This is a genomic window from Paenibacillus sp. JT31N7 (assembly GCF_059692095.1).
The window spans coordinates 1,960,832-2,016,878 of the sequence record NZ_JCAUAT010000001.1; the positions used below are offsets into that span (position 1 = coordinate 1,960,832).

58 protein-coding genes and 1 pseudogene (2 of these 59 cut by a window edge) are annotated in these 56,047 nt (G+C 56.1%); 16 read left to right on the forward strand and 43 right to left on the reverse strand.

Annotated features, from left to right (window positions below; all coding sequences use genetic code 11):
• Positions 1-94, reverse strand: the start of a protein-coding gene (locus tag AC58P5_RS08800) for a hypothetical protein (RefSeq protein WP_413006777.1). Its footprint begins 260 nt before the window's first position; 94 of the gene's 354 nt are visible here — the first part of the coding sequence; it begins with the start codon at positions 92-94; the stop codon falls past the left edge of the window.
• 241 nt (positions 95-335) lie between these two features.
• Between AC58P5_RS08800 and asnB the strand changes: the two genes are divergently transcribed.
• Complete coding sequence (gene asnB, locus AC58P5_RS08805) at positions 336-2,180, forward strand: asparagine synthase (glutamine-hydrolyzing) (protein WP_497385770.1); 1,845 nt, start codon at positions 336-338, stop codon at positions 2,178-2,180.
• A gap of 273 nt (positions 2,181-2,453) precedes the next feature.
• Here the strand turns inward: asnB and AC58P5_RS08810 are convergent, their stop codons facing one another.
• The 7 genes from AC58P5_RS08810 to AC58P5_RS08840 all read right to left on the reverse strand — a co-directional run bounded on the left by AC58P5_RS08810 (position 2,454) and on the right by AC58P5_RS08840 (position 9,037).
• Positions 2,454-3,056: a response regulator transcription factor gene (locus AC58P5_RS08810; protein ID WP_497385771.1), complete on the reverse strand. Its 603-nt coding sequence runs from the start codon at positions 3,054-3,056 to the stop codon at positions 2,454-2,456.
• Positions 3,053-4,204 carry a sensor histidine kinase gene (locus AC58P5_RS08815; RefSeq protein ID WP_497385772.1) on the reverse strand — a complete coding sequence of 384 codons (1,152 nt, stop codon included), beginning with the start codon at positions 4,202-4,204 and terminating at the stop codon, positions 3,053-3,055. The genes AC58P5_RS08810 and AC58P5_RS08815 overlap by 4 nt, the downstream gene beginning before the upstream one ends.
• Complete coding sequence (locus tag AC58P5_RS08820; protein WP_497385773.1) at positions 4,205-4,960, reverse strand: ABC transporter permease; 756 nt, start codon at positions 4,958-4,960, stop codon at positions 4,205-4,207. It lies immediately after the preceding gene.
• A gap of 15 nt (positions 4,961-4,975) precedes the next feature.
• Complete coding sequence (locus tag AC58P5_RS08825; protein WP_497385774.1) at positions 4,976-5,872, reverse strand: ABC transporter ATP-binding protein; 897 nt, start codon at positions 5,870-5,872, stop codon at positions 4,976-4,978.
• A 247-nt stretch (positions 5,873-6,119) separates the two neighbouring features.
• Complete coding sequence (locus AC58P5_RS08830; RefSeq protein WP_497385775.1) at positions 6,120-6,848, reverse strand: non-canonical purine NTP pyrophosphatase; 729 nt, start codon at positions 6,846-6,848, stop codon at positions 6,120-6,122.
• The gene (rph, locus tag AC58P5_RS08835; RefSeq protein ID WP_497385776.1) at positions 6,841-7,590 is read right to left on the reverse strand and encodes a ribonuclease PH; all 750 of its coding nucleotides are present in this window, start codon (positions 7,588-7,590) and stop codon (positions 6,841-6,843) included. The genes AC58P5_RS08830 and rph overlap by 8 nt, the downstream gene beginning before the upstream one ends.
• 391 nt (positions 7,591-7,981) lie before the next feature.
• The gene (locus AC58P5_RS08840) at positions 7,982-9,037 is read right to left on the reverse strand and encodes a GerMN domain-containing protein (RefSeq protein WP_497385777.1); all 1,056 of its coding nucleotides are present in this window, start codon (positions 9,035-9,037) and stop codon (positions 7,982-7,984) included.
• A 306-nt stretch (positions 9,038-9,343) separates the two neighbouring features.
• Between AC58P5_RS08840 and AC58P5_RS08845 the strand changes: the two genes are divergently transcribed.
• Positions 9,344-9,877, forward strand: coding sequence for a phosphatidylglycerophosphatase A family protein (locus tag AC58P5_RS08845; RefSeq protein WP_497385778.1), 534 nt, complete (start codon positions 9,344-9,346; stop codon positions 9,875-9,877).
• A 288-nt stretch (positions 9,878-10,165) separates the two neighbouring features.
• Here AC58P5_RS08845 and AC58P5_RS08850 read toward each other — a convergent pair whose 3' ends face one another.
• The 6 genes from AC58P5_RS08850 to AC58P5_RS08875 form a co-directional block, all read right to left on the reverse strand.
• Positions 10,166-10,570 carry a hypothetical protein gene (locus AC58P5_RS08850; protein ID WP_497385779.1) on the reverse strand — a complete coding sequence of 135 codons (405 nt, stop codon included), beginning with the start codon at positions 10,568-10,570 and terminating at the stop codon, positions 10,166-10,168.
• Positions 10,571-10,598: 28 nt separating this feature from the next.
• Positions 10,599-10,799, reverse strand: coding sequence for a helix-turn-helix transcriptional regulator (locus AC58P5_RS08855; RefSeq protein ID WP_009672314.1), 201 nt, complete (start codon positions 10,797-10,799; stop codon positions 10,599-10,601).
• A 373-nt stretch (positions 10,800-11,172) separates the two neighbouring features.
• Complete coding sequence (locus AC58P5_RS08860) at positions 11,173-12,159, reverse strand: MBL fold metallo-hydrolase (RefSeq protein ID WP_497385780.1); 987 nt, start codon at positions 12,157-12,159, stop codon at positions 11,173-11,175.
• Positions 12,156-12,911, reverse strand: coding sequence for a class I SAM-dependent methyltransferase (locus tag AC58P5_RS08865; RefSeq protein WP_497385781.1), 756 nt, complete (start codon positions 12,909-12,911; stop codon positions 12,156-12,158). The genes AC58P5_RS08860 and AC58P5_RS08865 overlap by 4 nt, the downstream gene beginning before the upstream one ends.
• Positions 12,912-12,963: 52 nt before the next feature.
• Complete coding sequence (corA, locus tag AC58P5_RS08870) at positions 12,964-13,914, reverse strand: magnesium/cobalt transporter CorA (RefSeq protein WP_497385782.1); 951 nt, start codon at positions 13,912-13,914, stop codon at positions 12,964-12,966.
• Between the two features lie 118 nt (positions 13,915-14,032).
• Positions 14,033-14,926 carry a LysR family transcriptional regulator gene (locus AC58P5_RS08875; RefSeq protein ID WP_497385783.1) on the reverse strand — a complete coding sequence of 298 codons (894 nt, stop codon included), beginning with the start codon at positions 14,924-14,926 and terminating at the stop codon, positions 14,033-14,035.
• A 132-nt stretch (positions 14,927-15,058) separates the two neighbouring features.
• Here AC58P5_RS08875 and AC58P5_RS08880 point away from each other — a divergent pair, with 132 nt between their 5' ends.
• Positions 15,059-15,535 carry a CidA/LrgA family protein gene (locus AC58P5_RS08880; protein WP_497385784.1) on the forward strand — a complete coding sequence of 159 codons (477 nt, stop codon included), beginning with the start codon at positions 15,059-15,061 and terminating at the stop codon, positions 15,533-15,535.
• Positions 15,532-16,215, forward strand: coding sequence for an LrgB family protein (locus AC58P5_RS08885; protein WP_497385785.1), 684 nt, complete (start codon positions 15,532-15,534; stop codon positions 16,213-16,215). The genes AC58P5_RS08880 and AC58P5_RS08885 overlap by 4 nt, the downstream gene beginning before the upstream one ends.
• Positions 16,216-16,914: 699 nt before the next feature.
• On the opposite strand, the gene AC58P5_RS08890 is transcribed toward AC58P5_RS08885, so the two are convergent.
• The gene (locus AC58P5_RS08890) at positions 16,915-17,097 is read right to left on the reverse strand and encodes a DUF6199 family natural product biosynthesis protein (RefSeq protein WP_497385786.1); all 183 of its coding nucleotides are present in this window, start codon (positions 17,095-17,097) and stop codon (positions 16,915-16,917) included.
• An 80-nt stretch (positions 17,098-17,177) separates the two neighbouring features.
• On the opposite strand from AC58P5_RS08890, the gene AC58P5_RS08895 reads away from it, so the two are divergent.
• Positions 17,178-18,077 (forward strand): hypothetical protein, encoded by a 900-nt coding sequence (locus AC58P5_RS08895; RefSeq protein ID WP_497385787.1) that lies wholly within the window; start codon positions 17,178-17,180, stop codon positions 18,075-18,077.
• A 227-nt stretch (positions 18,078-18,304) separates the two neighbouring features.
• A pseudogene (locus AC58P5_RS08900) lies at positions 18,305-19,449 on the forward strand (IS3 family transposase).
• A gap of 290 nt (positions 19,450-19,739) precedes the next feature.
• Here AC58P5_RS08900 and AC58P5_RS08905 read toward each other — a convergent pair.
• Complete coding sequence (locus AC58P5_RS08905) at positions 19,740-20,465, reverse strand: stalk domain-containing protein (protein WP_497385788.1); 726 nt, start codon at positions 20,463-20,465, stop codon at positions 19,740-19,742.
• A gap of 235 nt (positions 20,466-20,700) precedes the next feature.
• Here AC58P5_RS08905 and AC58P5_RS08910 point away from each other — a divergent pair, with 235 nt between their 5' ends.
• A complete protein-coding gene (locus AC58P5_RS08910) occupies positions 20,701-20,925 on the forward strand; it encodes a helix-turn-helix domain-containing protein (protein WP_009672290.1) in 225 nt (74 codons plus the stop codon).
• 371 nt (positions 20,926-21,296) lie between these two features.
• On the opposite strand, the gene AC58P5_RS08915 is transcribed toward AC58P5_RS08910, so the two are convergent.
• The 7 genes from AC58P5_RS08915 to AC58P5_RS08945 form a co-directional block, all read right to left on the reverse strand.
• Positions 21,297-21,485, reverse strand: coding sequence for a hypothetical protein (locus tag AC58P5_RS08915; protein ID WP_497385789.1), 189 nt, complete (start codon positions 21,483-21,485; stop codon positions 21,297-21,299).
• Between the two features lie 277 nt (positions 21,486-21,762).
• A complete protein-coding gene (locus AC58P5_RS08920) occupies positions 21,763-22,149 on the reverse strand; it encodes a DUF3139 domain-containing protein (RefSeq protein ID WP_497385790.1) in 387 nt (128 codons plus the stop codon).
• Between the two features lie 154 nt (positions 22,150-22,303).
• Positions 22,304-22,648 (reverse strand): DUF3139 domain-containing protein, encoded by a 345-nt coding sequence (locus AC58P5_RS08925; RefSeq protein ID WP_497385791.1) that lies wholly within the window; start codon positions 22,646-22,648, stop codon positions 22,304-22,306.
• 202 nt (positions 22,649-22,850) lie between these two features.
• Positions 22,851-23,669 (reverse strand): pyruvate, water dikinase regulatory protein, encoded by an 819-nt coding sequence (locus tag AC58P5_RS08930; RefSeq protein WP_009675440.1) that lies wholly within the window; start codon positions 23,667-23,669, stop codon positions 22,851-22,853.
• A 20-nt stretch (positions 23,670-23,689) separates the two neighbouring features.
• On the reverse strand, positions 23,690-24,301 hold the full coding sequence (locus tag AC58P5_RS08935) for a helix-turn-helix transcriptional regulator (protein ID WP_497386052.1): 612 nt from the start codon (positions 24,299-24,301) through the stop codon (positions 23,690-23,692).
• A gap of 90 nt (positions 24,302-24,391) precedes the next feature.
• Complete coding sequence (gene ppdK / locus AC58P5_RS08940) at positions 24,392-27,082, reverse strand: pyruvate, phosphate dikinase (protein WP_497385792.1); 2,691 nt, start codon at positions 27,080-27,082, stop codon at positions 24,392-24,394.
• Entirely contained in the window at positions 27,051-27,242 is a 192-nt protein-coding gene (locus tag AC58P5_RS08945) for a GapA-binding peptide SR1P (RefSeq protein WP_497385793.1), read from the reverse strand. The genes ppdK and AC58P5_RS08945 overlap by 32 nt, the downstream gene beginning before the upstream one ends.
• A gap of 270 nt (positions 27,243-27,512) precedes the next feature.
• On the opposite strand from AC58P5_RS08945, the gene glpX reads away from it, so the two are divergent.
• On the forward strand, positions 27,513-28,487 hold the full coding sequence (gene glpX, locus AC58P5_RS08950; protein WP_497385794.1) for a class II fructose-bisphosphatase: 975 nt from the start codon (positions 27,513-27,515) through the stop codon (positions 28,485-28,487).
• Between the two features lie 571 nt (positions 28,488-29,058).
• Here glpX and AC58P5_RS08955 read toward each other — a convergent pair.
• Both AC58P5_RS08955 and AC58P5_RS08960 read right to left on the reverse strand, forming a co-directional pair.
• Positions 29,059-29,979 carry an S-layer homology domain-containing protein gene (locus AC58P5_RS08955; RefSeq protein ID WP_497385795.1) on the reverse strand — a complete coding sequence of 307 codons (921 nt, stop codon included), beginning with the start codon at positions 29,977-29,979 and terminating at the stop codon, positions 29,059-29,061.
• A 138-nt stretch (positions 29,980-30,117) separates the two neighbouring features.
• Positions 30,118-31,116, reverse strand: a complete 999-nt coding sequence (locus AC58P5_RS08960; RefSeq protein ID WP_497385796.1) for a M23 family metallopeptidase — start codon at positions 31,114-31,116, stop codon at positions 30,118-30,120.
• A gap of 241 nt (positions 31,117-31,357) precedes the next feature.
• On the opposite strand from AC58P5_RS08960, the gene AC58P5_RS08965 reads away from it, so the two are divergent.
• The gene (locus AC58P5_RS08965) at positions 31,358-32,116 is read left to right on the forward strand and encodes a response regulator transcription factor (RefSeq protein WP_497385797.1); all 759 of its coding nucleotides are present in this window, start codon (positions 31,358-31,360) and stop codon (positions 32,114-32,116) included.
• Positions 32,113-33,861 (forward strand): sensor histidine kinase, encoded by a 1,749-nt coding sequence (locus AC58P5_RS08970; protein WP_497385798.1) that lies wholly within the window; start codon positions 32,113-32,115, stop codon positions 33,859-33,861. The genes AC58P5_RS08965 and AC58P5_RS08970 overlap by 4 nt, the downstream gene beginning before the upstream one ends.
• A gap of 217 nt (positions 33,862-34,078) precedes the next feature.
• On the opposite strand, the gene AC58P5_RS08975 is transcribed toward AC58P5_RS08970, so the two are convergent.
• Positions 34,079-35,389, reverse strand: a complete 1,311-nt coding sequence (locus tag AC58P5_RS08975; protein WP_497385799.1) for a purine/pyrimidine permease — start codon at positions 35,387-35,389, stop codon at positions 34,079-34,081.
• 246 nt (positions 35,390-35,635) lie between these two features.
• Here AC58P5_RS08975 and AC58P5_RS08980 point away from each other — a divergent pair, with 246 nt between their 5' ends.
• The gene (locus AC58P5_RS08980) at positions 35,636-36,619 is read left to right on the forward strand and encodes a ketoacyl-ACP synthase III (RefSeq protein ID WP_497385800.1); all 984 of its coding nucleotides are present in this window, start codon (positions 35,636-35,638) and stop codon (positions 36,617-36,619) included.
• 93 nt (positions 36,620-36,712) lie between these two features.
• Here AC58P5_RS08980 and AC58P5_RS08985 read toward each other — a convergent pair whose 3' ends face one another.
• From AC58P5_RS08985 to AC58P5_RS09015, 7 genes are all read right to left on the reverse strand, one after another.
• Positions 36,713-37,159 carry a hypothetical protein gene (locus AC58P5_RS08985; RefSeq protein ID WP_497385801.1) on the reverse strand — a complete coding sequence of 149 codons (447 nt, stop codon included), beginning with the start codon at positions 37,157-37,159 and terminating at the stop codon, positions 36,713-36,715.
• The gene (locus AC58P5_RS08990) at positions 37,156-37,557 is read right to left on the reverse strand and encodes an alpha-helical endospore appendage domain-containing protein (protein WP_497385802.1); all 402 of its coding nucleotides are present in this window, start codon (positions 37,555-37,557) and stop codon (positions 37,156-37,158) included. Before AC58P5_RS08990 ends, AC58P5_RS08985 begins: the two co-directional genes overlap by 4 nt.
• Positions 37,558-37,622: 65 nt before the next feature.
• The gene (locus tag AC58P5_RS08995) at positions 37,623-37,913 is read right to left on the reverse strand and encodes a hypothetical protein (protein ID WP_497385803.1); all 291 of its coding nucleotides are present in this window, start codon (positions 37,911-37,913) and stop codon (positions 37,623-37,625) included.
• A 136-nt stretch (positions 37,914-38,049) separates the two neighbouring features.
• Positions 38,050-39,300, reverse strand: a complete 1,251-nt coding sequence (locus AC58P5_RS09000; RefSeq protein WP_497385804.1) for a hypothetical protein — start codon at positions 39,298-39,300, stop codon at positions 38,050-38,052.
• Positions 39,297-40,109, reverse strand: a complete 813-nt coding sequence (locus AC58P5_RS09005) for a glycosyltransferase family 2 protein (RefSeq protein ID WP_497385805.1) — start codon at positions 40,107-40,109, stop codon at positions 39,297-39,299. The genes AC58P5_RS09000 and AC58P5_RS09005 overlap by 4 nt, the downstream gene beginning before the upstream one ends.
• Positions 40,110-40,345: 236 nt before the next feature.
• Positions 40,346-40,954, reverse strand: coding sequence for a DUF1796 family putative cysteine peptidase (locus AC58P5_RS09010; protein WP_497385806.1), 609 nt, complete (start codon positions 40,952-40,954; stop codon positions 40,346-40,348).
• 28 nt (positions 40,955-40,982) lie between these two features.
• Positions 40,983-41,612, reverse strand: a complete 630-nt coding sequence (locus AC58P5_RS09015; protein ID WP_497385807.1) for a DUF1796 family putative cysteine peptidase — start codon at positions 41,610-41,612, stop codon at positions 40,983-40,985.
• Between the two features lie 175 nt (positions 41,613-41,787).
• Between AC58P5_RS09015 and AC58P5_RS09020 the strand changes: the two genes are divergently transcribed.
• Together AC58P5_RS09020 and AC58P5_RS09025 are read left to right on the forward strand one after the other, a co-directional pair.
• Positions 41,788-42,183: a hypothetical protein gene (locus AC58P5_RS09020; RefSeq protein WP_497385808.1), complete on the forward strand. Its 396-nt coding sequence runs from the start codon at positions 41,788-41,790 to the stop codon at positions 42,181-42,183.
• 109 nt (positions 42,184-42,292) lie between these two features.
• On the forward strand, positions 42,293-42,757 hold the full coding sequence (locus tag AC58P5_RS09025) for a hypothetical protein (protein WP_497385809.1): 465 nt from the start codon (positions 42,293-42,295) through the stop codon (positions 42,755-42,757).
• 130 nt (positions 42,758-42,887) lie between these two features.
• Here AC58P5_RS09025 and AC58P5_RS09030 read toward each other — a convergent pair whose 3' ends face one another.
• Complete coding sequence (locus AC58P5_RS09030) at positions 42,888-44,120, reverse strand: glycosyltransferase family 4 protein (protein ID WP_497385810.1); 1,233 nt, start codon at positions 44,118-44,120, stop codon at positions 42,888-42,890.
• Between the two features lie 255 nt (positions 44,121-44,375).
• Between AC58P5_RS09030 and AC58P5_RS09035 the strand changes: the two genes are divergently transcribed.
• The gene (locus AC58P5_RS09035; RefSeq protein WP_497385811.1) at positions 44,376-45,290 is read left to right on the forward strand and encodes an NAD-dependent epimerase/dehydratase family protein; all 915 of its coding nucleotides are present in this window, start codon (positions 44,376-44,378) and stop codon (positions 45,288-45,290) included.
• A 511-nt stretch (positions 45,291-45,801) separates the two neighbouring features.
• Here AC58P5_RS09035 and AC58P5_RS09040 read toward each other — a convergent pair.
• From AC58P5_RS09040 to AC58P5_RS09050, 3 genes are read right to left on the reverse strand one after another with little or no spacing between them, the layout of a single operon-like run.
• Entirely contained in the window at positions 45,802-46,842 is a 1,041-nt protein-coding gene (locus AC58P5_RS09040; RefSeq protein ID WP_497385812.1) for a glycosyltransferase family 4 protein, read from the reverse strand.
• 54 nt (positions 46,843-46,896) lie between these two features.
• Entirely contained in the window at positions 46,897-47,079 is a 183-nt protein-coding gene (locus tag AC58P5_RS09045) for a hypothetical protein (RefSeq protein WP_497385813.1), read from the reverse strand.
• Positions 47,080-47,111: 32 nt separating this feature from the next.
• Positions 47,112-48,338 (reverse strand): glycosyltransferase family 4 protein, encoded by a 1,227-nt coding sequence (locus tag AC58P5_RS09050; protein ID WP_497385814.1) that lies wholly within the window; start codon positions 48,336-48,338, stop codon positions 47,112-47,114.
• Between the two features lie 198 nt (positions 48,339-48,536).
• Here AC58P5_RS09050 and AC58P5_RS09055 point away from each other — a divergent pair, with 198 nt between their 5' ends.
• Positions 48,537-48,890 (forward strand): hypothetical protein, encoded by a 354-nt coding sequence (locus AC58P5_RS09055; protein ID WP_497385815.1) that lies wholly within the window; start codon positions 48,537-48,539, stop codon positions 48,888-48,890.
• A 74-nt stretch (positions 48,891-48,964) separates the two neighbouring features.
• On the opposite strand, the gene AC58P5_RS09060 is transcribed toward AC58P5_RS09055, so the two are convergent.
• From AC58P5_RS09060 to AC58P5_RS09070, 3 genes are all read right to left on the reverse strand, one after another.
• A complete protein-coding gene (locus AC58P5_RS09060) occupies positions 48,965-49,342 on the reverse strand; it encodes a hypothetical protein (protein WP_497385816.1) in 378 nt (125 codons plus the stop codon).
• A gap of 146 nt (positions 49,343-49,488) precedes the next feature.
• Positions 49,489-50,709, reverse strand: coding sequence for a sialidase family protein (locus AC58P5_RS09065; RefSeq protein WP_497385817.1), 1,221 nt, complete (start codon positions 50,707-50,709; stop codon positions 49,489-49,491).
• 25 nt (positions 50,710-50,734) lie between these two features.
• The gene (locus AC58P5_RS09070) at positions 50,735-51,958 is read right to left on the reverse strand and encodes a sialidase family protein (protein ID WP_497385818.1); all 1,224 of its coding nucleotides are present in this window, start codon (positions 51,956-51,958) and stop codon (positions 50,735-50,737) included.
• Between the two features lie 207 nt (positions 51,959-52,165).
• Here AC58P5_RS09070 and AC58P5_RS09075 point away from each other — a divergent pair, with 207 nt between their 5' ends.
• Positions 52,166-53,362, forward strand: a complete 1,197-nt coding sequence (locus AC58P5_RS09075) for a glycosyltransferase family 2 protein (RefSeq protein ID WP_497385819.1) — start codon at positions 52,166-52,168, stop codon at positions 53,360-53,362.
• A 77-nt stretch (positions 53,363-53,439) separates the two neighbouring features.
• On the opposite strand, the gene AC58P5_RS09080 is transcribed toward AC58P5_RS09075, so the two are convergent.
• The 3 genes in view from AC58P5_RS09080 to AC58P5_RS09090 are tightly spaced (at most 40 nt apart) and all read right to left on the reverse strand, a layout consistent with a single transcriptional unit that may run on beyond the window.
• The gene (locus AC58P5_RS09080; protein ID WP_497385820.1) at positions 53,440-54,522 is read right to left on the reverse strand and encodes a glycosyltransferase family 4 protein; all 1,083 of its coding nucleotides are present in this window, start codon (positions 54,520-54,522) and stop codon (positions 53,440-53,442) included.
• 40 nt (positions 54,523-54,562) lie between these two features.
• On the reverse strand, positions 54,563-55,306 hold the full coding sequence (locus AC58P5_RS09085) for a glycosyltransferase (RefSeq protein ID WP_497385821.1): 744 nt from the start codon (positions 55,304-55,306) through the stop codon (positions 54,563-54,565).
• 31 nt (positions 55,307-55,337) lie between these two features.
• Positions 55,338-56,047, reverse strand: partial view of a glycosyltransferase gene (locus AC58P5_RS09090; protein WP_497385822.1) — the 3' portion only. It continues 136 nt past the right edge of the window; 710 of the gene's 846 nt are visible here — the last part of the coding sequence; its start codon lies beyond the right edge, outside the window; the stop codon is at positions 55,338-55,340.

The window sequence follows — 56,047 nt, forward strand, 5'->3', positions numbered from 1 at the left end:
CGTTCAGTTTCTTGTCAGCCTGCTGGCTGGCTGCGAGAAATTGTTCTTTGGCCGCCAAATAATCGATTTGCGCCCTGGCGTATTTACGTTTCATCAATAACAGTCCACCTTTAGCATGATTTCCCCGATAGCGCTTGCAGGGGGAGTTTTCTTCTACCGGATTCTATTGTAACAAAATTTTTCTGGAAACAAAACCGATTTTGCCCTTCCAGTTCTTCCGGACCTTCCGGGGTGGACAGACATTTTCGCTCCCGGCGCCGCATACCTTTTAATCATCGCATTCGGCAGTCTTCTCGAAAGGCTCGCTTAGAACGTATTTCGAAAGGGTGAATATCATGTGCGGAATTACAGGATGGATAGACTGGCGCAAAGATCTGACCACATCTTCATCCATTCTCGAAAATATGACGGAAACCTTGGTCCACCGCGGTCCTGACGCTTCCGGCACGTGGATATCCGGCCACTGCGCCCTGGGGCACAGGCGGCTGAGTGTCATGGACCCGCTTAACGGCGCTCAGCCCATGATCCGCAAGGACGGAGACCGGACGTACTCCATCGTATACAACGGGGAATTGTATAACGCTCCCGAACTGCGCAGTGAGCTGGAACACCGGGGACACCGGTTCACAACCTCCTGCGATACCGAAGTTCTGCTGGCCGCATTCGTCGAATGGGGCCGAAGCTGCCTGGAGCGGCTGAACGGCATTTTCGCGTTCGCGGCCTGGAACGAACAGGAGCAGTCCCTGTTTCTGGCCCGGGACCGCCTCGGCGTCAAGCCTCTCTTCTACAGCCACACGGACGGCACCTTCCTGTTCGGCTCGGAGCCGAAGGCCATTCTGGCCCATCCGGATATTAAAACCGAGGTAGGCGCCGAAGGGCTTGCCGAGATTTTCGCCGTCGGGCCCGCGCGCACGCCCGGGCACGGCATTTACCGCAACCTGGCCGAACTGAAGCCGGGCCATTTTATGGTTTACGACCGCAGCGGGCTGACGATCCGTCCTTACTGGAAGCTGGAAAACCGGCCCCACACAGAAAATGTGGAGGAAACGGCACTCCATATCCGCGAGCTCCTGGCCGACACCGCCCGCCGCCAGCTCGTTTCGGACGTCCCGGTCTGCACCCTGCTTTCGGGCGGGCTGGATTCCAGCGCGCTGACGACACTCGCCGCCAACCATTACCGGGACAGCGGCAGCGGCGTGCTGGATACGTACTCCGTCGATTATGCCGACAATGACAAGAACTTCAAGGAAAACGCGTTCCAGCCCAACTCCGACGCCCCGTGGATCAAGCGGATGACGGGGTATCTCGGCACGGAGCACCATTACATCGAGTTCGACACGCCCGAACTCGTCGAATCGCTCCGCACCGTCGTACTCGCCCGCGACACGCCCGGAATGGCCGACATCGACGGCTCGCTGTACCTGTTCTGCCGCGAAATCAAGAAAGGCGCCACCGTGGCGCTTTCCGGCGAAGCGGCCGACGAGATCTTCGGCGGCTACCCCTGGTTCCACCGGGAAGACGCCCTCAATGCGAACACGTTTCCGTGGTCGCTTTCGCTGCCTCAGCGTGTCGGCATACTGGCCCGCGATTTTGCCGACTGGATTAAGCCCGAGGCCTATGTCCGCAGCCGCTACGAGCAGGCGCTGGCCGAGGTGCCCCGTCAGGCGGGGGAAACGCGGGAGCAGAACCGGATGCGGGAAATGTCCTACCTGAACATTACCCGCTTCATGCCGACCCTGCTTGACCGCAAAGACCGGATGAGCATGGCCGTAGGGCTCGAAGTCCGGGTTCCCTTCTGCGACCACCGGCTCGTGGAATACGTGTGGAACATCCCTTGGGACATCAAAACGGCGGGTGACCGTGAGAAAGGTATCCTGCGGAAGGCGCTCGCAGGCGTACTGCCGGAGGATGTGCTGACCCGCAAAAAAAGTCCCTATCCCAAGACGCACAACCCGAATTATGCGTTCGCGGTCAAACAGCAGGCGCTTGAAATTTTAAGCGATCCGTCGTCACCGCTTCTTCCTTTTGTGGATGCCAAAACGCTGCGCGCCATGGCGGCACCGGGAGCCGAATCGACCGAGTTTCCCTGGTTCGGCCAGCTCATGTCCGGCCCGCAAATGTTCGCGTATCTGATCCAGGTGGACACGTGGCTCCGCGAATACAAGGTTTCGATCCGTTAAGGATCTTTCCCGCAACTCTATGCACGTCTATGCACGTCTACGCGTACGTCTGTTTACACGCACACCGGTTTGCGAGTGATCCCGGGAGCATCGAAAAAACCTCCAGCCCGCCGTCTCAATGGCACTGGAGGTTTTGCACTTTTCACCCGAAGTTCGGAGTTTCCGTATCTGTTCCACTTTCTCTTCCTGTGCCTCTGCCGCAGCCGTTGCCGGACCACGCCTTCGTGTCCGCATTCTGAGTCCGTACTCCCGGTCCGGCGCCGAATCTCCAGCTTAATCGAGCCAGCCGTTCTTCTCCGCCGCGGCAATGGCGTCGATCCGGTTCTTGGCCTCCAGTTTCTGGATCGCCTCCGACAAGTAATTGCGGACCGTGCCGCCCGAAAGAAACAGCCGCGACGCAATCTCCCCCGAAGACAGTCCCTCTCTGGCCAGTTTGAGCACCTCGCGTTCCCGGTCCGTCAGCGGATTTTCCGCCTCCCAGAACGTGAGCGCCAGCTCCGGGCTGACCGCGCGCCTGCCCGCCTGCACATCGCGGAGCGCGGCCGCAAGCTCGCCGACCGGCGAATCTTTGAGCAGGAAGCCGCGCGCTCCCGCACGCATGGCCCGCTGAAAATAGCCGGATCGGGAAAAGGTCGTCAACATGACGACTCCGCACGGGTCCTTGCTTTTTTGGAGCGCCTCAGCTACATCGAGGCCCGACATTTTCGGCATTTCAATATCCATGATGCAAAGATCCGGCCGGAGCGTACGGATCATCTCCAGCGCTTCCGCACCGTCCGCCGCCTGGCCGACCACTTCGATATCGTCCTCCAAATCAAGCAGGGCGCTCAGCGCTCCCCGCAGCATGCCCTGATCTTCCGCGACAATGACCTTCATTCGCCGCCCGCCTCCTTTTCTCCGTTTTTTGTAACTTTAGGGATCGTAAAAACGACCCGGGTGCCCCGGCCGCCCGCCGATTCGAACGAGCAGGTCCCGTCCACCAGCTTAAGCCGTTCTTTCATGCCTCTGAGCCCGTTCGTACCCAAATCCGGCTGCCTTTCGTCCCTGTCGAAGCCGACGCCGTTATCCGACACAATCAGCCTATACCCCTCTTCATCGGAGGCCCACTCCACGGCACACACCTTCGCTTTGCTGTGCTTGACGACGTTCGTCACCGCTTCCCGCAGGCACATGCCGAGAATGTTGCCGATCAGCGGGGGAGCTTCGCCCTCGACGCTTTCTCCGGCCTTCAGTTCCAGCACAATGCCGCCCGCCGCAAGAATTTGCTTGGCCCGGTCGAACTCTTCCCGGATCGTCACCATGTTCATATCCGATACAAGCTCGCGCACCTGTTTCAGCGCCGCCCGCGAGGTCGTTTGGATATCCTTTACTTCCCGGACCGCTTTCTCCGGATTTTTAGGGATCATTTTCTCGGCCAGTTCGCCCTTAAGCGTGATAAGCGACAACGTATGTCCGAGCGTGTCGTGCAAATCGCGGGATATCCGCTGACGTTCCTCGATCTTGGACAGACGGGCGATTTCTTCGTTAGCCAATTGAAGTTTGCCCCGGAGTTCCTTCGACCTGCGTCCGATGCGCATCGCCACCGGCATGATCAGAATAATGACAAGAGCCGGAAGGAGCTGCAAAAACATGTCGATGTCGCTCATCAGCTTATAGCTCCAGCCTACCGCCACGAACATCAGAAACAAACCCGCTATCGCGGCCGCCATCTGCCTGACGCTCCGCAGCATCCCGATAACCGGGGACGGGTAAAACGCCAGGTAAATAAAATTCTCGTTGTACCGGATCGCCAGAAAACCGATAACAAGGGTCTGAAAAAGAATAAACCAGTATCTTCCCGCCGCCCGGTTAAAAGAAGTCAAATAAGCTCCCACAAACGCGATGAGCAGCCCCGAACCCAGCCATTTCTCCGGGAAAGGAAGCTGCAAAACCGAAACGACCGGAAAGATCAGATACACCAGCCAGATAATCGTAAAAATAAAAGGGGGCCCCTCGCGGGGCCGTGCCGGTTGCCGACGAAACATTTAAACCGCTTCCTGTCTCTTGATGATATAGGAAGATAATAACACAAATACGAGAACGTACGCAGCCAGAATAAGCACGCCCGTCCAATCGATCGAACCCCCTCCGATCAAATTCCAGGCGCCCTGTCCCAACCGGTAGGTCGGGGTGAACTTGGCGATCGTCTGAAGGGTGCCGGACATGGTCGCGGTCGGGAACCATAAACCGCCGAGAACGGAGAGCCCCATATACAGAATCATCGTCAGCACCTGAACCACATCGGGGTTGCGCATGGAACCGAGCAGCGTACCGAGCGCCATGAACGAGAAACCGCCGATCCAGATCCAGAGAAAGCTTTCGATCCATACGGCAGCCGGCAGATCAACTTGCTTGCCGATTCCCCCGATGATAAACATCATCAGAATGATAAACAGATTGATGACACCCTGGGCCGCTACCTTCGACACCATGTAAGACCAGGAAGGCAGCGGGGTGATGCTGAGCAGGCGAACCCAGCCCTGGGTGCGCTCCCTCGAAATCCGCTGGGCAAAGGAGGTCAAGCTGGCGCCGATAACGCCGTACACCGTCATGGACATGAGATAATAGGATGTCCAGTCCACACTGCCGATCTTCGTATCGCTTCCCATCGTACTCGTAAACAGAAAATAAAAGGCCACGGGCATGACTATCGAAAAGAAAATAAACCGTTTGTTGCGGAAGGTGCGCAGCAGCTCCGCGCGGCACTGGGCCATAGTCGCTTTCAGAATCGTCGCATTCATACTCGTTATCTCTCCTCAGCTCTCATTCGTATTTTGGATCAAAGTCTGGAAGGCGTCTTCCAGTCCGCCGCTTCGCACTTCGATATCTTTCATATCGACACGCTTGTCGATCAGCACGGTGAGCAGCCGGTCCGTGTCCGGTCCGTGCAATTCGACGCGCCGCCCGTTCCACTTGATATCGCTGACTCCCGGCATCGCACGGAGCAGCTCGTGCGTAACCCCTGCGCCTGCCGTAAATGAAATGATTCTCCCCGTCGTTTCCGCCTTAATCTCGCTCGGCGTCCCGTCCGCAACCAGTCTGCCGTTATTAATTACGACGACTCTGTCGGCCAAATGATCCGCTTCCTCCAGATAATGAGTCGTCAGGACGACAGTCTTTCCTCTTGCGGCCATGGCGCGGATCGTATCCCAGAACAACTGCCGGGATGTCACGTCCATGCCGACTGTCGGTTCGTCCAGGAAAATAATTTCCGGGTCTCCCGCCGCGGCCATCGCGAAGCCCAATCTGCGCTGCTGGCCGCCGGAGAGAGCCGAAGCCATCTTGCTGCGCTCGGCTTCCAGACCCGAGATAAGCAGAAGCTGCTCCAGCGAGAGCGGGTTCTCGTAATAATGGCGGAACAGGTCGATCGTTTCCGATACCTTCAGATTGTCGATCACGCTGACATCCTGGAGCATGGCTCCGATCCGGTTCCTCACCCGCTGGTCTTTCGGATGGCCTCCCAGCAGCTTGACGGTTCCGCTCGTAGGCTCCTGCAGGCCCAGAATCATCGAAATCGTGGTCGTCTTGCCCGCCCCGTTGGGACCGAGCAGCGCGAGCACCGTCCCTTGTTCCACGGTCAGCGTTAAACCGTCAACCGCCTTCTTGCCTTTAAATTGTTTCGTAACCTGCACCAATTCGATAGCTGTTGTCACAGGGGATTCAGCTCCTTTTGTTGTATGTGGGCTTTCCGTTTCATCATTTCGTTAAGCTCTTAACCTGAATTCATCATACCGTGCGGCGGATTTCCTCCCTACCCACAACCGTAACCTTTTCCGGGTGACAATTGTCATCTTCGCCCGCCGGGCCGTTATGACCCGTGAAACAACGAAAAAACCGGTTCCGAAACGGATCGGAAACCGGTTTGGTTCGTGCCCATACGGGGGCACGTTATCTATTCGGTTAAGTCAAGCGGCCGGAGTGGCGCTCGAAAAACTGCTCGAGCGCTGCGGCCCGGTGGCTGATGGCGTTTTTCTCTTCGAGCGGCAGCTCCGCCATCGTCCGTCCGCGCTCAGGCAGATAAAACAGCGGGTCGTAGCCGAACCCGTCCGTGCCACGCGGCTCCGCGATAATGACACCCTCGCAGGTCCCCTCGGCCTCGAGTGTGTCCCCGCGGAGCGGGTCGACCAGCGCCAGCGCGCAAACGAAGCGCGCGGTGCTGAGCACCTGCGGCGCAGCCGCGTCCGCGGCCTCCAGGCCGTCCGGGAGGCTTGGCGCCCGCGCGGCGCCGCTGTCCGCCGCCTGCCTGGCAGCGCCGGGCCCGGGCCGACCGGCCGCGGCCGAGACCGCGCCAAGCTCGCGCAGCAGCTTGGCGTTGTTCTCCGCGTCGGCGGCGTGCTCGCCGGCATACCGGGCGGAGTATACGCCCGGATCGCCGCCGAGCGCGTCGACGCACAGCCCGGAGTCGTCGGCCAGTACCGGCAGGTTCAGCCTGCCTGCAATCGCCGACGCCTTGATCCGGGCATTCGCCGCGAAGGTCGCGCCGTCCTCGACGATTTCGGGCATATCGTCGAAATCGTCGAGGCTGCGCACTTCCTTGCCGAAGCGGGCGAAATAGTGGGCAAACTCGCGTACTTTGCCCTTGTTGCGCGTCGCGATCACCACGACGCCGGAGACGGCGAGATCAGGCACGGACACCTGCTCCGATCAGGCCGCTTACGCGTCCGAGCGCTTTTTTCTGCTCCTCGATCATCGTGTGGATGCCGCCCTCGGCCAAGGCCAGCAAGGAGTTCAGCTCCTCGCGCGAGAAAGGCGCCTCTTCTCCCGTCCCCTGTACCTCCACGAACTTCCCGGTTCCGGTCATGACCACGTTCATATCTACGTGCGCCTGAGAATCCTCCGTGTACATCAGGTCCAGCAGAGGCTTGCCGTTTACGATTCCGACGCTGACGGAAGCGAGGTAATCCGTGATCGGCAGCTTGCTCAGCTTGCCGCTGGCCACCAGCTTCTCCATGGCAAGCGCCATCGCGACAAAGGCTCCCGTGATGGAAGTCGTTCTCGTCCCTCCGTCCGCCTGGATCACATCGCAGTCGAGTGTCACGGAACGCTCTCCGAGCGCTTCCAGGTTAACGACGGAGCGCAGCGCGCGCCCGATCAGCCGCTGGATTTCCATCGTGCGGCCGCCGAGCTTCCCTCTGGCCGCTTCTCTCTGGTTGCGGACCTGGGTAGCGCGCGGGAGCATCGAATACTCGGCGGTTACCCAGCCTTTGCCCTGGCCTTTCATAAAGGGAGGAACCCGCTCTTCCACGGTTGCGGTACAAATGACTTTCGTCTCCCCGACTTCTATTAGAACCGAACCTTCGGCATGTTTGATATAGTGCGGCGTAATTTTCATCGGTCTTAGCTGGTCATTCTGTCTTCCATCGGCTCGCATTCTGTATCCTCCTGTACGATCATAGCATCCATTTCTATCCTTCCTATTGTATCAAACAAAGGAGCCGAGCAAAAGCGCCGCGAATTTCGACGAAAAAAGGGAGAGCTCTCCTCTCCCTGAAAACCGCCGTAAGCTCCGGCAATCCTGCCTTGCCGTCGTCCCTCCCGCGGGACTCTGCTGAAAAAACGGCCTTCCAGCCTTGCACGGCGCTTGCTCCCAAGCGCGAGGCTCCCAGCGCGTGGTGCTTGGGCGCCACATGACGATGGTCCGCCAGCCTACGGTGAGACTGGCGGACAACCCGCTTGCCCGTCTGTCCATACGCTTGAATCCCGGACCTATGTTTCGGCACTACACGGCATGGCGGATGCTCAAATCCCGTCCGGAGCCCTTCTTACAGCTTTTCCGGGTTCGCGTTCAAATGAAGCGGCCGCGATACGGGCTGGCTGTAGGTCTGGGAATCGGAGGTTTCCACCTTCGCGCTGCCGTTCACCGTAATTTGGACTTTGGCGGCGTTCGTATTTTCCGTCAGGGACAAAATAACCGACTGGAGCCCGTCCGCAGGCGCTTTTTTGTTCTCATCCAGAAGCTGCTCGGAGAAATTTACCGTCAGCACCGTGTCCGACGTTTTCTTCACATCCAGCACCTTGGCGGAAGCGTTTAATACCGGCTGCAGGCCCTTCGACATGTTGGGGCCTTTCAAAAGTTCGTCCATGACCGCCTTGGCGACGTCATCCGTCCTTTTTACCAGGCGTGTAACCGGTACATAATATTTGCCGTTTTGCGCCGTTGCATTCGTGAAGTAAAGCGTGACCGGCGTGGACTGGCCGTAATCGACCCCTTCCTGTTTCTCCAGGTTGATGCCGATTTTGCGTGAGAGCGGTTCGTCCAGCGGCGTGCGGGCCACCGGCATTTCCTTGAGCTCCTGCCCGTTTATTTTAATCTTTACCTGCTCGACAGTTGAAAAACCGGTCATGGCCCAGGTGATCCCCTCCATAATTTTGCGTTCTTCTTTGGCATCGTATTTTTTGAAGGCCTGGTTGAAATTGACCGTGGCCAGTTTATCCTTTATATCCACCGTCAGCGTAGTCCCTTCGGGCAGAAGAGAGGCAAACCCCGCGGGAAGCTGGCTTTCGCCCGGGCCTTTGGCCACCATATATTCCAGCGTGGTTTTCGCCACCGACTGTGTCTTCGGCAAATCCAGACTGACCGGAACGACAAAGCCTTTGGGGTCTTTCGCATAGACGGTCATTTTGGCGGTTTGCGACGTTTTGGCGCCCGCGTCCGCTCCGGTTCCGCCCGTACCGGTTCCCGTCTCCATCGCGGTTTCGGTACCGGGCGGCGGAGCGTCGATCGGTTTGGACTCTGCCCCCCACAAACTGCATCCCGTCCCGAGAATCGCGATCGCTCCTGTCATGGCAGCCGCCTGAAGCCAGCGTACTTTTCTCAATTCCATCCCCTCCTGTTCGTATGTGCTTGCGCAAAGGTCCGGTACGGCCCGGACCCGCCGCCGGCAGCGTCAGCTTTCGGGAGTTTCCTGCCGGTCCGGATGACGTTTGTCCTTCGTATTCCTATGTATACAGGGAGCCTGCCTACTTTATGCCCGAGTTGTCCGAAAAAACGGGACAATTTCCTTGCTTGTTCCATTCCCGCCCTCCTTTCGGGAGGACAAATCCGCACTAAAGCGATACTCTTTCCTAAAATAAGGGTATACTAGAGTATCTGCTTTCATTTGACAACGGAGGAGAAGCCCATCGTGAAATATTCCCTGGATAGTGAAAAAGTAGCTTCGGCTACACGCGAACTGCTTGAAAAAAGAGGCGTTCAAACGTCTCAGATTGCCGAACTGACCTATTTTCTGCAAAAAGATTATTTCGAATCGCTGACGCTGGAGCAGTGTCTGGCGAGCGTAGAATCCGTCCTTGCCAAAAGGGAAGTACAAAACGCCGTCCTCACCGGCATTCAATTGGACATGCTTGCGGAAGAAGGCAAGCTGATCTCCCCTCTGCAGGAGATGATTCAGCATGACGAAGGCTTGTATGGCTGCGACGAAATCCTCGCCCTGTCGATCGTGAACGTCTACGGCAGCATCGGATTTACGAATTTCGGCTACATCGACAAGCTGAAACCGGGCATCCTGAAAAAGCTCAACGATAAAAGCACCTACGAAAAACATACGTTTCTCGACGATATCGTCGGCGCCATCGCCGCTGCCGCAAGCTCCCGCATTGCCCACCGCAAGCAGTCGGAAGCCGAAAAGAAAGGCGACGCTCCGGGGAGCGGAGAGTAGCCTTTCTTAAAAGCGGATGTGTTTGCCGCGGTCCGGCGCCAACACGGCGCGCTGGAAACTGCGGGCCGCCGAAAAAAGCGGTAAGTTTGCGCCTGAGAGGACAGGATGGCCAACGGGTCCGTCAGGTGTTTTGGGTCCGGCTTCCGCAAGATACGCTTTGAATGATAGAAAACAACAAAAAGGGAACCGCCGACATGGCAGTTCCCTTTTTGTTGTTTAGCACAAGATGGTTACGACTTTCTTCCTGATCGGTTTCTCGTATATAGGCAGCATCAGCGCCGTATCCGGTTACCGGTATTTCCGGGCCACGATATATTCCGCCGCGGGAAGAAGTACGATGCCGAGTCCGAGTAAAATCAGCACCCCCATGTTATCCCGGCCGAAAGCCAGTTTTTCCACCATACAAACGAGCAGCGCGGCCGCCAGCATAATAAAATAGGCCGCTCTGGCACTGACGAAGGTAATGTGCCTGCCCATCTCTTCCTCCTGTGTAATGCCTTCCCCGTCCTCCTTGCTTCCCCAGGTCAGAGCTCCGAACATGGCTGCCAGGGCAGCCGCTATGCTCGTTAATTCGCTGGTTCCGACCGCTTCTCCGGACCAGCACTTTTTAAGCGTAAATCCGATGACAACCAGTGAGGTAAGTCCGAAACCAGCAGCAATGAGCCGCTGCTTCGCTGTTTTCCGTCCGGTCACAGTTTCCGCCTCCTTGTATGCTGCTGTGTTACGTGTCTTTGTCTGCCTGGAACAAGTCATCCACCGTGACGCCCAGCGTCCGGGCCAGATGAAAGGCCAGTTGGAGACTCGGATCGTACTTGTTGTTTTCAATGGCGTTAATGGTCTGTCTGGACACGCCGCACGCTTTGGCGAGATCTTCCTGAGACAGCCTGATTCGTTTGCGCAGCTCATGAATCCGATTTTCCATAGCAAACTCCAATGTCAAAATGTTTTTACATCCTGATTGTAATCAAGAAGCGTTTTGGATGTCAAATGTTTTTTACATTAAGCCAATAGGGCGGCATCCTGATGGTGCAGATTTCTCAGCTGGGAGCCCCTCCTTTTGCGATGCATAGAAAAACGGACCCTCTTACCCGAGAGTCCGTCGTATGTTGTTTATCGGGCACTGGAAGCCTGAGAAGAGGAAATGCCTGCGATTCGAGGTTTACCCGCGAAAACAGAAACGAGCCTGTACGGCACAGGCGCCGTCCGCGATCAGCCCCATCGTTAAGAAGTTTCACGAAGCATCGCACCGCTAAGCTTGAACCGCGCGAGAAAACGCGAGGGATGGGTGACCGCTCTCAAAACCGCGACTGGTACACGATGGTCCCTTCCCTCTCGCTTTCAGCCACCCGGCCTGCAATCGCAAGCCGCACCGTATGCGCGATCGTCTCCGCCATGGCGAAGCGGAGCTGATGCAGCGTAAGCCGGTCGCCGAACGTATCGCGGCAGAGCGCGTAAGCCGTCATCGGCTCGCGCAGCTTGTCCGCCATGAGCGCAAGCCGCTCCTCGTGATGGCGGATCAGCTCTTCCGCCCGCTCGCCGAAGGCAGCGAAGGGCGACCGGTGGCCCGGGTACGCCATCTTGACCGGCACCCGGCTGATCTCCCGCAGGCTGCCCATGTACGCGCCCAGCGGGTCTTCTTCGACGCCCGGCATGAAGCTCACGTTCGGCGAAATTTGCGGCAGCACATGATCGCCGCAGAACATCTCCCGCGTCTGCGCGTCGTAGAAGCACAGATGCCCGGCCGCGTGTCCGGGCGTCTCTATCGCTTCGTACGCCGCGCCGCCCAGACGCAGGCGGTCTCCCGCCCGCAGCGCGGTCAGCTGCGGCTGCGGGGAAACGTGCGGGACGAAGCTGTCCATATGCTTGGCCAGCTCCCCGCACAGCGCGGCGTCCATGCCGTGCCGCGCGAAAAGCCCGGTCAGCCTCTCCGTCATCGGCTGACCGGGACCCCACAGGAGCCGCACCTGACCGATGCCGGTTTCCGACAGGTAAACCGGCGCGCCCGTGCGCTCCTGGAACCAGCCCGCCATCCCGTAGTGGTCGGGATGGTGGTGGGTCAGTACGACCTGCGCGATGCGGTCGTACCCGAAGCCGAGCCCCGTCAGCGCTTCGTTCCACAGCGCCTCCGCGGCTTCCGTGCGCAGGCCCGGATCGATCACCGTCAGGCTCCCGTCCGGCTCCCGAAGCAGATAACTGTTGACCCATCGCAGGGGAAAAGGCAGAGGGACTTTGATTTGCCAAAGCCCCTCCCGTAAAGCGATGACCGTTGTTGAATGACTCATTGCAGGCTTTCTCCTTCCCTTCCTCCGACAAAAATCATCCGGGGAGAAGACTCCCGGTCGTAATCCTTTCCGTCATAGCTGCCGTAGATCCGGTCGACCCGCAAGCCCGCACCGTACAGCATATCGACAAAAGCCTCGCAGCTGTACAGGCACACCTGTTCCGAATAATGCCGCGGGCCGTCCTGTTCATCCGTGATGCAAATTTGTTTGCGGACATATCCGTTCTCGATGGAGCGTGTCTCTTCTATAAAAAGGCCGTTCTCCTCGCGGCTAGAATGGGGGACGAGGTTCTTTTTGACATAAGCGGGATTTAAATAATCAATAATAAATTTCCCGTCCGGCCGCAGAAGCCGCGCGATTTCCGACAACACCTGGCGGTTTTCTTCCTCTTGCTCGAAATATCCGAAAGAAGTGAACAAATTGACCACGGCGTGAAAAGGCTCCTCAATCGGAACCCGCCGCATATCTCCGTGCAGCCAGGTTACCCGGCCCTCCGGGTCCTGTCTCCGCGCTTCCTCAAGCAGGGTATCCGACAAGTCGATCCCCGTTACCGTATAGCCGAAATCGGCGAGCGCCAGCGAATGGCGGCCCATGCCGCAGCACAGGTCCAGCACCCGGGCGCCTTCGGGTAGATGAAGCCAGTTCATCATCCGTTTGACTTCGGCGTAAGCTCCTTCGAAATTGCGGTGTTTGTACACCAGCAGGTAGTCTTTTCCGAAGCTTTCCCGGTACCACGCGCTTTTTACTTTCATGCCGCATCCTCCCGATCTTTTTTAGTACGGATTATAAATAAGCGGCCGCTTCTCAATCGAACCAGCCTTTTCGCTTAAACCAGACATACATGGCAAACCCGATTCCGAACATAATCAAAAGAATAATAAAATAACCGTAGTGCCAGTGAAGTTCGGGCATGTTGTCAAAGTTCATTCCGTAAATTCCCGCGAGAAACGTCAGCGGCATAAAAATCGTCGTGATGACAGTCAGCGTTTTCATAATGGTATTCATCCGGTAAGAATTCAATGAAATGAAATTTTCCCGCATGTCCGCGGTCGTGTCCCGGATCGAGTCGATCATTTCCGCCAGCTTCAGCAGATGATCGTAAATGTCCGCGTAATAAACCTGCTGCTCGCGCACGTTGGGCAGCTTATCCGAATTGACGACCCGGTAAAGCAGGTCGCGCATGGGAATGATCGACCGCCGCAGATGCGCCAGCTTGGAGCGGATGTCGAACACGCCGCGCATAAGCGCGTGAATGGACGTGCCTTTCTGGTCGGAATCGAAATCGTTCATTTCGTCTTCCAGCATATGTATACAAGGAAAATATTCATCCACAAGCTTGTCCATAATGAGATAAGCGCCGAAGGACGAGCCTCTTTTCCAGTTGTCCGGTTCGGATTGAAGCTTCTGCCAGGCGTCGTTGATCTCTTTAAGCTCGGTGAAGTGAAAAGAAACGAGGAAGCGGGGCGTGACGAACAGATTGACCTCGTCGGCTTCCAGCGTCTGGGGATGAATGGCGTGCAGAACGAAAAAATGGACATCCTCATAGTGGTCCAGCTTCGGCCTCTGCAGCAGATGAAAGCAGTCTTCAACCGCAAGCGGATGAAAATGAAAATGGGTGTCGAGCAGCAAAGCTTCTTCGTGAGTCGGGTTGTTGAAGTCTACCCAGTACCAGTCGATAGAATCTCCGTCCAGCTCCTGCAAAGGCAGGTCCAGGACCAGTTCTCCGCTGCGGGTAACGGCGACCGTGCGAATCATAAAGGTCCTCATTTCGTCCGTAATCAGGGTGAAAGCATTGGGTATATCGTACCATGTTTTGCCTGGAAACAAAACGGTGCCTGGCGCGGAAGCGATTGGAGCCGGCCTCCTTGACTCCTTAGCGGTTCGGCCGGGACAGCCACTCCTTCGAAAACCGGAGCCATTCACGGGCGGCATAAGATAAGTAACCCTCTTTGCGCCAAATCATAACAAGATGCCACGGAATCCGCGGAGAAACCAGGGTGATCGTCGCCACTTTGTCCGGACTCAGCTTGCGGCAGATCGTTTCGGGCAGCAGGGCGACGCCCAGGCCCGCCTCCGCCATCCCGCTCAGAAAATCCCATTGGGAGCTTACGTAAATGATGTCGGGCTTGAAGCCCGCCTGAATGCAGGCTGCGGGGATGCTCTCGTGCAGGGTGAAGCCTTCGCGGAACAGAAGAAATTTCTCGCCGCTCAGCTCCGCTAGGCGGACGGTCTGTCTGCGGGCGAGCCGGTGCCCGTGATGCACGACAAGCCGGAGCTCTTCCTTGACGAAGGCGAACATCTCGAAGCGCTCCGCATCGACGGGAAGCACCGCGACGCCCAGATCGAGGCTCCCGCTCTCCACTTCGCGTTCGACCGTACGGGCCCCTTCCTCGATCAGCCGGATTCCGATCCCGGGATACAGCTTATGGAAGGCCGCGATCAGTTCCGGGAAGAAAGGCGCCCCGGTCATCGGCGGCAGGCCGATCCGGATCTGCCCCTTGCGCATGGAAGTGACATCCTCGAGATCGACGGAGAGATTTTCCAGGGAGCGGACAATCTGCTGCGCCTGGATCATGACGGCTTCGCCCGCATCCGTCAATACAATCTGACGGGCCGTGCGGTCAAACAGCTCGACACCGAGTTCCTCCTCCAGGATGCGGATCATTTTGCTGATGGTGGGCTGAGTGACGTGCAGAGCTTCCGCCGCTTTGGTAAAGCTTCTGCGCTTAGCCGTCTCCAGAAAATAGTGCAGATGCCGAACGTCCATGCCATCGTCTCCTTTGTGCGTCTGCATTGGTTCCCCTTCCATAGAGAAAAGGAATGAAAAGTATTCGATATATGTATTTTACCTATCCTTGTCCCCTACGTATACTCGAAATTATGGAAGGGGATTATCCCGATGAACAAACAACCCGCACCACCTTTAAGCGGTCCACATAAAAAACAACGTTTCGTTTGGCCGCCGGATCGGTTTGCCCCGGTTCACGTCCGGCGCGCGCTCGTCACCTGCGGCCAGATCGGCCTGCTGATCGCGTTCGCCTATCTGGGACGACTCGTATCCGAACGGCTGCATCTGCCCGTGCCGGGAAGCATCGTCGGCATTCTGATCGTCTTCGCCGCCCTCCATTTCGGCTGGGTCCGGCTGGAATGGATCGAGAAAGGCGCCGACTTTCTGCTGTCGAAGCTGCTGCTCTTCTTCGTCCCGCCCGCCGTCGGCATTTTGGAATATAAGGAAATGTTCTCGGTATCGGGGAGCCGGTACCTGCTCATTATTATTATCAGCACGTTCTTCGTTATGGCCAGCACGGGACTCGTGGCGGAGTTTCTGGGACGCGGACGCACTGGCAAAGACAAGAAGGAGGAAGCGTCCTTATGACAGGAACCGGACTTCTGTATCTGCTGATCACCATCGTCGTCTTCTGGGCGGCCAACCGGCTGTACCGGAAAACGGGCAAAGCCTACCTGTCCCCGCTCGTCGTCGCGCCGGTTCTGCTTATCGCGGGTCTCTTCTTCACCGGTACGCCGGCTGAAACCTACAACGCCGGCACGAAGCCGCTGACGGATCTGCTCCAGCCCGCCACCGTGGCTTTCGCGATCCCGCTGTACCGGCAATTCAAGCTGCTCCGCAAGCACGCCATAGTGCTGGTGGCGGGCGTGCTGTGCGGCTCCGTCGTCGCCGTGGTCACGTCGGTGCTGCCTGCGGGCTGGATTCACGCCAGCCCGCAGATGATCGAGAGCGTGGCGCCGCGCTCCATCACGACTCCCATTGCCATGGAGGTGTCGCGTTCGCTCGGCGGCATTCCTTCGATCACGGCCGTGTTCGTGGTCGTGACGGGCATCTGCGGCTCGGTGATCGGGCCGCTGGTCATCCGCTCGCTGCGCATCCGCAGCGGCATCTCGCGGGGCCTGCTGCTCGGCATGGGCGCCCACGGCGCCGGCACGAGCAAGGCCCACGAACTCGGCAGCGAGGAGGGGGCCATCGCCAGCGTGGCGATGATCCTGGCCGCGCTGTTCTCGCTGGGGCTGATCCAGCCGATCATGGCGCCGTTTCTGTGACGCTGGCGCGGTTACAGACCGCTTCTTTCGGGAGGCGGTCTGTTTTTGTTCCGGCGGCTGGCGGATGACCGGCAGCGGTGCTTTTCCCGCGGGCGGCGGATGCCGGATACCGACCGGAGCTCTTTCTGCACGTCAGGTTCGTTTGGCGAGCAGCCTCCCTGCCTGTGGAATAAAAATAACCTCTCTCATACGAGATGGATAACCACAAAGGAGCATATTGGTAAACAGTACAGCTACAGAGAGGGATACATGCTTTTCTTATAGACTTTGGCTAGGCGTTGTGTTTATGAGTACTTTAGAATTAATAATGGGAGATTACTTTATGACTGGCAGCGAGGATGTCCGTCCCGTTGCCCCAGGGAATTGTTCTTTTTTCACGCTAAAAAGCATGCAACTATCTGTCTTGAAAGACCCACCTAAAAAATTCCAGCACTTGTTAAACAGATCATTCGAGATTTCTTGAATTACTAAAACTTAATTTCCTGTTATTACCACACCAAACAGCCAACCGCCTTTTGAATTTAGTCGGCGACTGGCTATTTAAACTGACGAGATATTTTGGTCCCTATACCATATAGGGTTGGAGTCAATATGAGAGTTTTTTGCCAACCGACAAACATTTTTGATTACCCAACCTCTTTGCACGAATACGAATCCGACAAAAGCCAATTATTTAACTATCGAATAAAATCAATATCATTATTTTACCATCAAGTACATTCCAACTAACAATAAAAATACTCCAATCACCCTATAAACTTGTAGGGCTGAGGGATGTGGTTCACCCTTGTTAAATTTCCACCAATTAGATAATAGCCAAGTGACTGTAGGAAATAAGGCACCTATAATTCCAATAAACAAAAACAGAATACCTAAATACATGGAAACATCACCTTTTTTTGTATTTACATTTTAATACTTTTATTGTAACATAATACTATCAAAATATAGGAGGTATTTATATGAAAAAATATCCAATCGTGTTAACCTTATGCGCTTCATTATTTCTCGCCCCGTCTTTTTCATTTGCTTCTGCTGACAAAGTAACTAAACATGCTGTGGTATATGACAAAACAAGTTTAGATGAGAAAGGTTCAGTAATAATTACTAATGTACAAATAACGCCTGAGGAGGTTAGCTTCGAATTCGAATATTATGATGAAACTTTAAAAATTAAGGCAAAAAAAATTGGTGAGAATAAATTCTCAGGTAACCTAGAAATAAAAGGAGTAAACCACATAGTAAATATTTTCAAAAACAATGAATATCTTTCGCTGAATTTAAACAATGAACTTCATCCTTCATCTTCACCTACTAACCTAGGCCTCTTAGTTAATTTAAACGAGGAAAGTTCAAAACCCTCAATAGTTGCTCAGTCGGATCCTCTAAGTAATGCTCTGTATGAATTAAAAAAGAATGAAAGTGTAAAAAAAGCGATCCAAGAAAATAAAACTGTAACAACGCCAACTCTAAGCAAAATCAATACCAACTTAGCTTCAACTTACTCACAACATGTTTTAGCGACATCTACTTCTATTCCTTTTGTACTGTCTGCTGGTACAGCTGAAGGTTGGGTTTATTACAATCAAAAAATTCCTTATACTATTCCAATAGAAAGAACCGTAAATCAAATCCAATACTCTGTAGCATACAACTGGCCATCAGATGGGGTAGCACTATGGTATGATACTCAAACTAAGCTTTGGTCAAGTGGAGCGTTCTCTTCGGGAGGACTTAAAACCGTTAATACTTCTTACACTGCATTAGCAGGTACATCAACACTGCTGGCTCAAATTACTGTGTCAGCCCTTGCAAATAATATTCCTGTCATGTACAGTGTTTACGATAAAGAATATCTATAAATTCTAAATTCATTCCACTGCTAGAGAAATGAAACCTATTTCCATTGATCCCGCTTATAAAATATATTTTAGTTAAAACTTTTATAATGGAACGTTCTAAAATCAATAATTTATCATAAACCATCAACAAACCGAGACTGACCCGATAGCGTGAGACAAATCAAAACACCTTCAAGGAAATGAACCCATGTCGTAAGATATGGAGACAATCTTGGAGGTGTTTTGCGTTGGCAAATCGAGTAAGCTATCCCTTGGAAATAAAGACAAAAGCCATCGAAATGAAACTGGCAGGAGTTCCGGTAATTGAGTTCATGAACAGTTAGGCATACGGAATAGGTCCCAACTGAAGACATGGATGAAGTGGTATCGAAAAGGGGGAGCTACATCGTCTGGAGCAGCCTGTCGGTAAGCAATACATCAATGGAAAAGGCCTGAACATGCTTCGGAGCTCTAAAAGGTAAAAGCGGAAAACTTCTTTCTGAAGCAGCAAGTAGAGTGGCTAAAAAAGTACAAGGAAATGGAAAGGAGCTGAAACCCAAGGTCGTCCTAGCCTGGATCCAACTTATTCGAGAAGAAGTAACGGTAACGGAGGCTTGTGCGTGGCTCGGAATCGCAGGAGCTACCTACTACGGCTGGAAAGCAGCCGCGGAAGAATGTACCGATCCAACGGCAGAATAAAATCCGGGAACTTTGCATCCGTCATAAATTCCGGTATGGGTACCGAAAAATTACGGCACTCCTTCGAGCTCAGCAGCGCATGAACCAAAAGCGAGTTCAGCGCCAGCGGATTATGCAGCGCGAAGGACTACAATGCCGTGTGAGGATGAAAAAACGAAAGATCACCGGACAACCTGCACCTTCCGCTAAAAACGTGCTGAAGCGTCAACTTCATTCCGAGGCACCTTTACGAAAGCTGGTAACAGACACCACCTATTTACCGTTTGAAAGCAAAATGCTGTACCTCTCGAGTATTCTGGACCTGTATAATGGGCAAGTTGTGGCTTACAGTATAGCAAACAAGCAAGACACGTCCCTGGTTTTGCACACGCCGAATCAACTTTCGAAACGGACTCATCTGTTGATGCACAGCGATCAGGCCAGCGCATATACGTCCGAGGCTTACCATCGTGCAGTAAAAGGAAAAGGCATTAACATGAGCATGTCCCGTAAGAGTACGCCCGCTGATAATGCCCCATCGAATCGTTTCATTCCACACTAAAGTCTGAAACGTTCCACCTCGAGGACTCACCACCTGCACAACGACGGCATTCGTTGAACAGACCGTTCGAGACTACTTCCAGTACTGTAACTAATTCGCATTCAAACGAAACTTAATAACCAGTCGCCGGTGTATTTCAATCGACTTGCTTAAATTTGCAAGGTGTTTTGATCCCTGTCTCAAATACGGGGGTCAGTCTCTAACCACTGTTGATGTTTTTTATTTACCTATAATTATTTGTACCGTCTTTGTCATTTTCTGAAACGATCATATATTAAAAAATCATTGCTGCTTTAAACCGTTAAGCATGAAGTCTAATTTTTGTTGCTAGCAAAAGCAGTCTTTTGTTATTTCAATTTATTTTTATGATTTACGCCCCCTCCCGGAGACGTTTTGTTTTCCGCCTATAAAACTAGTGATTAACTAAATAATGTCCTGTCCGCTCATTTGCCGCTCAAAGTAAAGTAATACTCATGCAGATCCAGCCAATCCCGCAAATCCTCGAAGCCTTCCGCATCCAGCGTTCCGGGTTCGTAGGGATTCTCCGCGGCCTTCTTCGCGATATACACGTACCGGTCGTTCTCGCCGAGAACTTCTGCGCCGGCTGTCGTTTTCTTCACCTCGGGCCAGTCCTCTTTCTTGTACACTTCGATACGGGCTACCACGTCGTGCAGACGGTGCAAATCCTCATCCTGAACCATATAATGGATCAGTGTCAGCGACTGGGCCCGCTTGTCCAAACGCCCTTCCTCGATGGACGTTTTCACGTTTTCCTCCGGTATGACGCTCACCATCATGTTCTCCAGCCACCGCGGAAACCGGAATCCGTATCCGTATTTCTCAAGCAGGGCCTCGTCCTCCTCGGAAAATTCCACGTAAGGTTTGTCTTTCAGAAGGACTTTATTGTTGCTGCCGTCCCAAGCGACACTCAAATCAAGCCGCTGCGCAAGATCCCGGAGAGGCAGATACGTATTGCCTTCATACGTGATGGGGACCAGATCGTTCCCCTGCTCATCTTTCAGCGTAAATGCAGAGCCGTTCAAATCCACCTGCAAATCCGGGTTTAAAAAAGCTTTGATTTCCTTCAGATTGCTCGTCGCGTAAGCGCCGGCCGTAATGCCGACCAGCAGCGCCGCCGTCATGCCTGCCGCCATCCATCTTTTCCGCATGGCTCGAATCTCCCTCCCTAATGCCCTCCAGAACAGTTTACAACAGGGACGATCGGGATTTGTTACAAACGATTATCAAAATCGGTATAAGGGATCGCGGGTAGTAAAACAACCTCTGTTCCCGCCTATTTTTCCCCCGCCATCGCACCATTAATAAGCGCCCTTCATACACTAAGTTGACTGTATCCCTTACCCTTGTAATTATTCCAAAACCCGAGCAAGGAGGGATGACAACTTGAAGGGCAGCGACCATAAAAACAAATTCTTACTCACAAATCGTGAACGCGAAGTCTTCGAATTACTCGTACAGGACAAAACGACGAAGGATATCGCACAGCAGCTTTTTATCAGTGAGAAGACCGTGCGTAACCATATCTCGAATGTCATGCAAAAGTTGAATGTAAAAGGTCGTTCACAGGCGGTAGTCGAGCTAATCAAGCTCGGGGAGCTAAAAATCTGACGCAGCCACCCTTGCCAGGGCACAGAAAACCTTCCGGTCATCCTTTGGGGATAACGGAAGGTCTTTTCTTGTTTTTGGGGGTGTTTTTTTGTACAACGCTATTATTGAAATCTTTAAAGACGGATGGATAAATAAAAAAGCCGCCCAGATTGGACGACTTTGGTTTGATATATTCGGTTGGCCGTGCTTTGAGCTGCGTTTAAACGCTTGCGGCCGTAGCCGTCCGCTGCAAATTCGCTTCGCTGTTTGCTTTTAAGAGCATACGCACTTTGTTACAAGAGAGGAAGAACAAGGCCATTATAACGAGCTGCTGAAAACCGTGTCAAAGTGACCGGATGACAAATTCCCTATCTTTAATCCGTCATCCTCCATTAACCTTTAAATTGCTTACTCTTTTTATCTTTCGAAATATATTTGCTTATCTTTTCAACAATCGCAGGAACACCGAAACAGATAACGGCGATAATCACGAAAAAAGAAATGCTAAAGGTATTTTCAACAAAAGAGGAGGCTATTGTTATAAGAATTGCGATTACCATTGCGGTTATTACGTCTTTCACGATCACAAAACCTCCTTGCGTATCGAATCAATCAGCCCATCCTCCGTTATTTATTTCTTATTTGTGCTTTCACTTTAATGGTCTTTTATTTTCTTTTTGTTTTTCGAAATTAAATCCATCCCAGCCACAAAAATCAGTATAAAGATAGAATGGATGAAAGGTTTAAAAAAATTGGAATCGTCATAAATAAAGTAAGCTACTATAAAGTTAAGTATGAAAGTAATAAAATAGGTCAAAAGTTAATCAACTCCCATTCACAGAACCCAGGGTCCTCATCTTAGCAACTAAAGCTTCCGCCTCTTTTTGCAGTTCCTCGACCGTGATCTTCCCTATTAATATTCGGGTTTTCATCATGTTTGTACTTGGGCAAATTTCCATATTGATCACGAGCCCCTTGGAGTTGATTCCATTTTTCTCCGTTATGGCTGTACACATAGGTTACGTCGGGTTCATCCTTGAATTTAACGTAAACAGGGTACGCAGGAAGTTTACTATGCTTCCCCTTGATACTTAAAATTTCCTCATCGGCATATTTCCTGGACTCAATGAGGTAATTTCTTAGCTCTTTTTCATAGTTATGGATGTTCATTCGAATGTCTATAAAATACCAAGCCGGCAGAATTGCTATTACTCCCAGAAAATAATAAAGTCTTCTATTTTTCACGATAGCTCCCCCCTCTTTTTACAATAATCATAGGAAGATTCCAAAGGATACGGCGTTCGGGATATGGTTTCGCATGATCTTCTCCCTGATAAAAGCGGACGGCTATGGATAAAAAAGGCGGGAACAGCAGTTTGCAAGCGGCTGCTTAAAACGATCATAGCGTCTCTTTTTCGGTATGTTTGTGAAGAATCAGGTTCCCCCGAACATCCCTGGTGGGAGGAAATTGAATGTACTTATCGTCCCTGTATAAGTAAAGATACGTTACATCAGGTTCGTCCGCGAATTTTACATAGATCGGATATTTCGGCGTCTTGCTGATTTTTGCCTCAATGCTGAGGATTTCCTTCTCTTCGTAGTGCTTCGTTTCGGTTAAATAAGCCAGAACTCCTCTTTCGAGTTTATATAGGGTATACCGGGAATAAACAAAGGGGGAGAGCGCAAGAAGCAGGAAAACGGTCCCGATGATCACAGAGGATTTTTTGATTCGGACAGAAGGCATGAATTCCGCCGCTCCTTTTTCACCAAATAGGGCCGAGGCCAGGTCAAGATAATTTCATGCTAACGTCACAACTAGTCAATGTCAAATATTGGATACCCCCTTTTAATCCTCCTTCTACTTACTGTCTATGTAAAAATCCAACCAAAAAAAGCCCCCCGGTCCATAACCGGGGAGCTTCACCCAACCGCTCATGCAGTTGGCGTTACGCCTGCAAAAACTCAATGATCAGACCCGCCGTCTCCTCGATGGCTTTGTCCGTCACGTCAATGACCGGGCAGCGGAGACGCTTCGCAATGCTGCTGGCATGCTCCAGTTCCTCGTTGATCCGGTTCATGGTGGCATACTGGGAGCCGAACGGCAGACCCAGCGTCTTCAGCCGCTCGATCCGGATCTTGAAGAGCTTCTCCGCGTTCATGGTGAGGGCCACGATGCGGCTGCCGGGGAACTCGAACAGCTCCTTCGGAAGCTTCACTTCGGGCACGAGCGGAAAGTTCGCGACTTTGTAGCCCTTATGCGCCAGGAAAATGCTCAGCGGCGTCTTCGAGGTGCGGGACACGCCGATCAGCACGATGTCGGCTTTCATCATCGAGGTGGTATCGCGCCCGTCGTCGCATTTGACGGCGAATTCAATAGCCTCGACCCGCCGGAAATAGGCGTCGTCGAGCTCATGCATGAGGCCGGGCTTACGGCTCGGCGCCCCGTCGAACGTGTCGATGTACGCCTGCATCATGGGCCCCATGATGTCGATGGCGCGGACGCCCAGGCGGATCGCCTCTTCTTTCATCATTTCCCGCAGTTCAGGCTGGACGAGCGTGTAAGCGACGAAGCCGCCTTCACGGTGCACTTCCTCCATAATCTCGCGGATTTCATCTTCATGCTTAATGTGTCCGATGCGCCGCATCTTGACATTGTGGCCGTTAAACTGGCGGATTGTGGCGCGTACGACCGTCTCCGCCGTCTCTCCGACAGAATCGGAGCAGATTGTGATCGTTTGCTGCGCCTCATGTGCATCCTGAACCATCCGGTATGTGTTCCCCTTCCTTACCACTTCCTGGCTGCGTCGAGCAGCACTTTGGTCATTGTTGTTTTGGAGATGCGCCCTACCACTTCCAGAGACGGCGTATCGCTGCCGTTCTCATGGGGCACGACCACAGGCAGCATATCGACTTGGTTCTCCGCCATTTTACGGGCGGCTTCGATGACGTCGTCATCGGGAGTCACCGTAACGAGCTGCGGCTTGCGCGTCATAACCAGCGAAACCGGCATGGAGGCGGCCGCAGGGTTGCCCAGTGTCACTTTCAGCAGGTCTTTCGGCGAAATGACGCCGAGCAGCATGCCTTCTTCATCCGCTACGACCAGACCGCCCACGTTATCTACAAAAAGGGCGACGACGGCGTCGCCCACGGTAGCGGTTTTGCGTACGATGACAGGCATGGACTGCACCTGTTTGACTTTCAGTTTCAGCCCAACCGCCTGTTCTTCGCGAAACGACTGGTTCGGAAAATAACCGACTTTCGGCTTCGCGTTGATATGGCCGAGCATCACCAATAGAGACAGATCCGAGCGGATGGTAGGACGGCTTACGCCAAGCTGTTCGGCAATCTGCTCCCCGGTTATGGGCGCTTGCTTATGAATGAATTCCAGAATTTCCATCTGGCGCTGAGACAGCTGTATGACTCTCACTCCTCACGGGCGGATTCCCGCAGGTGAATCGGGTATATCTCCATGATATATAAAATGCGGTCAGGATACAATCTTTTGCTGCCCGGCGGCCGCTTCTTCCGCGGCGATCTCGATTTCGGCCTGCGCGGCCGCTATGCGCGCGAGCGGCACGCGGTAAGGGGAGCAGGACACATAATCGAGCCCGGTTTCCCGGCAGAACCGGATCGATTTCGGATCGCCGCCATGCTCGCCGCAGACGCCGGTTTTGAGCTTCGGCTTCGCGGCGCGCGCGCGGGTAACGGCCAGTTCGATCAGTTGGCCGACACCGTCGCGGTCCAGCACCTGGAACGGATTGTCCGGCAGCAGCTTGCTGTCGACATAATGCGTGAGGAACTTGCCCTCCGCGTCGTCGCGGCTGTATCCGAACGTCATCTGCGTCAGATCGTTCGTGCCGAACGAGAAGAAGTCGGCATGCTGCACGATCTGCGGCGCGGTCAGCGCGGCCCGCGGCACCTCGATCATCGTGCCGACGCGGTAGTTGACCTGGGCGCGCAGGCCGCCGAGCATGCGGTCCGCGACCTCGTCCACCAGTCCGCGCATAATGCGCAGCTCGTTGGCGTGTCCCACGAGCGGGATCATAATTTCCGGCGAGACATCCACGCCGTCTTTCAGACAGGCCAGGGCCGCCCCGAAAATCGCTTCGACCTGCATGCTGTAAATTTCGGGGAACAGAATGCCCAGCCGGCAGCCCCGCTGTCCCAGCATCGGGTTCACTTCGTGCAGGCCGCGTACTTTGCGGATCAGGAACTCCAGCTTCTGCAGCTCGGCATCCGGACCGGAAGCGCCTGCCCGTGCGGCGGTAAGCTGCGCATGGCGGGCCACAAGCTCCTCCAGGTTCGGGAGAAACTCGTGCAGAGGAGGGTCCAGCAGCCGGATCGTCACGGGCAGGCCGGCCATCGCGCGGAAGATGGCGTCGAAATCGCCCTGCTGCACCGGCAGCAGCTTCTCCAGCGCGGCTCCGCGGGCCGCATCCGAATCGGCCAGAATCATCTCCTGGACGATCGGCAGCCGCTGCGGCGACAGGAACATGTGCTCCGTGCGGCACAGGCCGACGCCTTCCGCTCCGAAGCCGCGCGCTTTCGCCGCGTCTTCGGGATTGTCCGCGTTGGCGTACACCTTCATCTGCCGCACGTCGTCCGCCCACTCCAGCATAAGCTGAAGCTCGGCGGACATATCCGCTTCCTTGAGCGGCACTTCGCCGATCATGACGCGCCCGGTGGCGCCGTCGATCGTGAGCCAGTCGCCTTCGCGGATCGCCAGCCCGCCGATGGCGGCCTGTTTCTCCTCGCTGTCGATGGCCAGCAGCTCGCAGCCGCAGACGCACGGCTTGCCCATGCCGCGCGCCACGACCGCCGCATGGCTCGTCATGCCGCCGCGGGACGTCAGCACGCCTCGCGCAGCGAGCACGCCGTGGATATCTTCCGGCGTCGTTTCCGTGCGGACGAGAATGACGGCTTTGCCCGCACGGGCCCAGGCGTCGGCTTCGTCCGCCGTGAAGACGGCCTGTCCGCAGGCCGCCCCCGGCGATGCCGGAAGGCCTGTCGCCAGCGCGGCCGGAGCTTCGCTTTCATCCAGGCTCGGATGAAGGAGCTGGTCCAAATGCGAAGGCTCTACGCGGAGCAGCGCCTCTTCCTTCGTCAGGATGCCCGCCTGGACGAGCTCTACGGCGATTCTCATGGCCGCTTGAGCCGTTCTTTTGCCGTTGCGCGTCTGGAGCATATACAGAGTTCCGTTTTCAACGGTGAATTCGATATCCTGCATATCCCGGTAGTGCCGCTCCAACAGCTCCGCCATCCCCACAAGCTTTTCGTAAACGGCAGGCATGTCCCCCGCCAGCTTGGCGATCGGTTGCGGCGTACGTACGCCCGCGACGACATCTTCCCCCTGCGCATTCGTCAGGTACTCGCCGAACAGAACTCTCTCTCCCGTGCTCGGATTGCGTGTAAACACAACGCCCGTACCGCTTTCTTCGTTAAGATTGCCGAATACCATCGCCTGGATGTTGACGGCGGTTCCCTGTTCGTCCGGGATTCCGTTCAACCGGCGGTAAATTTGTGCGCGCTGGTTGTTCCAGGAACGGAAAACCGCTTCGACGGCCAGCCGGAGCTGCTCGTAAACGTCCTGCGGAAACGGAACGCCCGCTCTTTTCAGAATAAGCGCTTTATATGTGCCGATCAGTTCCTGCCAGTCTTCCGCCCGGATATCCTGGTCCGCTTCCGTGCCTGCGGCCTGTTTCAGCGCGTGGAGTTTTTTCTCGAACCAGGCTCCTTCGATTCCGAAAACGACGCTGCCGAACATCTGAATCAGGCGGCGGTAGCAGTCATAGGCGAAACGCGGGTTTTTCGTGGCGGCGGCTAAGCCTTCCACTGTGTCGTCATTGAGTCCAAGGTTTAAAATCGTATCCATCATGCCCGGCATGGACGTGACCGAACCGGAACGGACTGAGACGAGGAGCGGCGAAGCCGCGTCCCCGAAATGCTGTCCTTTGCGCTGTTCAAGCTCCGCCATCGCTTCGCGCACTTCCGCGAACAAACCGTCCGGCAGCCGGCTTTCTATATAGTAAGCTCTGCAAGCTTCGGTAGTCAGAGTGAACCCCGGGGGAACGGCAAGCCCCGCCCGGGTCATTTCGGCCAAATTGGCGCCCTTGCCGCCAAGAAGCCCCGCTAGTGTTTGATTTCCCTCATAAAAGTGCATCAGCCATTGCTTGCTCATTGTGTCCCACTCCCTCTTCGTCTACGGCTGCCCGGCAGGCGCCATCTTTACATTGCGTGTAATACAAAGTCACTTTCTCCGTATCCAATTCCCCTACGATTTCATTGCACCATTTGCAGAGCAGAGTTCCCAGCATGACGTCCGATTTCGCCTTGCTCATTGTTTTCATCGCTCCTCTGTGATTGGTTGTTGGTTCTTAATGAAGATATATGACGTCATAAACCCCTTCATGATGAAATCCCTTTCATTCTTTTAAAAAAGAGGAACGTCCGTCCCATCATGAGTATAAAATGCAGCATTTGGGCTGCATATTTCAAAATAATCCTCAAACAAGGATTGATTTCACTTATTTTATATCATATATTATTATTTAGTACAACACATTAATTTATATATGAGTCATATTAAACGTGTGGAGGGAAAATAGAAGATGCAGAGAGAATTGTCCTTGGAAATTGTACGTGTGACGGAAGCCGCCGCTCTTGCGGCCGCCCGCTGGATGGGTCGCGGGGATAAGAACGAGGCGGACGGCGCCGCAACCGCCGCAATGAGGGAATCCTTCCGTTCCGTTTCCATGAAAGGAACCGTCGTGATCGGCGAAGGCGAGATGGACGAGGCGCCCATGCTCTATATCGGAGAGAGCGTAGGCAGCGGGGACGGACCGGAAGTCGACATTGCCGTCGACCCCGTTGAAGGCACGGAGCTCGTGTCCAAGGCGCTCAACAATGCCCTCGCCGTTATCGCGGCCGCAGACAAAGGCAAGCTCCTGCATGCGCCCGACATGTATATGGAAAAGCTGGCCGTCGGACCCGCGCTCTGCGGAAAGCTGAGCTTGGACGAGCCGCTGGAGAAGACGCTGCGGTCGGCGGCCCGCCTGCTCGACAAGAACATCGCCGATCTGACGGTCTCGATCCTCGACCGCGAACGCCATGCGGAGCACATCGCCGTGCTGCGCCGGGTCGGCGTCCGGCTCAAGCTGCTCAGCGACGGCGATGTGGCCGGAGCGATGGCGCCAGCGTTCCCGGAATCCGGCGTCGATCTCTACATCGGCTCCGGCGGTGCGCCGGAAGGCGTGCTGGCCGCGGCCGCGCTGCACTGTCTGGGCGGCGAGCTGCAGGGCCGTCTCATGCCGTCCGGCGAAGAGGATGCGGCGCGCTGCCGCGCTATGGGCATCGACGATCCCGCGAAGCTGCTGCGCCTGCCGGATATGATCGGCGACGACGATGTCATCTTCGCCGCAACGGGCATCACGCCGGGCGATTTCCTGGGCGGCGTGCGCTTTCTGTCCGCCGAGCGGGCCGAAACGCACTCCATCGTCATGCGCGCGAAAACGCGGACGATCCGGTACGTCCGCTCGATTCACCATCTGCCGAGCAAGCCGGTGGCCGTGGCGGTGTTAGGTTAGGGTTAAACGGGTTTCGGGGTTTCGGGGTTATAATCCTTATAAATTTGCTTTGCTGGCAGGTTTGCCTGTGGCAGCTTTCCCCCGGACGGAACGGCTCCCAGGCAAGGATACCCGGCAGCGGCGGTAGATGGGAAACAACGATACGGGAGCCTGACCTTCGCTCTCTCCAATACCCGGCGCCGAGTGCCCGTAACCATGCCTCTTCTTCTGGCGGACGTTCCTCTTCCTTGCACCAGTGAATAACAAAAAGGACGCGATCTAAATGATCCGCGTCCTTTTTGGGTTGTCCGGCCACTACAGCGAAATGATCGTTTCCTATTCCGTCTCAGGCAGAATTAATCCGCTTTTTATCCGGAATAGAGCCGCCAAGGCTTCCGCATAGCGGCCTTCCTTTTGTTGCCCCATGCAGCCCTTGTCCCCGCCTTGCCCGTAAACGCCGAACACCTCCCTGAAATCGGATACCGCGATTTCAGGGAGGTGTTCGGGATGCCGGGCATCGCCCTAAGTCCGGGACAGCGGAGGAGCTACACTCCCCTTCTGCCGGACTTGCGGAACTTTATGCCGCGGCCGTTTACTTCGACGGCTTAGCCGATACCTTATAGCCGGCTTTGACCGTGACGGAAGCTTTCGCTTCGGTCATGACGGCCGGATACATTTTATTCGGAGCGGGCTTGTGCAGCGTGTAGTAGGCTACGGCTTCCGAATCCGAAACGTAGTCAACCCGGTCAATGGTAATGGCGTATCCCGGGTTAGGCTGAAGGCCGCGGGAGAGGGTTACCTTGTTAAGCTCATCGCTCTGTTTCTCCACGATGACCTTAACGCCTTCTTCCTCGGAAGGAGCTGTCGCAGGCTCCTCCGCCTTGCTGTGCTTGGCAACGAATTCCATCGCGTTATAAGCCATTACAGCCGCTTCGGCGCGGGTAACGGGCTTCTTCGGATTGAATTTCGACGCATCGTCAAGCTTGGCGATTTTGGTCAGGAGCAGAACCTGAATCGCGTTCATGCTGCCTGGCGTCACTTCTGCCTGATCCGCAATGTTCACAAACATGTTCGCAACCGGATAAGGGCCTGATTTCTCCACCGCGGCATGAAGCCATTCGGCGAACTGCTCCCGTGTCAACGTCTGTTGGGGATCGATATCCCGGCCGATCGGAAGACTGTTCATAGCGGCAATGATGAACGATTCGGAATACCAGACGTCATCCTTGGCTTTCGTGAAGCTGTCGCTCGCTTTAGGCGCACGGATGAAACGGATTTTCCCCAGATTCAAATCAAGTGCTTTAACGATCAATTGTACGCCCTGAGCCGCCGTCATCGATGTATTCGGTGCGAACCGGTCGCCGTCCATACCTTCAACGATTCCTTTTGCCTGCAAAGATTGAATGGCCGCCTCATCCGGGCTGCCCTTCAAATCCGAAAACGCGAAAGCCGAGGAACCGAGCGAGAACACGAGCAACGAGGCCAACAGGACGATATTCGTCATTTTTTTCATAATGTTCACCTCCACTCCTTCTGACGAGCCGTTCATGCGATATGTTGCATCTCTTTTACCTATTTTAACCGATTCCATAAATTCCTTCTATAGATAAAAGAGCGGCTTTCGACAAAAAGAATGGAGGACATCCGGTTCTTAGCGGACTCCCTTTATAACGTCGCCCTGCTTGGGTGCGGCTCCCCCCTCGAAGCGGATGCGGACAGACTTCGACCCGGACAAATCCGCTCCGTCAGCAACGTGAAAATGAATGTGGGGTTCGCTCGTATTGCCCGAATTTCCGACACGGCCGAGAAGCTGTCCCCGTTCGATTTTTTCCCCGGGCTTTACCGTAATGGTGCCTTTCCGGAAATGGGCGAGAAAGCTGTGCTCTCCGTTTCCGTGATCGATGACCACGTGATTGCCGGCGGGATTTTTCTCGTCGGTTTTCCCGATTTCGTTATCCGGCCTGCCGTTCTCCACCGCTTTCACGATTCCGGGAGCCGGGGCCGTCACTTCCTGATTGTACGCGTAATAGCTCTCCAGCTTGCCCGGATCTCCCGCATAGCTCGATGTTCCCTTGATTTGCACGAGGTCGTAGGCGTACCGCTGGGATTCATGCTCGTAATGATAATTCAGAAGCACGTTCGTTCCGCCCCAGAACACCGTCCACTCCCCCGAGAAAGGCAGGGAAAACTCCGTCCGGCTGAATGCTTCGTCCGAAGCCGGATACGTCTTGAGGGGCACGAATTGAAGCCCCTGTATGATCCTCTTGCCGTCAATAGCGGCCGTCAGCCCTTTTTGCCCCGACTCGTCCGTCCATACGTAACGATCTCCATCCCCGAGGGGTAATTTGCTTTGCAGCTTATACTCGCGGACATCTTTATTGAAATCCCCGGCCAGTTCGCTCAACTGCTCCGGGCTCACTTCTTTCTTGAATTCAGGGCTGAAGCGGCTGTAAATTTCTTTGATTTTCCCCTGCAAAAACAGGGCCCCCAGGTTCCCCGGCTCAAACTTCTCCTCTTGCTCCGTATCCGGCGAAGCTGCCGGGGGCGCGGGCGAAACGGCAGAAGACGGCTCCGTCCCGCCGCAACCGGTAAGTCCCGGAAGCAGCAGCAGTACGGCGGCCATCCCCCAGATCGTCGTTCTTAGTTTCATATCTCCCTCTCCTCTACGATTTCTATAAGATCCCGGAGCCTCTGTCTCATCATCTGTCTGCTCCGGCACGTTTAGCGTATCATGCGGACATTACCGCAGCCGAAACGCCGCATTACCTGAAGCTTATTTTCAAAGCCTTTCTTTTTCCTTTTCGTTAAGGTTCCGTTAAGGTGCTGTTTCAGACGGGTTCACCCGATCGTGATATGATGAGTAAAAGGATGAAATAAAGGAGCGGTTTCCTATGAAAGAACCCCGGCTGCTGATCGTCGACGACGAACCGGCTCTCTTGCATATGCTGGAGAAAGTTCTTGCCAAAGAAGGTTTTACACGGATCGATACCGTCTCGACCGCCGAAGAGGCCCTGGAGGCCAGCAAGCGGCAGACTTATGATCTGATTGTTCTGGATGTCATGCTCCCCGGCAAAAGCGGTTTCGATATTTGCCCGCTGCTGCGCGCCGAAACGGATGCGCCGATTCTTTTTCTGACCGCCAGGGGCTCGGATCTCGATAAACTCACCGGTTTTGCTCTGGGGGGAGACGATTATGTGACAAAACCGTTTAACCCACTGGAAGTGGCGGCACGCATCAAAGCCCGCTTGAGACGAAATGCTCGAATCGTGCCGGAAGCAGGAGGTTCAAGTTCTGCCGCCCAAGCGGCGGATGAAGCTCCCGAACACTACGACTATGAGCGCTTCCAGATACACGTGCAGGCCGGGGAACTCCGGGTGCAGGGTCAAAGCACGGCGTGCCCGGCGCTCGTTTTTCAGCTGCTTGTTTTTCTGTGTCGCCATCCGAACCGGATTTTCAGCAAGCAGCAGCTGTATGAGCAGGTATGGGGAACGGACAGCTGCGGGGACGACAATACCGTGATGGTGCATATTCACCGCATACGCGAAAGAATCGAGGAAAATCCCGGCGATCCCCGCTTTCTCGTGACCGTGCGCGGACTCGGCTACAAGCTTGTACGTCCGGCGGCCCCGCAGGAGGTACGCGTACCGTGACGGTCCGAAAACGGCTGATTCTCCGTTTTGTCATCCAGCTTGTGACGGTGAGCGGCTTTATTCTGCTGCTGATCGGCGGAGCCGTCGCCTATATGTTCACCGGCATGGCGAAGCTCGAAATGAACCGCGATTTCAGCAAAGCCGGCATGTCCATGCTCGTTCAAACGGTCCGTACGGAGAACGGGAAGCTGATCTTCGACGAAGCCCTGCTGGACAAAGCGCTCCGGTCCGGCGGCTGGCTGCAGGCGGTGGACGAAACCGGGGCGGTTATCCGCTCCTACGGGACGCCCGCCGATGTTCCGGCCCAGTACGAGCCCGGGCAATTTATCGATTACTGGACGGGAAACAAGCCGTTCCCCTATTCCCTTTTTCTCTGGATCGAAGAAAAAGACGGCCGGACCTACACGCTGCTCTACGGAAAGCGCAGCGCCGAAAACGTTCTGCTGGACGAGATTTTCGCCGCAGGACCGCCCGGGGACAAGCAGCCGGAGATACCCGCCTCCATCCGGGAGCAGCTGGACCGGTCCGGCGCCGTTCTCCAGCTTCTCGACCGCAGCGGCAGGGAGCTCGCTTCGTACAACCGGCCGGATTCGATCCCCGCGGCCTATACGCTGCAGGATCTGGCGCTCCGCCGCCAATACAGCGAGCGTTACGGGTACGCCTCCGCTTCGCGCAGCCTGGAGGACGGCCGCACTTGGATCGTCCATGCCCCCGCGCGCAGCACGGAGCAGAACGTCTTCCCGGCTACGGAAGCGCAGGTCGTGCTCACGGCGTTCGTCGCCCTCGCCGCCGGAATGCTTGTGCTGCTCGTCGGAGCGGCGTTCTGGTACGGTCACCGTTTCGGCACGCCGCTCGTGCATATCCTCGCGTGGCTGCACCGGCTCAGCCGGGGTGAATACACGGAGCCGGGCGGCGCGGAGGGGAGATCGGGCAGCCGGCGCAGGGACGGGCGCCTGAAGCGGCGCTACCGCCTTTACGGCGATGTGATGCAGTCGATGCAGCATCTGTCCGGCGCTTTGAGTTCCGGCGAGGAAGCCCGCGGGCGTCTGGAGCGGACGCGGGACGAATGGATCTCCGGCATCTCGCACGATTTGAAAACACCGCTCGCTTCCATTAAAGGGTACGCCCATATGCTAGAAGCGCCCCACTACACGTGGACGGAACGGGAAATCCGGGAGTTTGCCGCCATCATCAAAGACAAGGCGGACTTTATGGATGAGCTGATCGGCGATCTTAGTCTGACGTTCCGTCTCAGCAACGACGAGCGGCCCCAGGCCGCGGAGCAAACCGAACTCAACGAATTCGTGCGCCGCTGTATTCTGGGGGTTGTGAACGATGCCGAGTTCGCCCACGCCAATGTGTCGTTCGAGCCGGAAAACGAAGCGCTTGTCCGTTCCGTTGACCGGCAGGCGCTCCGCCGCATCCTCGACAACCTCGTTGCCAATGCCGTACGCCATAATCCTCCGTCCACGCAGATTCGGGTATTTCTTCGGAAAGCGCCGGAGGGGGCCGCTTCCTCGCCAGGCGGTTTCGTCCTCCGCGTGGAAGATAACGGTATCGGCATGGACAAGCAGACCCTCGATAAGCTGTTTGACCGCTATTACCGCGGGACGAACACGGAAGGCACCACCCGCGGGACCGGCCTCGGCATGGCGATAGCCAGGCAGCTGGCTTTGCGGCTGGGCGGCTCCATTGCGGCGGAAAGCGAGCCGGGACGGGGGACGGCCGTAACCGTGACGCTGTAGAAGCGGCAGCCGCGGCTGAGACACGCGAAGCGTTAGTACGCGGGTGGGCTGCGCGGGGCAGCGACGCCGCAAGAGCCTCCGCCAGGCGCCGCAGCAGGGGACCCGGCGACTCGTGCTCCCGCGATGATGTCGCGGCAAGCAAAAAGCCTCTGACAGAGGAGATGCGCATATAACGCATCGGTCTGTCAGAGGCTTTTTTTTACATCCGGACGGCGGCTTACACCGTCCCGGAGGCTTCTTTTTTGCGCGCGGAACGTTCCCGGTAAAGAAAAAACTGCTCCAGGACGATGCAGACGAGCATCCCCAGCACGAGCCCGTTGTTGGCCACCGTACGGACCAGGCCCGGAAGCTGGGCGATCGCCGCAGCGGGTACAAACAAACTGCCGATGCCGATCATGAGCGATACCCCGATGATAAAATAATCGCGGTCCCCGCCTTTGAGCGAATGATATTCGCGCAGCGCGAGACCGATCATCGAAGCGAACGGCACGAAGATGACCGCATAGCCTACCGGCATCGGCAGAGAGGTGAAGATGGCCGTAACCGGCGGAAACAGGCTGATCAGCACCATGCACACCGAGGCCAGCACGAACGGCAGACGCTGAACCAGCCCCGTCGTCAGTATGAAACCCGCCGTTCCGGAAATGGGCACGCAGCCCATTGCGGAAAACAAGCCGCCGAGCGCCGTCGAGACGCCCATCATCAGACTCGTGCGGTTGTAGTTCACGGGGGGTGCGGCCGCAGTTTTATCGGCAGAAACCTTTTCCACGACCTGAATGCTTGCAATGAGGTTCGCGAGCAGCAGCAGACCGATCAGGACGGACGTCGGCAGGATGCCCGCATCCCACTGGGGAAGTCCCCACTCGAAAATCCCCGGCAGAGCGAATGCCGAATCCGAGGCCGGTACGTCCGGCGCGATACCCAGCAGCATAAACAAGACCCAACCGGTCAGCAGCGCAAGCAGGATCGAGTAATTCCGCAGGAACCGGCTGCGGGTCCGCGGCAGGAGCATCGAAAGCAGAAGCACGGCGAAGGCCGGCAGAGCAACGCGCGAATCCACGGCATCTTGCAGATAGCCGATTCCAAGCAGTCCTTTCATAAAAGAACCGCTGAGCTGAGCGACCAGAATCAGCAGGTACGTGCCTGTAACGAGAGGCGTGAACAGCTTGCGGATTTTTCCGATCCACCCCAGGGCGCCGAGCAGCAGGAACAGCGCTCCCGTCAAAAGCATGCCCATTTCAAGCTGGCGAAGACCGTCCGCAAGCGCCAGAGCACCCGAGGAGATCAAGCCCGCATACACAACGAAGATACCCCACCATAGGCCGGCGGGGCCTTCCATCATCGGCAGTTTGTGGCCGAAAAGCGTTTGCAGCAGAGCGGAGATGCCGATCAGCAGAAAAGTCCGCTGCATAAAAGTAGCGATATCCGCGGGCGGAAGATGCAGCGCATTGCCTACGGCAAGCGGAGCGACCAGGCTCCCGGCCAGAATAAAGGCCAGCCACTGAATCGTAGAAAAAAACAATTTCATGGGAACAAGACTCCTTGTCGGGCTTGACTATAAAGAAATCTTTACAGTCTTAAGGTATGTTAAAAAAATAATCATATCCCACCCGGACAAAGTTTGGCAAGAAATCGGGAAAAAACTTTTTACCGGGTCACAGACGAATTCCGTCAGCATACTATCGGCCGATTGACAGAGAGGTCCTTTTTAGTGTAAGTTAAATTTAGTACCTGGTACTATTATCAACTACCATATTATCGATGAGGTGATCGGATGAATTCGAAAGCAAGAATTTCCGCGGTCGGCAGCTATGTTCCCGAGAAAAGATTGACGAACTCCGACCTGGAGCGCCTGGTGGAAACGAACGACGAATGGATCGTGCAAAGAACCGGCATGCGGGAAAGACGGATTGCCGCTCCCGGAGAATATACGAGTCATATGTGCATCTCCGCCATCGATAACATGATCGCCGAATACGGGGTTTCTCTGGAGGATGTGGATCTGATCCTGACGGCGACCAATACGCCGGATCTTCCTTTCCCCACGGTATCCTGTCTCTTGCAGGCGCACTTCGGCATCCCGTCTACGGGCGCTCTCGACCTGAACGCGACCTGCGCCGGATTCGTGTACGCGCTTCATACGGCGAACGCTTTTATAACGGCGGGGCTGCACCGCAAAATTCTTGTGATCGGCGCCGATCACATGTCGGCTATTACCGACTATACGGACCGCACCACGTGCATTCTGCTCGGCGACGGTGCGGGGGCCGCTCTCGTTGAGGCGGCAGCCGGCGACGCTCCGGGCGCATTCCTCGGGCACCATCTGGGCTCGGACGGTACGGGCGGCGTGCATTTGTACCGCTCCGGATTGGCGGACCGGATCGGAGAGAAAGCTCTGGACGGTGCCGGAAAGCTTGTCCAAAACGGCCGGGAAGTGTATAAATTCGCGGTCGGCACGGTTCCCAAAGGGGTAAGCGCTCTGCTGGATTCGGCCGGTATGGCGATGTCCGAGGTAGACTGGTTTATCCCGCACAGCGCTAATCTGCGCATTATCGAATCCGTCTGCGAGCGTATGGATTTCCCTGTCGAGAAAACGCTGTACAGCCTGGAGTATTACGGCAATACCTCCGCAGCCACCATTCCGCTGTCGCTTCATATGGGATTGAAAGAAGGCAAAATCAAGCCGGGCGATCTGCTGCTGCTTTACGGCTTCGGCGGCGGACTCGTCCACGGGGGGCTGCTTGTGCGCTGGGGATAAGCCCCGCGGCACTTGCTCCCGCCGGAGCTTGCGCTCCCGCTCACACCTGCGCGCATACGCCAGCGCAGGCGGCTTCCGCTCCTTCCGCCCGGCTCATCCTGCCGGTCCGGAAGCCGCCGCTCCGGCAGCGTTCCCGCCGGATGCTTCCGCGCCGGGGCCGGCGAGCGCCCGCGTGCCCGAGCAGACCTGCTGCTGCAGCCACGGCTTCGCGGCGGTCATCGACCGGCGGCGTCGCGGCTGCAGCAGCAGGTCTATTTTGCGCTGCAGCACAAAATGATAGGCGGCCAGCGTCTGCAGAAGCCCGCTGGCCGAGGAACCGGGCCCGCTGCCTCCGGGAAACTCCTCCGGCGGAAGCAGCAGGTCGGCGGGCTGACTCCAGCCCGCCGTACCCGCTGCTCCGCGGGAGGGGTCCTCAGCCGATGCAGCGGCTCCCGGCAGTGCGGCGGCCGCCTCGGTTACGCGCAGCATCGCCCGCTGGCTGCGGGCCAAAGCCTGCAGCATCTCGATCTTCCAAGCCTCCTCTGTCAGGCGCGGGTTCATTTGGTCCCGCCTCCGAGCAGCTCGGAGTAATCGCCAGCACCACCGCCCGGCTGATTTTCCTGTTCCCCGATTACAATCTGCAGATGTCTGCCAAGCGATTGTTCCATTCTAGTCATCGCCTCAATCAGCTCGATCAAACCGTCATGAATTTCCAGAGGCTGCTGCACCTGATCCTGATGCGTGGCAAACTGCTGCGCCGTCAGATGACCGCATATCCACGCTTTCGATTTTTCGGCTTCCGCCGCTTTCGCTTCCAGTATCGACGCGATGCTCACCTGCATTTGCGCCACGGACTGGAGAATCCGTACGAAGGAGACTTCCCTGCTCACAAGCTCCGCCCGCCTTTCTTTCTTTTCATGCCTTGCGTATTCCGCCCTGCCCGACTTCCGATTCCGCACGTTTCGGCTCTCCGCATCCACTTCCGGCAATTTCCTTCCAGCTTATGGCTCCCGTCTATCGGAGGTTACTCGTTCTCTTCGCCGTTTTCCAATTCCTTCACGGCAAGCCCAAGATTGGTCGCCAGCGCTTCCTCCAGATCCGCGAGCGAGGACAAGTAACTCGTTACATTCCGCGTCACGTTAACCGACTGGTTAAGAAGCGTTTCGATATCCGCGAAGGCCGGGTTTTCATCCGGAATTTGACCGATGAGTCCCGCCATATGCGCGGCTACCTCGCTTTTATAATGAAGAATTTTGGCGAGTTCCAAATGTGATCTGGAAATATGCCTCACCAGCGTGTCTTTTTCGCGTTCCATCCCGTACCTCCTTCTCCTGCACTGCCCGGGTTTCTTTATTCAAAAGTATATGCACGGAGTACCGCCGGTGTCCGCGGACAAGACGGCATCCCGAGTTTGACCGGGTTTGGCAGTCCGCGCTTCATCAGTTCCGGCTTCACATGCTTTCCCGTGAAAAATCCTCCGTGGCGGACGTCTCCTCCGCTATACCCGGAGAGGCCGTATCCGCAGCATATCCCCGGCGGCGCCAATTGTCCGGATAGAAAAGCCGCGGACCGAGCCTTTCCATAGCGAGCCTGAGCGCTTCCAGATGGTCCGAGGCCCTGCTCCGGTCCAGCCAGGCGAAAAGCCGATCGCCCCTCGCGGACCGCGTATTCCCGCCGGAAGGCCGCACGGAGGAAACCGCGATGCCTTCCAGCAGAGCGGCCCCATGCGCTCTGGCGGGATGGGAGATCTCCGCCCCGAGCTTTGTCACCGCCTGGCGGGACAAGGCATGGGGCAGGACGGTCAAGCTGTCCGCCCGCAAATCCCGGCGGCCCAGCGTGTAGTTGACGAACTGCTTCGCCATGACTTCGGGCGGGCGCTTGTGAAAGAGGGGCAGCTCCGCGGAAACGCCGTACAAGGCGGCATCGCTTCCCTTGGCAACAGCGCCGGCAAGCGCCGCGATTTCTTCCGCCGCAGAAGGCACGGACGCATCCAGGAACACCAGGATGTCGCCTTCCGCCGCCTCCGCTGCCGCCAGCCTTTCGTCTCCACCCCTGGAGGACCCGGCCCCGGCGCCAACAAGCTTCACTTCCGCCCCAAGGCGAGGGACCGCAGCCGCTTGAACCAGCGCCGGTGTAACCGCAGCGTCACGCGAAGCGAGGATAACCTCGTGCAGAGCCAGCCTCTCCAGCTCCCCGAGCAGTCTAAGCAAGGGTGAATCTTGCACAGTGAAGGCTTCCGTTCCCGCACTGTGTAAAAGAATGACGGCGGACACCCGCAGATCCGAAGGAAGCGGAAACCAGCCTTTATCCGGCAGCCCCGCTCCCTCGCAGTACCCCTGCGCAAAAGCCGATGCGGCGGCCGCATACTCCGGTCCTGCGGGGTTCAGACCGCTTAGCACTCCGCCGTGGCGGACCCAGAGATCGTTCATCTGTCTGCGCGCCTGCGCTTCCTCAGTCTGGGCGGAGCCGCCTTCTTCTCCGTCTGCGGGAGCGGACCGGACCGGTAAACCTGCGGCGAGCAGACCTCCCAGTCTCCGCCCGGCTGCCGCAAGCTCGGCAAGCCGCCGTCCCTTCAGGGACGTTCCCCCTTTCGCCTTCGCGCCGGATTTCCCGGGGCTTCCGTCGCGGGTCCTCGTGCGGTTTCGCGGCTTCAGCCCTTTCGCTGTGCCGGACGGCTTCTTCTTAGTCGTCTGCCGCTTCATCCGCTCCCTCCTTCCCTGTCTCCGCGGGGAGCGAGCACTGCCGCCCCCTCCGAATACGCTGCGGCTCCGATCCAGACATGCAGCGCTTCCAGATGATCGCCTATGATCAAGTCCCCGACGGGATCGCTTCCGGCGCTCTTTCTCCTCCTCGGATTCTTGGCTCCCACGGCCGCATATTCCACGGCCCTGACGTTCAGCCCCTTACGCAGCGCAAGCGCAAGCGCCTTGGGCGGAACGGCGAGCGCCTCCGCGCCGATCTCGCCTATCGCCCTGCGGCTTAACGCGTGCGGAATCGTCGTCAGCGACGTTCCCGCGAGGTCCGGCCGGTCCAGCATCGCGGTCAGCGCATGCTTGGCAAGGACAACGCGGTGGACACTGTCACGCCTGACCGGACCGGTGTAAGTGTTCATGGCTACATCGGCCCCGTTTTCCACGGCTTTAACGAAAGCGGAGAGCTTTGCGGCAGGAATCACGATATCCCCGTCGGTAAAAAGCACAATATCTCCTCTGGCCGCCCGCGCTCCGACGGCTCTGCCGACATCATGGCCGAGCGCCGTATCGAACGCGATCATCCTCGGTCCCATTTTCTCCACGATGCGGCGGGAACCGTCCGTAGAGCCGTTCACTACGGCAATCACCTCCACGCTCGGATGAACGCGGTACGCTTCCCGTATGACGGCCGCAAGAGACCGACGCTCGTTGTAGACCGGAATTACCACGGACACTTTCGGAGCGGGATCGTTACGGTACGTATTCAGGCTTCTTTTGCCCCGGCTTTGCGCAAGCGGTGTCTTCCGTCTTTTCTTCACCTGCCGCTCACCTCCGTCCCCTTCTCTGCGGCATCTTCTTCCTATCGTATGGGCCGGGTCGCCGGATCGGGAGGGCGGATGTGGAGACGCGCAAAAAAGGGCTGTCTTTTCCGCCGGAGTAAGCGGGGCCATGCCCTTTGAAAGGAGCTTGAACACCCGCCGTGCAGGACCGGCAGCGAACTGCCGGCACAAAGCCCCGGGAGCGGACGGCCCTTTGGGACCGCCCGTCCCCGGATTCAGCCCAGGCTGACGTCTTTGAAAAGCGTATCCCAGCAATCCGGGTTGATGCTGTAGCAGCCCACCGCGCACGTCCGGGGGAGGGACCACTGCAGGTCTGCGATGCCGTCGGCATTGCTGTGATTGATTATCAATACCCGGTAATCGTAATTCACAAGCCCGTTCAGCACCCGCTCCAGCTCCCGCGCCTCCTCGTAAGACGCGTTCGTGCGGACAAACAGCAGCCGTTTGCCGTACGTCAGGTAATGCAGAGTCCGGTAGATGCGCCGGTCAAGCCTGCTCCTGAATTCCGGATATGAAGCCAGATGGAAAATATGATTTTGATTCTGCGGAAAATCATGCGCTGAAATAATCCGGGATTTTCGATCCTTAATTAAAAAATTGCCGCCTGCGTAATCGACCCCGATCGCTTTCAGATTAGGGAGCTCCATAAAGCCTTGGAATCTTTTTTCCAGTACCCCGCTTATGTCTTCCAATTCGGATATCATCCAGTCGAATACGCCCGAAAACGAACGCAGGTTCATTCTTTTCAACTGAATGGAGGGGGTGCAATTCTCTCCCAGGCTGTAAATCATCTCATACTTTCCGGCTATTCCGCTCAAATCCATGGACGCTCCGTCTCCCTTCTGCCGCGCCTTATTTCAAACTGATACCGGCAAAAAAAGTATCCCACCAGCGGTCGCTGTTAAAATTCCAGATGTCGGCATAGGGGACCTGGACGGCGCACGTATGGGGCAGCGGCCAGTCTAATTCGACCAGTCCCGGAACCTGTTCATATTCCACCAGCAAGATCTTGTATTCGTGCGTGACCAGCCCGCTCAGCACCTGCTCCAACTCGGCGGTCTCCTCGTACGTTCCGTGCATGCGAATGAACAGGATGCGCTGTTCCTCGCTTAATTTTTTTAAAAACCGGTTAATCCGGCGGTTCAGTTTCTCTTTGAATTCTCCGTAGGTGAAAAGCTGTTCCGGCGAATTCCGGTTTACCGGAAAATCGTGTACGGATATCACGCCGTAAGCGGAATCCTTCACTTGATAGTTAGGCTGAAGGGTAACCGGCTCCACCACGCTCATATTGGCAAACTCCATGAATCCGTCAAACCGTCTGCCGAGCAGCCGGTTCACGTCCGCGAGCGAATCCGACATCATCCAATCCAGCACGCCTGCGGAAGAACGCAGGCCGTGCTTCTCCATCTGAATCGCCGGCAGGCAGTTTTGTCCAAGGCTGAAAACGGCGTCGTAGCCGCCCGCCAAATCTTGTAAGCGCATCGTACTCCCTCCTTTTGGCATCTTCTTGTATACAATGCGAGAAAGGGACATTCAGCGTGGACCCCCGTCCTTGCGCGGAAAAATGGACGCGCACATCCAATCCGGCGTTGCGCCCCGGCCATACTCTGTTAGAAGGATGTGAACCGCCAGCATCCGCATCACGGAGGTGAAGGTCATGTACAAGTACTATCAGAAGGTGGAAATAGATCCGCACACGCACGCGCTGCCGCTTCAGGCGGGCGATCAGGAAGTGTTTCTGTGCCCCCTTTATTTGTATGGAATTACGCCGGGAATCCGGATTCTTTTCAAAGTAAGCATAGCCTGGAGCAACCCCGTCACTTACGACATCGGTGAGCTGGAGCTCAAAATACGTCGCGATCATCCGGGCGGCCCCGTCGTCGAGAGCAGCGAAGATTCCCGCTTCCGCGGTGGAACGGCCAAGATGGAGGGAGAGGACGAAGGAGGCTCGGCGGAAATCGCCGTGTACTACTTGACGGCGCGTTCGCCCGGGGGCAAAGCGCTGATCGAGGGGCCTGTTCTGTTCGAGGGATTTGTCCTGGAAGAGGATTAAAATTCGTGAAATGGTTGTTTCTCCCCTGCTACTTGGCCGTTTCGAAACGGCCGGAGAGTGAATTTACTAATCTTGTAAGACTACTCTTTTCAAAAGGGGATGACATACCATGGCTACCATTTTGGACTATCAGACTAATGATGCTCTCATTGGCGGAGGTTCCCTGCCTTTTCCGGTGACGAATCCGCTGCTGGGCGGCGTCGAGCTCGAAGTCGCCACAATTAACCTGACGCCTGCGGCGACTACCAATCTTCTCCGTTTCGAGGGAACGATCGGCTGGCAGCCCGACCTTCTTCTCGCGACTCCGCTGCTTCCGATTCTACAGGTCAGAATCCGTGTGGGCAGCCCGCTAGGAACCGTCATTTACGAGACGGACGATTCAGCTCTGATCGGTACCGGTGTTCTAACGACCATCACGGACAACATCTTGACGGTTTCGTTCCAGCATTCGATTCAAGCTTCGGTCGTTCCGGCCGGTTCGCAGCCCTACTTCCTGACCGTTGCCGTCCGCGGACTGGGCAGCATATCGATTCGCGGACCCGTTCACTTCGGGGCATTCGTTATCGCTCCGTAAAGGGAACTTTTGCGGCAAAAGCAGACAGGACCCTATCCTGTCTGCTTTTTGTTGCGTCCGGCGGCGCTTCGTTTCAAACAAAAAAACCTCACGGTCTAACGTGAGGTTTATCCGTGTTTATCCGCGTCGGTTAAAATCGTCCCCGGCTGCTTGCGGCCGCCAGATAAGCCTTCATAAAATGCTCGGTCATCCGGTCCAGAGACCAGCGCTCACGGCCCGAAACACGGGCGGCTTCGCCCAGCCTCAGCCGGAGGCCGTCGTCGGCAAGCAGCAGCTCCAGGTGAAAGGCCAGCGTGCCGGTGTCGCCTACGGCGGAGACAAACCCCGTCTCTCCGTGCGCGACCATCTCCGGGAGTCCGCCCGCATTGGAGACGACGGCCGGCTTGCCCGCCGCCTGCGCTTCCATGACGGCAAAGGGCTGGTTATCCTGTACGCTCGGGTGAACGAAGATATCCGAGAGCACGAGGATGGCCGGCACGTCTTCCCGGTGCCCGAGGAACTGGACGTCGCCCTCAAGCCCGGAAGCGCGAACCTGAGCAATCAGCTCGTCGCGTCTGTCGCCGTCGCCGACCAGCCAGCAAACCCAGTCGCCGCGCTTTTGTTTCAATTTGGCCAGGGCCTCGATCAGAAAGTGAATGCCCTTGATCGTTTCCAGACGCGCCGGGCACACGATCAGCTTTTTCCCTTCAGGACGGACCATGGGCGTACCGGCAGCGAGCTTGCGCGCGAACGGCTCCATATCGAACCCGTACGGGGATACTTCGATATGCCCGGCGGGTACGCCGTAATCCCGGGAAAGGACGTTTTTCAGCCAGTTGGAGGCCGTTACCGCCTTCTCCGCCGCCATGGCGCCGTGATATTCGAGCGTACGGTAATACCGGTGTGCCAGAGGCCGCAGCGCCTCGGAATCCAGTCTGCCGTCCTCGTCCAGCAATATTTTGATCTCCCTTGCCAGAGATCCGTGAAGGCTCACTATCAGGCCGGTGCTTGGAGGCCGTACCCGGTTTAATGCGATCGAGGCAATCACGTCCTGGGCATGGATGACGTCGTACTGCTGAAGTCCGAAAGAAGCTGCGGTCAATTCCATGCAGTAGCGGTCCATTTCCACCCGGTGCACGAGCGGGTCCTGATGAAGGACCGGCAGCGCGCTCCGGTTTAATTTTGCCTGAAGCATGTGCATCAGGGCGTCTTTCATCACCTTTTGTCCGGTTCCGTAGATGTAGTACTTCGGTTCGTCGGGTCCGTTTCCCATTAGATCGACCTGATGCCCCCAGCTTTCCAGCCGGTTTTTGAGCTGAAGCATGAACGGCCATACCCCGCCGAGATGGGGAATCGGCCAATAGGTCGCGAGTAATATTTTCAAGAGCCTTCCCCCCGTTTCGCCTCTGTTTCCTTCTTCACCGGCGTCCCTGCAGCCCGCACCGTTTGCGCGGAGAACAAGCATCTTCTTCTATCATATGGACGGGATAACCGGATTGACATGGAGAGCGGCCTCTATCCTGCAAAAAAGGCGGTGAAATCCGGCCGGACCCGCCGATTCGTCCGCTTGTGCCCGGACCTTCGCCCCGCTGCTTTCATACGATATGAAGGATACAAGCACAGAGAAAAGAGGTGCGTTATGAAAGCCTTAGTCACCGGAGGGGCGGGCTTTATCGGCTCTCACTTGGCGCAAACGCTCGCGGACGGGGGCCACGAAGTCCATGTGCTCGACAACTTGTCGAGCGGCAGGGCCGAATGGGTGCCCCGTCAAGCCGTTCTTCATGTCCTGGATATCAACAGCCTGGAGCTTCACGAGCTTATCGAACGAATCCGGCCCGAAGTGGTGTTCCATTTGGCCGCTCAAGCCGACGTTCAAAGATCCATAGCCGATCCCTCTTTTGATTCGCAGGTCAATATTACCGGAACCGTCTCGCTGCTTGAAGCTTGCCGGAAGTCGGCGGTGCGGCGGTTCGTCTTCGCTTCGACTTCCGGGGTGTACGGAGACAGCGGGCACGAAAAATTATCGGAGGATATACCGGCCGCGCCCATTTCGTACTACGGTCAGTCGAAGCTTGCGGCGGAAGGGTATATCCGGATTTTTCACAAGCTGTACGGGCTGCCCTATACGATTCTCCGTTACGGAAACGTGTACGGCCCGAGACAGACGCCCAAGGGGGAGGGCGGCGTAGTCGCCGTGTTCCTACAGCAGCTGCGCCGGGGGCAGCCCATTACGATTCACGGAGACGGCGGGCAGACCCGGGATTTTGTTTATGTCCGGGACGTGGTGGAGGCCAATCTGGCGGCCGCCGCATCTGCAGGCTGCGGGCTCTACCATGTCAGCACGGGACGAAGCACGTCCATCCGGCAGTTGGCCGAACTCATCCGCGAAAGCCGCTCGGCGCCGTCCGTTCCGGTCCTATTCGGCGAAGCCCGGCCCGGCGATATCCGGCACAGCTGTCTGGACAACGGCCGGGCACGGGAAGCGCTGGGCTGGAGCCCCCGGTACCGTATCGCCGACGGCCTGCGGGAAACCTGCGCCGCTTTCCTGGCCTAAGCCGGCCGGCCGCTGTTTGCAGCCAGCGGCCGGAATCTGGCGCTCCCATGCCGATAGGAGGCCGTCGGCTTGCTGATGCCGTGCTTAGGCCATGCCGTGCCGGTGCCATGCTGATGCGGTAAGCAGGCCATATCGTGCCGGTGTCTGTGCCGGTGTCTGTGCCAGTGCGTGCCGGTGCCGTGTTCTTGTCCGTGTTCTTATCCGTGTTCTTATCCGTGTTCTTGTCCGTGTTCTTGTCCGTGTTCTTGTCCGTGTTCTTGCCCGTGTTCTTGCCCGTGTTCTTGCCCGTGTTCTTGCCCGTGCTCTTGCCCGTGCCGGTGCCAGTGCCTTGTCAGTACCGTGTCAATACCGTTTCAGTAACGTGCCATTGCCGTGTCGGTACCGTTTGAGTACCGTGCCATTGCCATGTCGCTGCGTATCGTCCCATCCGAATACGCTGCCGCTGCCAAAAAAGCAAGCCCCGGTCTTTTCCGGATTATCCGGAATACCGGGGCTTGCTTTTGCGAAAAAGTCAGCGGCTGTTCCAGATATCGTGGATAGCCTGGGCGAACGCGTCTACACTTCTGGTCCACGGCCATTGATACGAATCGTACTGGCCCTGGAGAGACAGACGGGCCCGGAGCTCCTTATCGTGGATCAACCGGACGATGTCCGCCGCCAGCCGGTTTTGATACCGGTAGGAAAGGAGGCAGTTGTGCTCGTGCCTCGCATAATCGGCATTCCCGCCCGAATAGGTCGTGACGAGCGCCGCCCCGCATCTCATGGCTTCCAGGCCGGGCAGCGAACCGGAATCGTAAAGCGAGGAGCTGACGTAAATGTCGGTTTTGTTATAGAGGTAGCGCAGCTCCTCGTCGTTATCGGGCAGACAGAATTGAAAGCTGCCCGTATCGCGAAGACGCTGCAGACTCGGTGCCGTATGAAATTCGTCGGGCGGGCAGATCAGGTTTATTTCCGTATCGGGATAATGGTGTTTGACGAATGCAAGCTGGCTGACCAGATAATCCTGGTCCCGGTGCCAGGCGATCCCTCCCTCCGAATTGCGGACGACAGCGGAAATTTTGACAGCGGGCGGGGTGGAATCCCGGAGGTTCAGATTTTGCATGAACGGTCCGAGTCCGATCGGGACGATATGTCCGCGGATGCCGTGATTGAGCTCGATCAGCTTCTGCTGCCACTCGGACAGTACGATAAGATGCGGCGTCGAATGATAGGTGGGGAACGTGATATGATCGTCCGGCAAAAAAGTCGGCTCGTAACAAAGACTGAACCGGGCATGAACGCTCCTGTCTCGCTCGCTCGCTTCTACGCATGCGGGCACGGTCGTGTAGAAGTTGGAGACGACTACGTCTCCGGGCGGGATATCATCCGCGTCCAGCGTAATGCTGTGACGGCCCCGGACGATTTGGGCCCGGATATCGAACTTGACTTCGGCATGAGCGGGCATCACGATAGTGACGTCGTAACCGCGATCCGCCAATCCGTTCGTAATTTCCGCCAGCATCCGCTGGGCCCCGCCGAAATTCAAGGTGAGGATAGGAAACACCAGCCTCATGCTATTCCTCCTTTCATGGACACGTCAGTCTTGCCGGTTCCCTGCGAATCGGCGCTACCCGTTCGGGTGGTTGTTCAAAATATGCTGGATGGCCGGGTCCGGCATCCGGTAGTTATCCGGGAGCCCGGCTCTGATCCGGTTCCACAGCTCATAATCGACGAGATACTCCGGGTTGGACACTTGCACGGAAAAAAGCGAATTGTACAGGTCGCCCATCACGTACACTTTCTCGCTCATGATCATTCTCCTTTCTGCTCTCGTAAAGAAATTCAGCCTTGAGCGGCTTTGGCGATTGCCCTGCCATACACATCGAGAAGCCGCTGGACCATGAGATCCATGGACCAGTGGACGGCCCCCCACTGTCCGGCCTCTCTGCCCATCGCTTCCCGCATAGCGGTATTCTCGAGCAGCGCGTACAAGTGGGTGAACAACTGCTGGCTGTTGCCCGACGGGAAGATAAGACCCGTACGGCCGTGCTCGACCATCTCGGGCACGCCCGTGGCGTCGCTGACTACCGACGGCTTCCCTGCAAGCTGCGCTTCTATCAGCGACAAAGGCTGATTGTCCACATAGCTCGGCTGCACGAAAATATCGGACTGGGCAAGCAGATAGGGCACGTCGCTCCGCCTGCCCAGAAACTGGACCGTGTCCAGCAGCCCGAGCTCCGTGCACTGCCGGTTAAGCTCCGCCGCCAGGTCGCCTTCTCCCACGATCCAGCAGACGAAATCGTCCCGCACCGTCCGGAGCAGGCCGACCGCCTCGATGAGCAGGGATACACCCTTGATCGGGATGAGGCGGCCGGTGAAAATAATGGCCTTTTTGCCCGGCGGCTTATAGATCGGGGTGGCGGAACTTGCCATCTGCGAATAGAAATCGTCCGTAGCGTACCCGTACTGAAACACCTCGACCTGCTGCTCGGGAACGGAGTATTCCGTGGTCAGCAGCCGTTTCAGCCACTGGGAAGAGGCGATCGTAATATCGCTGCCCGTGGCGCCGAGATGCTCGATAGCCGACTGGAACCGCCAGATGATGGACTCCCCCAGGTTGACGTTATTTTCAACCAGATGCAGCTTGATCTCGTGGGCCACCGAGCCGTGCAAGCTGGCGACGAGTCCCGTCCGCGGAGATTTGACCCGCCGGAAAGAACGCGTGGCCAGGACGTCCTGCGTATGAATCACATCATATTGATCCAATCCGAAATAGGCGGCGGCCAGCTCCATGCACAGGGTGTTCATCTCAAAGTGCGAAAGCCAGGAGCTGGAGTGAAGGACCGGATACAACTCGGGGCTTATTTTCTTTTCCAGAAAAGGCCTTACCGCCTCTTTATGAAAAACACGGCCGCTGAACGGCATATGAAACACACTTTCATCTTCGCTGTTGCCGAATACATCGACCTCGTGGCCGAGCGCCTCCAGCTTTTCCTTCATTTTGACCATAAGCGGCCATACTCCGCCCAAATGCGGTAACCGCCAGTAGGTAGCGAGCAGTATCTTCAAGAATGTCCCCTCTTTTCTGCGTGAGACTCACAAACTGCGTCATAGCACCGGCATGCCTTTATCCCTACACTATATGCGGCTATCTTCCTCCTTCACGGGTCGTTTGCCTCACCGGGATCAAAATGTGTACGTGTCCATACGTCTGCGCGGCAATTTCATATACTGAACTATGCCGGATTGAACGGAAGGAAGGTGACCATGTCTATTTACCGGTTTGACGCCTATGAGTTCGGACCGTACGACTCGCGCTATATCCAGTGTTTCGATCTTGTCTTTCAAAACATCGCCCAGCGGCATTTCGACGTCCTTATTCAAGGCTATCAAGGCCAGAACCGTTTTCTACTGGGGCTCTATCATCTGGACCCCGCTCCGCAAATAGGTTCGATTGCCCATCTGCCGACCGCATATAATCACAACCAGCCCTTTACGCTCCACATTCACACCAACCTGACCAATCCTTATCCCCTGGCGATGACTATGTACGCTAAAAACGAAGGGGGCCTTGTCGCAACCTTCACGACGAATGAATGGACGCTCGTCGATCCCCTATGACGGGATTTGCCCGTAAAAAAAGAGGCCCTTCTTCAAGAAGCGGCCTTTTAAGGGTGGTGTGCCGGATACGGAAACTAACCGCGCCCGATGGATGGAATCGGCGTCAGTTCCGATTGAAGAACACGATGAGCCGGCACAAGATTGTTGAACGTATCCAAACCGAAAACAGACGCCACGACCAGACCCAGCTGAGGGGCAACGACGGCTATCTGGACTTCATAAGCCAGAACACCCGAGATAAAAAACGTACGGATATCCACAAATTTCGGCGGCACCGTGTACGTCTGGAAAAAGAGAGGCGTCTTGGCAACCCCCGTGCTCAGGGTATAAAAGACTTCAACGACAATTTGAGCTGCGTTGACCGCGTCTTCATTGCTGATGCTAACGGCCGCATTAGCGGCGGCTGTCCCGAAATCCCTCGTATTAATAAGCATTCCCGTTGTAAAAGCCATTCTCTTCACCCCCTCTCTGTCAATCTCTCAAGCAGTATATTTTTCTTTGATATAAAAAGATTGGACGGTCCCGAGGCCGTCCGAATTTTTGCATATGCGCCTGCTTCCGGATTCTGAGTGTGTCTCCCATCTGGCTTGCATACCGGTTAATTGCCCGAAAAAATCGCCTGCGTCCCCGTTCTCGTATCGGTCCAGACGCCGATAAACCCGAAAGGCGGGATGGTGCTGATGTCCGTGTAATTCCCGATGGACGGAACGGGTGTGGCGCTGCCCGCATTCGGGTTGCTGGACACGGTAGACTCCCTCCTGTTAAAAAACGAGGTGCCCCCGTCCGCTGATATGGCCACATACGTATCCAAATCAAACCCGTTAATCTGATTGGAATAGTACAGAATGGTGACCAGCCCGCTTTTTGGAGACACGTCTATAGAAGGAAAAAAGTTCTGAGTGCCTGCCGGAGCTGACGTAACCGAGACGGGAGCCGTCCAGGTCAGTCCCTGATCGAAAGACCGGGAAAGGAATACGTCCGCGTAACCCTGCCGGTTATCCTGCCACACCGCGTAAAGAGTCCCGCTTGTCGACAGCGCCGAATTATCGACGGCGATATTGGCGCCGGTCGGCACTTCGAAGCCGTATCCCGTAACCGGCAGGACGCTGGGTACCAGCGCGACGGGCGAAACGATTACCGGTGTCTGGAAGGTAGCCCCGCCATCCAGCGAACGGCTTACCTCGAAGCGTGTAAACGGAGTTAACGAGATATAAGCCACATAGACAATCCCCGTCAGCCCTGCAACCACGTCCCCACGCGTCACAAAATCGGCGTCCGGCGAAACAAGGGCCGGGCGCTGCCAGGTCAGCCCATTGTCAAAGGAACGCTGGAAGAAAATAACGGAGCCGCCCACAAAGTCCGTATTGTATTGATGAACATAAACCAGATAAGCGCTGCCTTGATAAGTACTCGCCTGGGAATTGTCGAATGCCGCATTCACCTGCACGTTGTTGATAAACGTCGTAAACCCTTGAGCCGCAATGACCGGCGCTCCGAAAGTAATTCCGTTATCCGTCGATGTGTAGACGGCGATCGAGCCGTTGCCCGACGCATCGAAAACATGGGACGCCACGATAAATACGTTCGGAAACCCGTAAGCCACGACGTTGGACTCGCCGCCGATATATCCTGCCGGAAGCGGCAGAATAAGAGGTCCCCATGAGATGCCCTGATCAACCGAGCGATAGACGGCAACCCGGGCCGCTCCTGTCGTAAAATCCGTCGCAGACGCCACGATATTGAGCGCAGTCAGGTAATTGGCCGCCACGCTGGGTGTCTGGGCAAGCGTTCCGGCGGGGGATACCTGCGAATTTGCCATTTGTGTCTGCCTCCTTCTGGGAATGTTAAAATCCGCCCCACGTCGTCTGCGCGCCGGTTCTCGTATCGGTCCAGACGGCATAGAAATTGTCCGGCGGAACCGTACCGACATCATTGTAATCTCCGATAAGCGGCGTCGGGATGGGGCTGTCACCGTTCGGGTTAAAAGAAGTCGTCGTCACTCGAATATTCGTGAAAGTGCTGCCTCCATCCCTGGACTGGGCCGCATAAACGTCGAGATCGAAGCCGTTAAGCCGGTTCGTGTAATAGATAACGGTGATCGTACCGGTTTTGGGCGATACCGTTATAGCCGGGAAGAAATTTTGGGCGCCTGCCGGACTCGCCGTAATGGGAATGGGCGTGCTCCACGTTGATCCCTGATCCAGCGAACGGGAAAGAAACACATCCGCATACCCCTGCCGATAATCCTGCCAGACCGCATAAATATTGCCGCGTCCGGGGGACACAAGGGCGGTATCCGCCATAATGTTGGAGCAAGTTAGGACACGGAATTCGTACCCGGGAACCGGCAGTACAAGCGGAACGACCGATACGCCGGAGACGAGAACGGGCGGTCCGAAAGATTTCCCCCCGTCCAGAGACTGTCTGATGTAATAAGCTGCGGGGGTCGTCGTATCGATCCAGGCGAAGTAAAGCTCTCCCCGCAATCCGATTCCGACATCGGGACGCTCGGTATTCCTCATCACATTCGATAAAATCAACTGAGCTTCCCAAGTGATCCCTCCATCGAGTGACCGCTGAAAGGTCGCCACCGAAAAACCGCCCGCATCGACATTGTACTGGCGGTTATAAGTGACATAAGCATTGCCGAGAAACGGACTGGATTGGGAATTGTCGAAGAACACTTTGGTCCAATCGTTGTTAATGAACGTGCCGTATCCCGGATTGACGATCGTCGGTGCCGAGAAGCTGAGCCCGTCGTCCGTGGACCTGTAAGAAGCTATCGTGCCGCTGGAATTGCCGGGGAAAACATGCGCGACGATCAGGAACAGATTCGGAAATCCGTAAGCCGCAAAGGCGGCCTCCGCTCCGACAAATCCCGGCGGCAGGGGAAGAAAGGAGTTCGTCCAGTTCACTCCGGCATCCTGCGACCGGTATACGCCGGTGAGCGGTGGTCCCAGCGAAAAATCAGTCGCCGTTGCGATCATGATATTGGCGTTCAGCAAATTGACGGCGAGCGACGGCTCCTGCTTCGGATTGCCCGAGGCGTTTACTTGAAAATTAGGCATAGGGGCCCCCTGTCGAATGCGAGTAATTTTGTACTCCAATGTATGCCGGAGATCGGTCACGGGAATGGACAATCCGGAAATTAATTGCCTCCCCTGCCAATGTCCACACCCGTCAAATGCGGCGGAATAAACTGGAGTAAACATCCGGCGCAGCGGTGGCACGCTTGTCCGTCCGGGCAATCAGCCAGGAAAGAAGGGATTTTATACATGAGTGATGTCGGCATTGTCATGCCGGTGTATTTGCAGAGGCCTTCCTACTTGCAGGAAGCGATCGAAACCATTCTGAACCAGACGTATGCGGATTTCCGCTTTATCCTGGTGATCGACGGAGTATCGGAACAAATGGGACCGCAAATCCGGCAGTTGACCGCACATGACAAACGCGTGGAGATTTTAGAGAACGAACGGAATCTAGGCGTATCCGCTTCATTGAACCGTGGATTTCAGCGGCTTTTTGAAGATCCCGGCATCCGGTATGTGACCTGGGTATCGAGCGACAACCGCACCCATCCCTACTTTATCGAGCTTCTGCGGCATGAGCTTGCGAATGCTCCTGAGGAAGTCGGACTGGTCTACAGCTGTTTCCGTGAAATAGACGCGAACGGACTGCCCCTTCGCGACGAGGCCTTTCAGGCGGAATTCCGCCGGTATCAGAATAAGCCGAAAGAGGAGCTTCTCGACGTGTGCATTGTCGGCGTATCTTTTATGTACAAATCGTGCTACGCCCGGAAAATCGCCGGGTACCACATGGAACCCGTAGAAGACTATGAATACTGGCTGAGGTTATCTCATCTGTGCGATCTGCGGTATATTCCCGTGGAACTCGTCGAATACCGGGTCGACTCGGATTTCAGTATTTCCGCCAAGCTCAAAGGGTCTGTCGAGCAGCACCGCCGCTGGCGCAACGCTTTCCGTCTGACCAAAAAGCAGGCCAGGGAAAGACAAGGCATTCCTCTGGAAACGACCGTTTATCTACCGGTGGCCGATGCATCCGGAAGCCTTCCCGACCGGCTCGACCGCCTTTTGGACCAGTACTACAGCAACTTTCAGGTGATCGTGGTCGACGTAACCCCCAACCAAGTGTCGGCCGATCTTCTGCGCGGGATACGGGACCCTCTGCTGAGCACCCGCTTCCTTCCCGGCACACCTCCTATCGAGGCCGTTCATACCTGCCTGGAAGAGCTTGCGACCCCGTTCACTGCGATCGCATACCGGGAGCGTGATTTTGAATACATGGATCTGCAAGTCTTAACGGCCGCCCTGCGCAGCGCCCCCGAAGGCGCTTATTCCGTTTGCTACAACGGCAACCGGAGCGATCTCGCGTACCGCTTCGATCCTCGTGCAGGCATGCCCTCGACCGAGCTGTTTCGTTCAACGAAGCTGAAACAACTTCTGCTCCGGTAGACCGGCCGCCCTCCTTCCGCAATTCCGTCTCCGGCACGTATAAGCAAAATAACGCTTGGCGGAGTCCGCCAAGCGTTTTAAACGTGCTGCTTCATAAGCCCGATTCCAAGCTCGCCCAGCATATGGGAGAACTGCCTGGCGTACAGGCCGGGAGAAAACTGCTCCGCCGCATGCCGGCTCGCTCTGAAGCGGATTTCCTCGCGCAGCGGGACGTTGTCCATCAGCTCCGAAATTTGCCGGAATGCCTCTTCATGATCGTCGTGAGGATAGAACCTTCCCGTTACGCGGTCCGCGATAAAGCTCTTGACTCCGTCCGAGTCCGTTGAGACTACCGGACAGCGGCAGCACATGGCTTCCAGCACCGCATATCCGAAGCCCTCCACGCGTGAGGTCGAGAGCAGCACGCCGCCGGAATCGCCGATGATGGAATACTGCCTTGCCATCTCTTGGTGGGGGAGATTCGGCACTACCGTTAAGCAGGACCACAACTGGCAGTCCGCAACGAGCTTACGGAATTCTCCCTCTTCCGATCCGAGCGTATTGTCTACATACATGCGAATTTCGATCGGACGACCCCGCGTTTTGAACAATCGTCCGACCTCCAGAAGACTCCGCCAGTTCTTGTTCGGCTCGATCCTTCCCACCCAGCCGATGATGGGAACCGGAGCGACGGGATGCCTTTCAAAACGGAAGCTTTCCATATCGATACAGTTATGAAAGCTGAACCTTTTCATCCGTGCGTAGTACGTCTCGAAAATCCGGATCAGATGCGGGGTACGGGGATACAGCACGGCATCGGCGTGCAGGTAGAGAAGCGGGACAATCCGCTTCAGAATAAACTCCGCTTCCTCCACGCTCCCCAGCCCCTGCGCCTCGTAAACGATTTTGCCCGTGTAGCCGCTCGACCGCAGGGGCAAAATCAGTTCGGCCACCGTTGAGATGATAACCGCCTCGAACCGTTCGCGGTTTACGAGCTCCGCAATCTCTTGCTCGTCTTTCGTCACGTAAACGGGCACCCCGTCCAGATTCTGCATCCCCATTCCTTCATGCAAATAAAGCAGGCTGCACGAGATGCCGATCTTCTTCAGCGCGATAACCCGCTGGCGGTTCAGGGTCTCCATTCCTCCGCTCGGGATGTAGAACACGAATAAAAGCTTCATGGCACACCTTCCTTCAATCTGTTACAAAAGACCGGACGCCCTATCTCCCGGCTTCCATGGAAGCGATGCGGGCGGCAAGCAGCGGGTTGTAACGGGCTCGCAGCATATCCACCTCGCGCTGGATAGCCGGCTGGTGATTCCGGCTGCCCATCTCCCGGTGGAGCCGGTACTGGGTCAGTTTCTCGTTCAGGAACTCGATCCGGACCCCGGCTGCGGCAAGGCGAAGCCACATTTCAAGATCCTGCGTATACCTGAACAACTCGTCGAAATAACCGTAGTTCCGGAACAGATTTTTGTGCATCAGGATAGTGCAGCCGTTAATCGGGTTGTACTGGAGCATGTAGGTATAAAGCTTCGTGGACGTATTAAAATACTCGGTATTTCCCGGATCGGTAGGAAAATTAGGTGCATAGAGGATGCGTCCGTGTTCATTGACTATCTCGTAGTTCGTAAAGCTGATTTCCGCATTCGCCGAGGCCAGCCCGTAAAGCTGGACCGCCAGTTTTTGCGGGTGAAAGCGGTCGTCCGAACTGAGCCAGGCGATATACTCGCCGGAGGCGTGGCGGATTCCATGGTTGAGCGCCGAGGCGGTTCCGCCGTTCGCTTTCCCCAAATAATGAATCCACGGCAAGTACGGCGTTATTTTATCCTGATGCAGGGTCGAGCCGTCGTCTACCACGATTACTTCTTTATCGGGGTACGTCTGGCTTAGCGCGCTGACGATCGCCTGATCCACATAAGCGCAATTGTAAAAAGGGATTATGATGCTCACCCGGGGCGGCATTTCCCACCTCCTTCCCGCAGTCGCCTGCCCGTTATCTGCGCTTTTTAACCCCTTTGCCGGCCTTCCCTTTGCGGGATTGGACCGCTTTCGCCGGGCGCTTGCGAGACCGTGCAGCCGGGCGTTTGCGAGGCCGTATGGCCGGACGTCTTCTCCCGGACAGAAGCCGCCTCTGGCTTCGCGAATGCCGCAGCAAATGGGGCCGGTAACGGCTGCGGACGCTTAACACTTCCTCCCAGATGGCGGGCTGGTAGAGCCTAGTCCCCATACCGCCGTGAAGGCGGTACAGCGTAAGCGGGACATCCAGGAAATCCAGCTGAAAACCCGCCAACAGCACGCGGATCCAGAACTCGTAATCCTGGGTATACCGGAGCGTCTCGTCAAAATATCCGACCGCCCCGAACAAATCCCGGCGCATCATGACCGTGCAGCCGTTGACGGGGCAGATCGACAGGAAGGCGCGCGTAAATTCATGGGGATACCGGTATCTGGACGCCACATTCGCCTGCGTGACGGCTCCCGCCTCGTTGATCTGGTCGAAGGCCGTATGGCTGAAGATCGAGTTCCGTTCCAGCATGAACTGCACCTGACGCCAGATTTTATCCGGGTAAAAAAGATCGTCGGAGCTGAGCCAGGCCACATAGTCCCCGGTGGCGAGAGCAAAACCCATATTCAGAGCGGATGCGGCTCCCCCGTTCTCTTTTCCGATATAAATCAGCCGGTCCATATAAGGTTCCAGCTTAT

What these genes read in the sequence shown, in the direction of transcription:
- AC58P5_RS09065 (WP_497385817.1), bottom strand. Translation starts at nt 50,709, where the DNA reads ATGGCAAATTCGCAGGTATCCCCCGCCGGAACGCTTGCCCAGACACCC.
- AC58P5_RS09060 (WP_497385816.1), bottom strand. Translation starts at nt 49,342, where the DNA reads ATGGCTTTTACAACGGGAATGCTTATTAATACGAGGGATTTCGGGACA.
- AC58P5_RS08890 (WP_497385786.1), bottom strand. Translation starts at nt 17,097, where the DNA reads ATGTATTTAGGTATTCTGTTTTTGTTTATTGGAATTATAGGTGCCTTA.
- AC58P5_RS08960 (WP_497385796.1), bottom strand. Translation starts at nt 31,116, where the DNA reads ATGAAACTAAGAACGACGATCTGGGGGATGGCCGCCGTACTGCTGCTG.
- AC58P5_RS08930 (WP_009675440.1), bottom strand. Translation starts at nt 23,669, where the DNA reads ATGGTTCAGGATGCACATGAGGCGCAGCAAACGATCACAATCTGCTCC.
- AC58P5_RS08935 (WP_497386052.1), bottom strand. Translation starts at nt 24,301, where the DNA reads ATGGAAATTCTGGAATTCATTCATAAGCAAGCGCCCATAACCGGGGAG.
- AC58P5_RS08955 (WP_497385795.1), bottom strand. Translation starts at nt 29,979, where the DNA reads ATGAAAAAAATGACGAATATCGTCCTGTTGGCCTCGTTGCTCGTGTTC.
- glpX (WP_497385794.1), top strand. Translation starts at nt 27,513, where the DNA reads ATGCAGAGAGAATTGTCCTTGGAAATTGTACGTGTGACGGAAGCCGCC.
- AC58P5_RS08995 (WP_497385803.1), bottom strand. Translation starts at nt 37,913, where the DNA reads ATGGAACGCGAAAAAGACACGCTGGTGAGGCATATTTCCAGATCACAT.
- AC58P5_RS08860 (WP_497385780.1), bottom strand. Translation starts at nt 12,159, where the DNA reads ATGAGTCATTCAACAACGGTCATCGCTTTACGGGAGGGGCTTTGGCAA.
- AC58P5_RS08855 (WP_009672314.1), bottom strand. Translation starts at nt 10,799, where the DNA reads ATGGAAAATCGGATTCATGAGCTGCGCAAACGAATCAGGCTGTCTCAG.
- AC58P5_RS08820 (WP_497385773.1), bottom strand. Translation starts at nt 4,960, where the DNA reads ATGAATGCGACGATTCTGAAAGCGACTATGGCCCAGTGCCGCGCGGAG.
- AC58P5_RS08880 (WP_497385784.1), top strand. Translation starts at nt 15,059, where the DNA reads ATGAACAAACAACCCGCACCACCTTTAAGCGGTCCACATAAAAAACAA.
- AC58P5_RS08985 (WP_497385801.1), bottom strand. Translation starts at nt 37,159, where the DNA reads ATGAACCCGCGCCTGACAGAGGAGGCTTGGAAGATCGAGATGCTGCAG.
- AC58P5_RS09015 (WP_497385807.1), bottom strand. Translation starts at nt 41,612, where the DNA reads ATGCGCTTACAAGATTTGGCGGGCGGCTACGACGCCGTTTTCAGCCTT.
- AC58P5_RS09085 (WP_497385821.1), bottom strand. Translation starts at nt 55,306, where the DNA reads ATGCCGCCCCGGGTGAGCATCATAATCCCTTTTTACAATTGCGCTTAT.
- ppdK (WP_497385792.1), bottom strand. Translation starts at nt 27,082, where the DNA reads ATGAGCAAGCAATGGCTGATGCACTTTTATGAGGGAAATCAAACACTA.
- AC58P5_RS09010 (WP_497385806.1), bottom strand. Translation starts at nt 40,954, where the DNA reads ATGGATTTGAGCGGAATAGCCGGAAAGTATGAGATGATTTACAGCCTG.
- AC58P5_RS09035 (WP_497385811.1), top strand. Translation starts at nt 44,376, where the DNA reads ATGAAAGCCTTAGTCACCGGAGGGGCGGGCTTTATCGGCTCTCACTTG.
- AC58P5_RS08810 (WP_497385771.1), bottom strand. Translation starts at nt 3,056, where the DNA reads ATGAAGGTCATTGTCGCGGAAGATCAGGGCATGCTGCGGGGAGCGCTG.
- AC58P5_RS08980 (WP_497385800.1), top strand. Translation starts at nt 35,636, where the DNA reads ATGAATTCGAAAGCAAGAATTTCCGCGGTCGGCAGCTATGTTCCCGAG.
- AC58P5_RS09040 (WP_497385812.1), bottom strand. Translation starts at nt 46,842, where the DNA reads ATGAGGCTGGTGTTTCCTATCCTCACCTTGAATTTCGGCGGGGCCCAG.
- AC58P5_RS08925 (WP_497385791.1), bottom strand. Translation starts at nt 22,648, where the DNA reads ATGCCTTCTGTCCGAATCAAAAAATCCTCTGTGATCATCGGGACCGTT.
- AC58P5_RS09080 (WP_497385820.1), bottom strand. Translation starts at nt 54,522, where the DNA reads ATGAAGCTTTTATTCGTGTTCTACATCCCGAGCGGAGGAATGGAGACC.
- AC58P5_RS09000 (WP_497385804.1), bottom strand. Translation starts at nt 39,300, where the DNA reads ATGAAGCGGCAGACGACTAAGAAGAAGCCGTCCGGCACAGCGAAAGGG.
- AC58P5_RS08865 (WP_497385781.1), bottom strand. Translation starts at nt 12,911, where the DNA reads ATGAAAGTAAAAAGCGCGTGGTACCGGGAAAGCTTCGGAAAAGACTAC.
- AC58P5_RS08945 (WP_497385793.1), bottom strand. Translation starts at nt 27,242, where the DNA reads ATGAGCAAGGCGAAATCGGACGTCATGCTGGGAACTCTGCTCTGCAAA.
- AC58P5_RS08975 (WP_497385799.1), bottom strand. Translation starts at nt 35,389, where the DNA reads ATGAAATTGTTTTTTTCTACGATTCAGTGGCTGGCCTTTATTCTGGCC.
- AC58P5_RS09055 (WP_497385815.1), top strand. Translation starts at nt 48,537, where the DNA reads ATGTCTATTTACCGGTTTGACGCCTATGAGTTCGGACCGTACGACTCG.
- AC58P5_RS09075 (WP_497385819.1), top strand. Translation starts at nt 52,166, where the DNA reads ATGAGTGATGTCGGCATTGTCATGCCGGTGTATTTGCAGAGGCCTTCC.
- AC58P5_RS09070 (WP_497385818.1), bottom strand. Translation starts at nt 51,958, where the DNA reads ATGCCTAATTTTCAAGTAAACGCCTCGGGCAATCCGAAGCAGGAGCCG.
- AC58P5_RS09025 (WP_497385809.1), top strand. Translation starts at nt 42,293, where the DNA reads ATGGCTACCATTTTGGACTATCAGACTAATGATGCTCTCATTGGCGGA.
- AC58P5_RS08965 (WP_497385797.1), top strand. Translation starts at nt 31,358, where the DNA reads ATGAAAGAACCCCGGCTGCTGATCGTCGACGACGAACCGGCTCTCTTG.
- asnB (WP_497385770.1), top strand. Translation starts at nt 336, where the DNA reads ATGTGCGGAATTACAGGATGGATAGACTGGCGCAAAGATCTGACCACA.
- AC58P5_RS08885 (WP_497385785.1), top strand. Translation starts at nt 15,532, where the DNA reads ATGACAGGAACCGGACTTCTGTATCTGCTGATCACCATCGTCGTCTTC.
- corA (WP_497385782.1), bottom strand. Translation starts at nt 13,914, where the DNA reads ATGATTCGCACGGTCGCCGTTACCCGCAGCGGAGAACTGGTCCTGGAC.
- AC58P5_RS09020 (WP_497385808.1), top strand. Translation starts at nt 41,788, where the DNA reads ATGTACAAGTACTATCAGAAGGTGGAAATAGATCCGCACACGCACGCG.
- rph (WP_497385776.1), bottom strand. Translation starts at nt 7,590, where the DNA reads ATGCGAGCCGATGGAAGACAGAATGACCAGCTAAGACCGATGAAAATT.
- AC58P5_RS08895 (WP_497385787.1), top strand. Translation starts at nt 17,178, where the DNA reads ATGAAAAAATATCCAATCGTGTTAACCTTATGCGCTTCATTATTTCTC.
- AC58P5_RS09045 (WP_497385813.1), bottom strand. Translation starts at nt 47,079, where the DNA reads ATGAGCGAGAAAGTGTACGTGATGGGCGACCTGTACAATTCGCTTTTT.
- AC58P5_RS08875 (WP_497385783.1), bottom strand. Translation starts at nt 14,926, where the DNA reads ATGGACGTTCGGCATCTGCACTATTTTCTGGAGACGGCTAAGCGCAGA.
- AC58P5_RS08815 (WP_497385772.1), bottom strand. Translation starts at nt 4,204, where the DNA reads ATGTTTCGTCGGCAACCGGCACGGCCCCGCGAGGGGCCCCCTTTTATT.
- AC58P5_RS08905 (WP_497385788.1), bottom strand. Translation starts at nt 20,465, where the DNA reads ATGCGGAAAAGATGGATGGCGGCAGGCATGACGGCGGCGCTGCTGGTC.